The sequence below is a fragment of the Microbacterium sp. NPDC079356 genome, from assembly GCF_049545465.1.
Classification (GTDB): domain Bacteria; phylum Actinomycetota; class Actinomycetes; order Actinomycetales; family Microbacteriaceae; genus Microbacterium; species Microbacterium gawkjiense.
On the sequence record NZ_JBMWDN010000007.1, the window covers coordinates 1 to 55,568 of the forward strand.

General features: G+C 70.1%; 56 protein-coding genes, 1 tRNA gene and 1 pseudogene (1 of these 58 running past the window's edge). 23 read left to right on the forward strand and 35 right to left on the reverse strand.

Annotated features, from left to right (window positions below; all coding sequences use genetic code 11):
* Positions 1–147: 147 nt before the first annotated feature.
* Positions 148–942: a hypothetical protein gene (locus ACPEH0_RS13300; RefSeq protein WP_366214456.1), complete on the reverse strand. Its 795-nt coding sequence runs from the start codon at positions 940–942 to the stop codon at positions 148–150.
* Positions 943–1,294: 352 nt separating this feature from the next.
* On the opposite strand from ACPEH0_RS13300, the gene ACPEH0_RS13305 reads away from it, so the two are divergent.
* Positions 1,295–2,245: an L-lactate dehydrogenase gene (locus ACPEH0_RS13305; protein ID WP_359919089.1), complete on the forward strand. Its 951-nt coding sequence runs from the start codon at positions 1,295–1,297 to the stop codon at positions 2,243–2,245.
* Between the two features lie 140 nt (positions 2,246–2,385).
* Here the strand turns inward: ACPEH0_RS13305 and ACPEH0_RS13310 are convergent, their stop codons facing one another.
* Both ACPEH0_RS13310 and ACPEH0_RS13315 read right to left on the reverse strand, forming a co-directional pair.
* Positions 2,386–2,964, reverse strand: a complete 579-nt coding sequence (locus ACPEH0_RS13310; protein WP_311286598.1) for a hypothetical protein — start codon at positions 2,962–2,964, stop codon at positions 2,386–2,388.
* 88 nt (positions 2,965–3,052) lie between these two features.
* Positions 3,053–4,660, reverse strand: a complete 1,608-nt coding sequence (locus ACPEH0_RS13315; RefSeq protein WP_366214455.1) for an L-lactate permease — start codon at positions 4,658–4,660, stop codon at positions 3,053–3,055.
* A 295-nt stretch (positions 4,661–4,955) separates the two neighbouring features.
* On the opposite strand from ACPEH0_RS13315, the pseudogene ACPEH0_RS13320 reads away from it, so the two are divergent.
* Positions 4,956–5,123 (forward strand): annotated as a pseudogene (locus tag ACPEH0_RS13320) (ABC transporter ATP-binding protein); the annotation flags it as partial.
* A 198-nt stretch (positions 5,124–5,321) separates the two neighbouring features.
* Here the strand turns inward: ACPEH0_RS13320 and ACPEH0_RS13325 are convergent.
* The 11 genes from ACPEH0_RS13325 to ACPEH0_RS13375 all read right to left on the reverse strand — a co-directional run bounded on the left by ACPEH0_RS13325 (position 5,322) and on the right by ACPEH0_RS13375 (position 14,014).
* The gene (locus tag ACPEH0_RS13325) at positions 5,322–5,603 is read right to left on the reverse strand and encodes a hypothetical protein (protein ID WP_311286600.1); all 282 of its coding nucleotides are present in this window, start codon (positions 5,601–5,603) and stop codon (positions 5,322–5,324) included.
* 132 nt (positions 5,604–5,735) lie between these two features.
* Entirely contained in the window at positions 5,736–6,026 is a 291-nt protein-coding gene (locus ACPEH0_RS13330; protein ID WP_311286601.1) for a chorismate mutase, read from the reverse strand.
* Between the two features lie 137 nt (positions 6,027–6,163).
* A complete protein-coding gene (locus ACPEH0_RS13335) occupies positions 6,164–6,907 on the reverse strand; it encodes a ComEA family DNA-binding protein (RefSeq protein ID WP_366214454.1) in 744 nt (247 codons plus the stop codon).
* The gene (locus ACPEH0_RS13340) at positions 6,904–7,410 is read right to left on the reverse strand and encodes a hypothetical protein (RefSeq protein ID WP_366214453.1); all 507 of its coding nucleotides are present in this window, start codon (positions 7,408–7,410) and stop codon (positions 6,904–6,906) included. Before ACPEH0_RS13340 ends, ACPEH0_RS13335 begins: the two co-directional genes overlap by 4 nt.
* A complete protein-coding gene (locus ACPEH0_RS13345; RefSeq protein ID WP_366214452.1) occupies positions 7,407–8,144 on the reverse strand; it encodes a 4Fe-4S single cluster domain-containing protein in 738 nt (245 codons plus the stop codon). The genes ACPEH0_RS13340 and ACPEH0_RS13345 overlap by 4 nt, the downstream gene beginning before the upstream one ends.
* A complete protein-coding gene (locus tag ACPEH0_RS13350) occupies positions 8,141–8,347 on the reverse strand; it encodes a DUF2997 domain-containing protein (RefSeq protein WP_366214451.1) in 207 nt (68 codons plus the stop codon). The genes ACPEH0_RS13345 and ACPEH0_RS13350 overlap by 4 nt, the downstream gene beginning before the upstream one ends.
* A gap of 11 nt (positions 8,348–8,358) precedes the next feature.
* Positions 8,359–9,978 (reverse strand): AAA family ATPase, encoded by a 1,620-nt coding sequence (locus ACPEH0_RS13355; protein ID WP_311860827.1) that lies wholly within the window; start codon positions 9,976–9,978, stop codon positions 8,359–8,361.
* Positions 9,979–10,000: 22 nt separating this feature from the next.
* Positions 10,001–10,759: a hypothetical protein gene (locus ACPEH0_RS13360; protein ID WP_366214450.1), complete on the reverse strand. Its 759-nt coding sequence runs from the start codon at positions 10,757–10,759 to the stop codon at positions 10,001–10,003.
* Positions 10,756–11,574, reverse strand: coding sequence for a hypothetical protein (locus tag ACPEH0_RS13365; protein ID WP_366214449.1), 819 nt, complete (start codon positions 11,572–11,574; stop codon positions 10,756–10,758). The genes ACPEH0_RS13360 and ACPEH0_RS13365 overlap by 4 nt, the downstream gene beginning before the upstream one ends.
* Before the next feature lie 37 nt (positions 11,575–11,611).
* A complete protein-coding gene (locus tag ACPEH0_RS13370; RefSeq protein WP_366214448.1) occupies positions 11,612–12,724 on the reverse strand; it encodes a lactonase family protein in 1,113 nt (370 codons plus the stop codon).
* A gap of 3 nt (positions 12,725–12,727) precedes the next feature.
* Positions 12,728–14,014, reverse strand: coding sequence for an adenylosuccinate synthase (locus ACPEH0_RS13375; protein WP_253035092.1), 1,287 nt, complete (start codon positions 14,012–14,014; stop codon positions 12,728–12,730).
* 193 nt (positions 14,015–14,207) lie between these two features.
* Between ACPEH0_RS13375 and ACPEH0_RS13380 the strand changes: the two genes are divergently transcribed.
* The 4 genes from ACPEH0_RS13380 (at position 14,208) to ACPEH0_RS13395 (ending at position 17,561) form a co-directional block, all read left to right on the forward strand.
* Positions 14,208–15,191, forward strand: a complete 984-nt coding sequence (locus ACPEH0_RS13380; RefSeq protein ID WP_217528986.1) for a methionine ABC transporter ATP-binding protein — start codon at positions 14,208–14,210, stop codon at positions 15,189–15,191.
* Positions 15,188–15,907, forward strand: coding sequence for a methionine ABC transporter permease (locus ACPEH0_RS13385; protein ID WP_366214447.1), 720 nt, complete (start codon positions 15,188–15,190; stop codon positions 15,905–15,907). The genes ACPEH0_RS13380 and ACPEH0_RS13385 overlap by 4 nt, the downstream gene beginning before the upstream one ends.
* A gap of 65 nt (positions 15,908–15,972) precedes the next feature.
* Entirely contained in the window at positions 15,973–16,800 is an 828-nt protein-coding gene (locus tag ACPEH0_RS13390; RefSeq protein ID WP_366214446.1) for a MetQ/NlpA family ABC transporter substrate-binding protein, read from the forward strand.
* Positions 16,801–16,853: 53 nt separating this feature from the next.
* Entirely contained in the window at positions 16,854–17,561 is a 708-nt protein-coding gene (locus ACPEH0_RS13395; RefSeq protein WP_366214445.1) for a Pr6Pr family membrane protein, read from the forward strand.
* 32 nt (positions 17,562–17,593) lie between these two features.
* On the opposite strand, the gene ACPEH0_RS13400 is transcribed toward ACPEH0_RS13395, so the two are convergent.
* The 7 genes from ACPEH0_RS13400 to ACPEH0_RS13430 all read right to left on the reverse strand — a co-directional run bounded on the left by ACPEH0_RS13400 (position 17,594) and on the right by ACPEH0_RS13430 (position 25,193).
* Complete coding sequence (locus ACPEH0_RS13400; RefSeq protein ID WP_217528980.1) at positions 17,594–17,860, reverse strand: hypothetical protein; 267 nt, start codon at positions 17,858–17,860, stop codon at positions 17,594–17,596.
* A 16-nt stretch (positions 17,861–17,876) separates the two neighbouring features.
* On the reverse strand, positions 17,877–18,890 hold the full coding sequence (locus tag ACPEH0_RS13405; RefSeq protein ID WP_217528977.1) for a LacI family DNA-binding transcriptional regulator: 1,014 nt from the start codon (positions 18,888–18,890) through the stop codon (positions 17,877–17,879).
* On the reverse strand, positions 18,887–20,410 hold the full coding sequence (locus ACPEH0_RS13410) for a sugar ABC transporter ATP-binding protein (protein WP_423719484.1): 1,524 nt from the start codon (positions 20,408–20,410) through the stop codon (positions 18,887–18,889). Before ACPEH0_RS13410 ends, ACPEH0_RS13405 begins: the two co-directional genes overlap by 4 nt.
* Before the next feature lie 37 nt (positions 20,411–20,447).
* The gene (locus ACPEH0_RS13415; protein WP_366214443.1) at positions 20,448–21,476 is read right to left on the reverse strand and encodes an ABC transporter permease subunit; all 1,029 of its coding nucleotides are present in this window, start codon (positions 21,474–21,476) and stop codon (positions 20,448–20,450) included.
* A complete protein-coding gene (locus ACPEH0_RS13420) occupies positions 21,473–22,522 on the reverse strand; it encodes an ABC transporter permease (protein WP_217528973.1) in 1,050 nt (349 codons plus the stop codon). The genes ACPEH0_RS13415 and ACPEH0_RS13420 overlap by 4 nt, the downstream gene beginning before the upstream one ends.
* Positions 22,519–24,111 carry a sugar ABC transporter ATP-binding protein gene (locus tag ACPEH0_RS13425; protein WP_366214442.1) on the reverse strand — a complete coding sequence of 531 codons (1,593 nt, stop codon included), beginning with the start codon at positions 24,109–24,111 and terminating at the stop codon, positions 22,519–22,521. Before ACPEH0_RS13425 ends, ACPEH0_RS13420 begins: the two co-directional genes overlap by 4 nt.
* 92 nt (positions 24,112–24,203) lie before the next feature.
* Entirely contained in the window at positions 24,204–25,193 is a 990-nt protein-coding gene (locus tag ACPEH0_RS13430) for an ABC transporter substrate-binding protein (protein ID WP_359919111.1), read from the reverse strand.
* Between the two features lie 346 nt (positions 25,194–25,539).
* Here ACPEH0_RS13430 and argG point away from each other — a divergent pair, with 346 nt between their 5' ends.
* The 4 genes from argG to ACPEH0_RS13450 all read left to right on the forward strand — a co-directional run bounded on the left by argG (position 25,540) and on the right by ACPEH0_RS13450 (position 30,344).
* Positions 25,540–26,982: an argininosuccinate synthase gene (argG, locus tag ACPEH0_RS13435; protein WP_366214441.1), complete on the forward strand. Its 1,443-nt coding sequence runs from the start codon at positions 25,540–25,542 to the stop codon at positions 26,980–26,982.
* A gap of 151 nt (positions 26,983–27,133) precedes the next feature.
* Positions 27,134–27,745 carry a TetR/AcrR family transcriptional regulator gene (locus tag ACPEH0_RS13440; protein WP_366214440.1) on the forward strand — a complete coding sequence of 204 codons (612 nt, stop codon included), beginning with the start codon at positions 27,134–27,136 and terminating at the stop codon, positions 27,743–27,745.
* Complete coding sequence (locus ACPEH0_RS13445; protein ID WP_366214439.1) at positions 27,742–28,452, forward strand: hypothetical protein; 711 nt, start codon at positions 27,742–27,744, stop codon at positions 28,450–28,452. The genes ACPEH0_RS13440 and ACPEH0_RS13445 overlap by 4 nt, the downstream gene beginning before the upstream one ends.
* Entirely contained in the window at positions 28,449–30,344 is a 1,896-nt protein-coding gene (locus ACPEH0_RS13450; RefSeq protein ID WP_366214438.1) for a YhgE/Pip domain-containing protein, read from the forward strand. Before ACPEH0_RS13445 ends, ACPEH0_RS13450 begins: the two co-directional genes overlap by 4 nt.
* Before the next feature lie 3 nt (positions 30,345–30,347).
* Here the strand turns inward: ACPEH0_RS13450 and mnhG are convergent, their stop codons facing one another.
* From mnhG to ACPEH0_RS13485, 7 genes are all read right to left on the reverse strand, one after another.
* Positions 30,348–30,704 (reverse strand): monovalent cation/H(+) antiporter subunit G, encoded by a 357-nt coding sequence (mnhG, locus tag ACPEH0_RS13455; protein WP_217528957.1) that lies wholly within the window; start codon positions 30,702–30,704, stop codon positions 30,348–30,350.
* On the reverse strand, positions 30,701–30,973 hold the full coding sequence (locus ACPEH0_RS13460; RefSeq protein ID WP_217528955.1) for a monovalent cation/H+ antiporter complex subunit F: 273 nt from the start codon (positions 30,971–30,973) through the stop codon (positions 30,701–30,703). Before ACPEH0_RS13460 ends, mnhG begins: the two co-directional genes overlap by 4 nt.
* Entirely contained in the window at positions 30,970–31,569 is a 600-nt protein-coding gene (locus ACPEH0_RS13465; RefSeq protein WP_366214437.1) for a Na+/H+ antiporter subunit E, read from the reverse strand. The genes ACPEH0_RS13460 and ACPEH0_RS13465 overlap by 4 nt, the downstream gene beginning before the upstream one ends.
* Complete coding sequence (locus ACPEH0_RS13470) at positions 31,559–33,130, reverse strand: Na+/H+ antiporter subunit D (protein ID WP_064002839.1); 1,572 nt, start codon at positions 33,128–33,130, stop codon at positions 31,559–31,561. Before ACPEH0_RS13470 ends, ACPEH0_RS13465 begins: the two co-directional genes overlap by 11 nt.
* The gene (locus ACPEH0_RS13475) at positions 33,127–33,648 is read right to left on the reverse strand and encodes a Na(+)/H(+) antiporter subunit C (protein WP_217528951.1); all 522 of its coding nucleotides are present in this window, start codon (positions 33,646–33,648) and stop codon (positions 33,127–33,129) included. The genes ACPEH0_RS13470 and ACPEH0_RS13475 overlap by 4 nt, the downstream gene beginning before the upstream one ends.
* Positions 33,645–36,560 carry a Na+/H+ antiporter subunit A gene (locus ACPEH0_RS13480; protein WP_366214436.1) on the reverse strand — a complete coding sequence of 972 codons (2,916 nt, stop codon included), beginning with the start codon at positions 36,558–36,560 and terminating at the stop codon, positions 33,645–33,647. Before ACPEH0_RS13480 ends, ACPEH0_RS13475 begins: the two co-directional genes overlap by 4 nt.
* A gap of 83 nt (positions 36,561–36,643) precedes the next feature.
* Complete coding sequence (locus ACPEH0_RS13485; RefSeq protein ID WP_217528949.1) at positions 36,644–37,684, reverse strand: LacI family DNA-binding transcriptional regulator; 1,041 nt, start codon at positions 37,682–37,684, stop codon at positions 36,644–36,646.
* 65 nt (positions 37,685–37,749) lie between these two features.
* Here ACPEH0_RS13485 and ACPEH0_RS13490 point away from each other — a divergent pair, with 65 nt between their 5' ends.
* The gene (locus ACPEH0_RS13490) at positions 37,750–38,964 is read left to right on the forward strand and encodes an MFS transporter (RefSeq protein ID WP_366214435.1); all 1,215 of its coding nucleotides are present in this window, start codon (positions 37,750–37,752) and stop codon (positions 38,962–38,964) included.
* Between the two features lie 6 nt (positions 38,965–38,970).
* Here ACPEH0_RS13490 and nucS read toward each other — a convergent pair whose 3' ends face one another.
* Entirely contained in the window at positions 38,971–39,657 is a 687-nt protein-coding gene (gene nucS, locus ACPEH0_RS13495; RefSeq protein WP_064002834.1) for an endonuclease NucS, read from the reverse strand.
* Positions 39,658–40,267: 610 nt separating this feature from the next.
* Between nucS and ACPEH0_RS13500 the strand changes: the two genes are divergently transcribed.
* Together ACPEH0_RS13500 and ACPEH0_RS13505 are read left to right on the forward strand one after the other, a co-directional pair.
* Positions 40,268–40,837 carry a hypothetical protein gene (locus ACPEH0_RS13500; RefSeq protein ID WP_366214434.1) on the forward strand — a complete coding sequence of 190 codons (570 nt, stop codon included), beginning with the start codon at positions 40,268–40,270 and terminating at the stop codon, positions 40,835–40,837.
* Complete coding sequence (locus ACPEH0_RS13505; protein ID WP_366214433.1) at positions 40,834–41,511, forward strand: HAD hydrolase-like protein; 678 nt, start codon at positions 40,834–40,836, stop codon at positions 41,509–41,511. Before ACPEH0_RS13500 ends, ACPEH0_RS13505 begins: the two co-directional genes overlap by 4 nt.
* A gap of 4 nt (positions 41,512–41,515) precedes the next feature.
* Here the strand turns inward: ACPEH0_RS13505 and ACPEH0_RS13510 are convergent, their stop codons facing one another.
* On the reverse strand, positions 41,516–41,722 hold the full coding sequence (locus tag ACPEH0_RS13510; protein ID WP_064002832.1) for a cold-shock protein: 207 nt from the start codon (positions 41,720–41,722) through the stop codon (positions 41,516–41,518).
* Between the two features lie 175 nt (positions 41,723–41,897).
* Here ACPEH0_RS13510 and ACPEH0_RS13515 point away from each other — a divergent pair, with 175 nt between their 5' ends.
* The 3 genes from ACPEH0_RS13515 to ACPEH0_RS13525 all read left to right on the forward strand — a co-directional run bounded on the left by ACPEH0_RS13515 (position 41,898) and on the right by ACPEH0_RS13525 (position 44,282).
* Positions 41,898–43,544: an FAD-dependent oxidoreductase gene (locus tag ACPEH0_RS13515; protein WP_366214432.1), complete on the forward strand. Its 1,647-nt coding sequence runs from the start codon at positions 41,898–41,900 to the stop codon at positions 43,542–43,544.
* 2 nt (positions 43,545–43,546) lie between these two features.
* Complete coding sequence (locus ACPEH0_RS13520) at positions 43,547–43,813, forward strand: metal-sensitive transcriptional regulator (RefSeq protein WP_366214431.1); 267 nt, start codon at positions 43,547–43,549, stop codon at positions 43,811–43,813.
* A 73-nt stretch (positions 43,814–43,886) separates the two neighbouring features.
* Positions 43,887–44,282 (forward strand): VOC family protein, encoded by a 396-nt coding sequence (locus ACPEH0_RS13525; RefSeq protein WP_366214430.1) that lies wholly within the window; start codon positions 43,887–43,889, stop codon positions 44,280–44,282.
* Positions 44,283–44,289: 7 nt separating this feature from the next.
* Here the strand turns inward: ACPEH0_RS13525 and ACPEH0_RS13530 are convergent, their stop codons facing one another.
* Both ACPEH0_RS13530 and ACPEH0_RS13535 read right to left on the reverse strand, forming a co-directional pair.
* A complete protein-coding gene (locus ACPEH0_RS13530; protein WP_366214429.1) occupies positions 44,290–45,321 on the reverse strand; it encodes an FUSC family protein in 1,032 nt (343 codons plus the stop codon).
* Between the two features lie 91 nt (positions 45,322–45,412).
* Positions 45,413–45,496, reverse strand: a tRNA-Leu gene (locus tag ACPEH0_RS13535).
* Positions 45,497–45,639: 143 nt separating this feature from the next.
* On the opposite strand from ACPEH0_RS13535, the gene ACPEH0_RS13540 reads away from it, so the two are divergent.
* From ACPEH0_RS13540 to pknB, 7 genes are all read left to right on the forward strand, one after another.
* Positions 45,640–46,374: an FhaA domain-containing protein gene (locus ACPEH0_RS13540; protein WP_064002828.1), complete on the forward strand. Its 735-nt coding sequence runs from the start codon at positions 45,640–45,642 to the stop codon at positions 46,372–46,374.
* Positions 46,371–46,907: an FHA domain-containing protein FhaB/FipA gene (locus tag ACPEH0_RS13545; RefSeq protein WP_253035718.1), complete on the forward strand. Its 537-nt coding sequence runs from the start codon at positions 46,371–46,373 to the stop codon at positions 46,905–46,907. The genes ACPEH0_RS13540 and ACPEH0_RS13545 overlap by 4 nt, the downstream gene beginning before the upstream one ends.
* A gap of 12 nt (positions 46,908–46,919) precedes the next feature.
* A complete protein-coding gene (locus ACPEH0_RS13550) occupies positions 46,920–48,149 on the forward strand; it encodes a PP2C family protein-serine/threonine phosphatase (RefSeq protein ID WP_217528931.1) in 1,230 nt (409 codons plus the stop codon).
* A complete protein-coding gene (locus ACPEH0_RS13555) occupies positions 48,146–49,522 on the forward strand; it encodes an FtsW/RodA/SpoVE family cell cycle protein (RefSeq protein ID WP_217528929.1) in 1,377 nt (458 codons plus the stop codon). Before ACPEH0_RS13550 ends, ACPEH0_RS13555 begins: the two co-directional genes overlap by 4 nt.
* Positions 49,519–50,973, forward strand: a complete 1,455-nt coding sequence (locus ACPEH0_RS13560) for a peptidoglycan D,D-transpeptidase FtsI family protein (RefSeq protein WP_217528927.1) — start codon at positions 49,519–49,521, stop codon at positions 50,971–50,973. Before ACPEH0_RS13555 ends, ACPEH0_RS13560 begins: the two co-directional genes overlap by 4 nt.
* Positions 50,970–52,790, forward strand: coding sequence for a protein kinase domain-containing protein (locus ACPEH0_RS13565; RefSeq protein ID WP_423719486.1), 1,821 nt, complete (start codon positions 50,970–50,972; stop codon positions 52,788–52,790). Before ACPEH0_RS13560 ends, ACPEH0_RS13565 begins: the two co-directional genes overlap by 4 nt.
* A gap of 88 nt (positions 52,791–52,878) precedes the next feature.
* Positions 52,879–54,576: a Stk1 family PASTA domain-containing Ser/Thr kinase gene (gene pknB, locus ACPEH0_RS13570; protein WP_366214427.1), complete on the forward strand. Its 1,698-nt coding sequence runs from the start codon at positions 52,879–52,881 to the stop codon at positions 54,574–54,576.
* A gap of 9 nt (positions 54,577–54,585) precedes the next feature.
* Here pknB and ACPEH0_RS13575 read toward each other — a convergent pair whose 3' ends face one another.
* The 3 genes in view from ACPEH0_RS13575 to ACPEH0_RS13585 are tightly spaced (each overlapping or abutting the next) and all read right to left on the reverse strand, a layout consistent with a single transcriptional unit that may run on beyond the window.
* Positions 54,586–55,224 (reverse strand): anthranilate synthase component II, encoded by a 639-nt coding sequence (locus ACPEH0_RS13575; RefSeq protein ID WP_366214426.1) that lies wholly within the window; start codon positions 55,222–55,224, stop codon positions 54,586–54,588.
* Complete coding sequence (locus ACPEH0_RS13580; protein WP_251577382.1) at positions 55,221–55,388, reverse strand: hypothetical protein; 168 nt, start codon at positions 55,386–55,388, stop codon at positions 55,221–55,223. Before ACPEH0_RS13580 ends, ACPEH0_RS13575 begins: the two co-directional genes overlap by 4 nt.
* Positions 55,388–55,568: the end of a class E sortase gene (locus ACPEH0_RS13585; protein WP_366214425.1), read on the reverse strand. Its footprint extends 617 nt past the window's final position; 181 of the gene's 798 nt are visible here — the last part of the coding sequence; its start codon lies beyond the right edge, outside the window — the gene reads right to left on this strand; the stop codon is at positions 55,388–55,390. The genes ACPEH0_RS13580 and ACPEH0_RS13585 overlap by 1 nt, the downstream gene beginning before the upstream one ends.

Genomic DNA, 55,568 nt, shown 5'->3' on the forward strand with positions numbered 1-55,568 from the left:
CAGGAACCCCTGAGAACACCCGGCACCAGCATCCTTGCGCGTCCATCGCTGTGAGGGTCAGGACCCCTGAGAACACCAGCACGAACAGTCTCACTGTCCGCATGAACAACGGTTCCGGGCTCGGGACGGCGCCGCCACCGGGCCATCTCAAGCGCGCCGACGACGATCTCTGCGGTGATCCGGTCGCTCGGGAGCCACGACCGTCTCGAAGTCCTCGGCGGTGGTGATGCGCGGACCGCAGGGCGCGACGCGCTGTCGGCGCTCCCCCTCGGACTCGCCCTCGGCAGCCGGGATCTGGGTCAGCAGTCCGTCGGGGCCCTCCTCGAGGGTGACGCCGATCGGGCCCCAGCTCGTCTCGGCGAACATCACCGGGTCGAAGACCCGGTGAGCCCAGCGCATGGTCGCCGCCGGGTACTCATTCGCGCGGGTGATCGCCATCGCCCCGCGGCTGATCTCATGGTTGTTGGCGACACTGGTCAGTCGCTGTTCGTCGACGCCCTCGAGCACACCGAGCAGCGCGTAGTCGTCGATGCGATCGGCGCCGGCCATCTCCTTGAGCTCCCACCGGAAGAATGAGCCGAGCACCGGCACGTCCGTCTTGCCCTTAGAGAGGTAGGCGACGTCGTCCCGAGCGAAGGCCTCGGGATCGATCAGGCCGCCGGCGTGCCACTCGCCGAGGGCTTCGACGCCGGCGCGGTGGCCGTCGGTGTTGGCCGTGAACTCCACCTTCCCGTCCCGGACGATGCGGTGGTCGTTGTTCTCGGGCTGACCGCCGAGCGCCGCGATCAGATCGTGCGGGTTCGCGCAGAAGGAGTCGGTGCGGAACGACAGCGGGATCTCGTCCGCCTTGCCGTTGCCGTTCGGGTCCTCCGTCGCGAACGCCTCGAGCGCATCGCGGTACTCGTCGATGGTCGTGGGCATCGGGATGCCGAGCTCGTCCACCCAGGCCTTGTTGACGAACAGGAAGTTCGGGTATTCGAGGAGTGGATCGAAGAGATGACTGCACCCTGGACGGCGCGGGTGGAGGCCGCGTTGCGCGGGAGACCTGAGGTGGAAGGAAACAGGATCTTCTTCCGGTGGCCGGTCACGGACGATTCGGAAACCATCCTCGCTACGGGAGGCATCTTCGTGATGCTGTCGGGGTCCCGCGCTGAGTAGATCTACGCCGCCTGACAATACTGCGGCGAGAACGCGGCGATGCGACTTCCGCGCGAGCTCGCCTCATCCGTTCGGTTTAGAGCTTCCCGCACGTCCGCTTGTTGTACGGTCGCTCGAGCTGCGACACACTGATGGCATGGGCGCGATCGAGAACTCAAAGGTCACCATCGTCGGCGCAGGCAGTGTCGGGTCCAGCGCGGCCTACGCCTGCTTGATTCGCGGATCCGCCCGCCACATAGCCCTCTATGACATCGCTGCAGAACGTGTAGACGCAGAAGTGCTGGACCTGGCGCACGGATCCCAGTTCACGGGCGCCAGTGACATCTCAGGCGGAAGTGACCTGTCGGTGGTGGCCGGTTCCCATATTGTAGTCATCACCGCCGGCGCGAAGCAGAAGCCCGGGCAGACGCGAATCGAGCTCGCTGCGGTCAACGCCCGCATCGTCGCTGACCTAATGCCTCAGCTCCTGAGCGTGGCTCCGGATGCCATCTACGTCATCGTTTCGAACCCGTGTGACGTCCTCACTGTTCTGGCTCAGGAGCAATCCGGGCTGCCCGCGGAGCGGATTTTCGCATCGGGCACAGTGTTGGACACGTCCCGCTTGCGGTGGAAGCTGGCGCGACGGGCAGGCGTGTCCACCTCAAGCGTGCACGCGTACATCGTCGGCGAGCACGGCGATACCGAGTTCCCTCTCTGGTCCACCGCCACTATCGGTACTGTTCCGATCCTGAATTGGGTCGGCCCGGACGGGCATCGGTTCACGCCGGACGCGCTGGATGCGGTCGCCGTCGATGTGCGCGACGCGGCGTACACCGTCATCAAAGGCAAAGGGGCTACCAACTACGCGATCGGCCTTTCGGTCGCGCGCATCGTCGAGGCGATCCTTCAAGATGAACACGCCGTCATGCCGGTCAGCACCGTCCTCCCGGGCTTGCACGGAGTGGGCGGTGTTGCTTTGTCTGTCCCATCCATCGTGAGCGTCAAAGGTGCTCGTCCCGTCGATCAGACGGTCTTCTCTCCGAGCGAGCTGGCACTGTTCCGCCGTTCAGCGGACGCGCTGCGCGCGGTGACGGACTCCCTCCGCTGAGGGGGAGGGTGCTCTCAACCGCGCGATCACGCCTCAAAGGGTGTGGCTGAGAAGGGTTATCCGCACCTTGGCCTGACTTCCCGCGGTCGATGCGACATGCTTGCAACGCCTCGCCCCACCGCCGCTTGGTTGCGCTGCTTCTACCGCGGGCCGCCGCCGTAGGCCAGCGTGACTGTCCATCTGTCTCGCGACAGGTCGACGAGTCGGTAGTGGACCCTGCGGTCGGGAGCCCAGCCCGTACTGCTGACAGGGTCGAGGATCACGTGCTCGAGCTGTACTCGAAGTCCGCGGCCGTCAGCTTCTCTTACGGCTAAAGCTCTTGTCCAGTGCTCTCTCATTGCGCGTTCGCTGGTGTCGGGCAGCAAGTGCGAGTGTCGTCGGATCTCAGCGATGTCCGCGTCATCCAGTTGGTTGGGACGAACGTCGAGGCCTATCGGGACGGCGAGGTCCGCGAGCGCCACCACGGTGACGTCTCCCCGGCTGGCCGCCTTGATGGAGACAGGGATCTCGTCCCCGCCGACCGCCGCATACAGGTGTGACCGGTAGCCGAAGGGTCCCGGCGGTTGGCGTCGCAGTTTGATGTCACGGTGCGTGACCCCGAAACGCCGGGCGATCAGCTCACGGGTCAAGAAGTGGCGGCGCTCGTGCTCGGTGCGCTTCTCATCGTGTCCGAGAATCACGTCGATACCGTCGGGGCCGGCGAGAGGTGTCGAGTTCATGGTCCTCCAGTCCGCCGCTTACCGGCGGATGTTCGGTCTATTGGAGTTGCGTTGCGGTGTTGTGTTCCCCGAGGTGGGTGATCGACGGTCACCGCATGAGTGAGAGCAAGAACACCCAGACACACACCCATGCCAGCATGCCGAGGCTGTACTTGATAGAGGCGCGGAGGATCTCGCCCTCACGTCCACTCAGACCCACCGCACCTGCGGCGATAGCGATGGACTGGGGAGACACCACCTTCGCGACGGTGCCGCCGGCGGTGTTGGCTGCGACGAGGAGAGTCGGATCGACCCCGATTCGCTGCGCGGTGACAGTCTGGAGGTGAGCGAAGAGGGTGTTGTTGTTGACGACGGAACCGGTCACGAAAACACCGAACCACCCGATGATGGGGGCCAACAGCGGGAACAGCAGTCCCACCGCGGCCAGGGCGTTCCCGATCGTGGCCGACCCGCCGGAGAAGTTGGCGATGTTCGCGATGACGAGGATGAGCGCGATCAACACGATCGGCTTCCCGAGGTCACGCACGGTCCCCGCCAGTTGACGGCCCAAGTCGCGCGTGCTCACCCGCGGCATTGTCAGGAAGGACACGATCACGGCGATGAGGATCGCTGTGCCGGTGGCGTTGACGGGTGTGAAAGCCCAGGTCGCCGCAACGGGGGCATCGGCCCCAGATGGGACCACCACACCGGTGATCCCCGGGATCGGGACCGCGAAGGTGAGCCTGGCGAGCGGTCCATCAGCAGCGAACAGCGCCTTGAACCAGGGAATGCTCCACACGAAGATGAGACCGGTGAGGATGTAGAACGGGCTCCAAGCGACGACGACGTCACCGAAGTCCTGCCGCACCCGCTCGGGGATCTCGCTTCCGCCTTCGCGGTACACCCGGCGAGGCTGCCAGACGCGCGAGACCCCGAAAACGACCACCATTCCGATCAGCCCAGGGACGATGTCAGCAAGCTCCGGACCGAGGAAAAACAGGATGACTGCCTGAGAGGCGGCGTAGGCAACAGCCACCGAAAGAGTAATGGGGAGTGTCTCTCTCACTCCGCGCAGGCCGTCGAGGATCATGACGAGGATGAACGGCACACTGAACGTCAGCAGTTGCAGAACCAGCACCATGTCCACGGACAGGTCACCGAGGGGAACCTCACCGATCTGCGCTCCGACGATGACCGGGATACCAATGGCCCCGTATGCGCCAGCAGCAACGTTGGCCACGAGCGACAGCATGGCCGCCTTGACGGGACCGAATCCGAGCTGCACGAGGAGTGCCGCACAGATCGCGATGGGCACACCGAATCCCGCCGCACCCTCGAGGAACGCTCCAAAGCAGAAGGTGATGAGCAGGACCTGGATCCGCTGGTCAGGGGAGATTCCGGAGATGCTCGCGCGAATGACATCGAACCGACCGCTGGCCACGGTGATTCGGTATAGCCACACCGCCATCAAGATGATGTAGGCAATCGGCCAGATCGCGGTGAGGATGCCGAGTAGCCCTGCGCCGGCAATCGATCCGAGCGGCATCCCGAACGGCCATAGGGCCACCACTATTTCGAGGATGACGGCGATCGTCGCAGCGAGCAGGCCGCTGAGCTTGAAGACGAGCAGCCCGATCAGGAAGACGACGATGGGGAGAACTGCGATGAGGGCGGACAGCCAGAGCTGTCCGGTCGGGTCAAGGGTCTGAGTCCACATCAGTGGCTCCTCTGCGTTTGAGGTCCGGGCCATGCTATCGACGCTCAAGCGCCTGGGGCGAGCCCAGAATGCCGCTGCGGACAGTTCTCCTGCACGGAGGCGGGAAGAGTCAGGACGTTCGCGCTCGCCCAGTACTTCGACCCGCCCATCCGAGTCTCGCTATCGACTGGTGATGTGTGGGGCCGGGCGACGAAGGATCCCCGCGGAAGTCTCGGTGGACAGCAGTTGGTGCAGACACGCTAGGGTCCTGGACACCGCGCAGTTGCCGGGGGGTACTTGCGAGAGAGGGCACGTGCTGATGCTCGACGAGCCGGTCAACGGCCTGGATCCTGAAGGCGTGCAATGGGTGCGCCAGCTCGTCCGATCGCTAGCCGACGGCGGCATGACCGTTCTGATCTCGAGCCACCTCATGGCTGAGATGGCCCTCTCAGCCGATCACCTCATCATCATGGGACGTGACCGGTATCCTCGACTCGTCGCATCCCGACGGCAACCAGGGGCGCCGACCAGGACATCGGACAGCCGCGACACGGAGGACGACAAGGTCGCACGCGGGCACTCGTAGCCGCCGACCACATCACTCATCTGCGACGAAGTGGATGTCCCCGGCCGCATCATCAACTCTCGATACCACGGGTCGAGAGCGCGTCCATCTGACCCGTCAGTCTGCGGGGCTGTCGTAAAGCGGCCTCTCGAGCGCCGCTTCGATCAGCGCGATCGAGTAAATGTCAGTCCAGCTCGAACCGGCGAGCAGCTTGCGGATCGTCGCCTCGTCTACACCCGACTTGCGTTCCAGCGCTCGCACGCTCAGCTCCAGAGCGTTCAGAGACGCTCTCAAGTTGACTGCAAGCTTCCTGGCCGCTTCGGCGGCGATGTGTGGACTCTGCTTGTCTGGCCACCCCGGCGCTAGCTCGTTCGGGCGGTCCCTCGACGTACGGGTCATGCAGCCCTCGCTGGAGAACGAAGTCCGGACGATCGGCGCGATCTCCTGGCGCAACTCGGTCGACCTGACGCAGATAGAGCGACCCGGAGCATGTTTGAGTGTTCAAAAGCGCACGATGTTGGACGTCTTACATCAGCGCTCCTCGGCGGCCTCGGTGTGGTGGCGGATCACCTCGGCGACGACGAAGTTGAACCACTTCTCGGCGAACTCGGGGTCGAGGTCGGCCTCGAGGGCGAGACGGCGCAGACGCGCGGTCTGCTGCTCCTCGCGGGAGGGGTCGGATGCCGGCATCCCGTGCTCGGCCTTGAGGACGCCGACCTGCTTCGTGCAGCGGAATCGCTCGGCGAGCATGAAGACGAGGGCGGCGTCGATGTTGTCGATGCTGGATCGCAGGGTCCGCAGCTGGGCGTTCGGGTCGGTCATCATTCCTCCGGCGTCGAGCGTATCGCGGGCGGCGCAGCGGCTCAGCCGTGCAGGAAGTCCTTGCGCGCCGGGACGTGCTCGGGCTCGAGCCACACCTTCACGACCGCACCGACCTCGGACGTCGGCGTCTCCGGCGATCAGAGGTCTACGCGTCGACCGAAGCGACGCTCTCCCCGCGGCCTCGGCGAGCACGTCGCCGCCGCTCGCAAGCGGACGATCTCGTGCGGCTGCAGCCCCGCCGTCTCGCCGAACTGCTCGAGCGTCACGAACCCGTTCTCCTTCGTCCGCGCCCGCACGGCCCGTCGCGCCTTGCTCCGGTTCATCCCGGGCAGCTCGGCGAGCTCGTCCGCGGACGCGGTCTGCACATCCACCGGCTCGACCGCCTCCCGCGGCTGCAGCAGATCCGCCGACGTCGCCCCGACGGACTCCGCCGCACGGGTCGTCTCGCGCTCGGGCGCGGGCTTCGACGCCCGCTTCGAGCCCCGGCGACTTCTCCGCGACGGACGAGCGGATGCCGCCGCGGCAGGCTCCGCCGCGCGCCGCCACACGGCGGGTCGGTTCTTGTCCTTCCCGGCGACGCGACGCTCCCACAGAGTCCGCAGCCACGCCGGGTTGAGCGCGAGTGCGACCACGATGCCGGCGAGGTGCACGATCGCGGCGACGATGTCGGTGAACCCGCCCCAGACCTCGACGCCGATCGTGATCCCCAGGACGCCGCTCGCGAGGGCGGCGACGTACGCGGCGCCGCGCTGCGAGACGGCACCGACGATCAGGAAGCCGATCCACGCGAAACCGGGGCCGAAGAACACCGGCACGAGCCACGCGCTGACCCCCAGCATCCAGCCCCACCCGGGCACCGCCTCGCGGGTCGGACTGCTCACGCGTTCTCCCGCACGTTCAGCACCATCGTGACGGTGTCGTCCTCGTCGCGGGTCTCGGAGACGAGCTCGAACCCGGCCTGGTCGGCGCGGGCGCGGATGCGCTCGGCGACCGCCTGCTGCACGTGCCGCGCGTAGGCGGCATCCAGTCGCGTCATGAGCTCGGCCGCATCCGCCTCGGTCACCTCGTGCCCGTCGATGCGCGACAGGTGCGCGCCCCAGACGTCGCCCTCGGTGCGGGACATCACGAGCTCGAGCCCGTCGATCGTGGCGGTCAGCTCGCCGTCGACCAGCGACGTGTCGGTCGCGCCGAGGTCGGCGAGGGCCGCCGCGAGCAGGTTCGCATCCTTCATCCGCGTCTGCACCGCGATCGGCACGGCCGCGGGCGGCGCACCCGGCTCGGTCGTCGCGTCCCGGTTCTGCGCGACCGCCCCGAGCACACCGGTGCCGCCGAGGGCGGCCGCGGCGGCGAGGGCGGCGGGGACGAGGATCAACGAGATGCTCATCGGGAGGGTTCCTTCCTGAGGGATGCCGCGCGGTCGCCGCGCACACCCAGATCGTCCAGCAGGGCGGCGAGCGCCGCATCCGTCGCCCACCCGTTCACGGCGACGGTGCCGTCGGCGGCGATGCGCACTTCGAGGGCGTCGCCGCCGCCGTCGCGCGCGATCCGCTCGACCTCGGCCGCGTACCGCGGGGTGAGGGCGCGGATCGCCTGATTGCGCGACCCGATCCACGGCCGCCGCGTGTCGGGGAGGTCGGCGAGGTAGGGCCCGTCGCACAGCAGGTCGGTCGCCGCGAGCAGGCGCGCGATGTCCGGGCGGTCCCGGCTCCACTCCTTCAGCCGGTCGAACGTGTACCCCGAGAACGCCATGACGCCGAGGCCGGCGCCGCGGAACGCCTCGGCGACGACGGCGAGCGCGTCGGCCTGGTCGAAGGGCTCGCCGCCGAGGAGCGTGATCCCGTCCACGCCGGCCGCGACGGCGGCATCCACCCATTCCGCGGCCCGTTCGGCCGGCTCGTCCAGGCGGGCGCCGCGTGTCGCCCAGAGGTGCGGGTTGAAGCAGCCGGGGCACCGCACGGCGCAGCCCTGCACCCAGACCGCCGCCCGCACACCCGGACCCTCCGCCGCCGTCGCGGGCACGAACCGCGACCAGCGCAGCTCCGGCTGCCCGGGCGGGGGCGGTGTCGTGCCGAGCAGGCTCGCCCGCCCGCCGACGCCGCGCGATTCGACGAGGGTCATCGGCCCCGGTCCTCCTGCCGCAGCTCGTCCTCGGCCGTGGCGGCGACCCGCGTGTAGTCCTCGGTGAACTGCGACGTGGCCGTCTCGGCGTCGAGCAGCGCCTCGAGCTGCTCGATGTAGTCGAGGCACTCGGGCCCGGTCATGCCGAACGTCTCGGCCGCGACCGATCCGTCGGCCCGCAGCTGCACGACGAGCTTCTTCATCCCGGTCCTCCTCAGTAGTCCACGGTCCGGCCGCCGCGACGCGACGACAGGATGCCGTCGGCATCCTCCCCGCCCGCGGGGGTGTCGTGCGCGTCGAGGTCCTCGGCCCCGGTCGCGCGGACGGCGCGCTGCGCGGCCCAGGCGCGGATGCGCTGGACCTCTTCGGCCTGGGTCACCGCGAGGGGGATCATCGTCTCGACGACCCGGTTCACGACGTCCGCCGTGATCGCCTGGCGGCCGCCGAACCCCTCGTACAGGGCGGCGACGACGGCCTGCTCGATCTCGGCGCCCGAGTGGTTCTCGCTCGCCGCGACGAGCGACGAGACCGCACCGCGGTCCTCGGCGACCGCGCGCAGGCCGTTCGCGGGCGTCGCGTGGGCGGCGAGCTGCAGCGACCAGATCGCCTCGCGCTCGACGGCCGTGGGCAGGTCGACGAAGAAGATCTCGTCGAAACGCCCCTTGCGCATGAACTCCGGCGGCAGGGCGTCGATGTTGTTGGCCGTCGCGACGACGAAGACCGGATGCCGCTTCTCCTGCATCCAGGTCAGGAAGGTCCCGAACACGCGGGCCGTCGTCCCGGAGTCGCCCTGCCCCGTCGTGTTCGAGAAGCCCTTCTCGATCTCGTCGACCCACAGGATGCAGGGGGCCACCGCCTCGGCGGTCGCGATCGCGGTGCGAAGGTTCTGCTCGCTCGAGCCGACGAGCCCCGAGAAGATGCGTCCGATGTCGAGGCGCAGCAGCGGCAGCCCCCACGAGGCCGCCGTGGCCTTCGCCGTCAGCGACTTGCCACAGCCCGGCACACCCGTGATGAGCACGCCCTTCGGGGCGGGCAGGCCGTACTCGTGGGCGCTCGGCAACCATGATCCGTTGCGGCGCTCGAGCCAGCGCTTGAGGTTGTTCAGGCCGCCGACGTCGTCGAGGTCGATGTTCGCGGTGACGAACTCCAGCACACCGGACTTGCGCACCACCTGACGCTTCTCGTCAAGGACGACCCCGATGTCGTCTGCGCTGAGGCGTCCGTCGTTGACCATCGCGCGCGCGAAGGCGTTCTCGGCTTCGGCCATCGTGAGTCCGAGCGCCGCCTGGACGAGAGCCTCGCGGGCCGCGTCATCGGCGGCGACGCGGATCTCGCGGGCGTTGTTGTCGATCATCGTGTCGAGCAGGTCGCGGATCTCGTCGGCCGTCGGCAGGGGGAAGTCGAACAGGTGCGTCAGCTCGTCGAGCTCGGGCGGGATCACCCGCACGGGCGCCGTGATGACGAGCGTGCGCGAGACGTCGCCGTGGCGGAACTCGAGGGCGGTCTCGCGCACCGTGCGCACGATCGCCGGATCGCCCTGCCGGTGCTCGCCGCCGAAGTAGGCGTGCAGGTCGCAGAAGATGAACACGCTCGGGTCGGTCACGCCGGCGGCGTGCTGCAGCGCGCGGGCGGGGTTCGTCGTGTTCGAGACGCTCTTGCCGTCGGGGCCGATGAGCCCGAGCGCCGAAGTCCACGTCCACACCGCCCGGCGGTTGCGCTGCGCGTGGGCGGCGTCGGTGATCGCGGCGATCGCGCGGACCTCTTCGCCGGTCTCGAGGTACAGCAGCGGCAATCGCGCCTTGAAGGCGGCGTCCAGCGTGGCGTCGAAGGTCACGTCCGTCCCTTTCGTTCGGTGGTCATGGTGTGTCGGATGCCGGTTCGTCCAGCGTGATGGTCCATCGCCCGGCGCCCTCGTCGGTGTCGACCCGCAGGATCACGCGCCCCTGCGCGGGCCAGGATGCGCGGGTGTCGACGTCGTCGACGCCCTTCACGAGGTCGATGATCTCGCCCGGGAAGGCGGCATCCACGGTGAAGAAGCCGTCCCCCTCGAAGGCGAAGCGGGCACTCAGCGCGTCGCCGTCGTGCGACAGCAACGCCGGACCGTCGCCTGTCGCGGACCCGCCCCCGATGGGTGTCGGCGTCTCTCGACTCACGCTCGCGGTCCAGTCGGTGAGACGCGGCGCGAACCAGAGCCGGCCGCCCGTCGCGGCCGACACGACGGCGATCTTCCGGCTCTCGCTCACCAGCCCGATGTACTCGGGGCGTTCGTCGTCGAGACCCACGGCGGCGTCGACCTGCTGGTAGACGTTCAGGTAGTCGTCCGTGCCGCTCGTGAGCGGGCCCACGACCCAGACGTCGTCGCCCGGCGGCAGCTCCACGAAGCCGCTCGCGGCCGTACCGCTCAGCTCGTCGCCCTCGAGCCGCGCCTCCTGCGCGTCGGGGTCGTCCCACGGCTCGTACTCGTAGCGGTTCGGGTCGGTGAGGACGAGGTCCCCCGTCCGCGGGTTGACCCCGACGAAGGGCACGAGGATGAAGGCGAGCACGACCGCGACGGCCGACCCGGCCAGCCAGGTGATGGTCGAGAAGCGCCGGATCCGGGCATCCGCGGTACTCACGGCGTCGCGCCGGGTGACGGTGACGGTGACAGCGTCGGTGTCGGTGTCAGTGTCGGCGTCGGCGGGAACTCGAGCTTCCAGCCCACGTCGTCCCAGGATTCGACCGAGAAGACGACGAGCGGCGCGTCGGGCCACGCGATCGACTGGTCGAGCGGCGCCTCGCCGTCGAACGTCCTCTCACTGCCGTGGGGCGTCACGATCTGGATCGCGATGCTCCCCTCGCCGCGCGCGCTCAGCCGGGCCGTCGACGCCTCGCCGGCGTGGGTGAAGACGGCCGACTCGAACCCGGAGGCGACGTCGTTCGTCCACCCGAGCCCGCCCGTGGTCACCCGCGCGCGCCACGTCTCATCGCTGAACCCGTCGACCCACAGCTCGACGTCGGGCTGCTCGACGAGCACGACGACGCGGCCGTCGGCGAGGGAGAAGAATCGCGGCGGCTCGCCGTACTCACCCTCGGTCACGATCCGGCCGCCGGGGCCGGTGACCCGCACACCGCCGAGGTAGGTCGAGTCCTCGGGCGTCAGGACGACGGGAGCGTCGACGTCGAGACCGCTGAGACGGATGACCGCACCGTCGGAACCCTCGTACACCCCGCCGCCGCGGTCGTCCGCGACGATCGGGTCCGGGCTCGTCCACGGCTCGCTCGCGTAGTCCTCGTCGACACCGACCGCACCCACGTCGAAGCCGCCCTCGTCCGCGTAGATGAGGGCGACGATGCCCGCCACGACCAGGCCCGCGATCCAGACGAAAGCGGTGAAACCGCCCAGCCGCGCGATCGCCGTCCGGCTCGCGCCCGTCTGCCCGCCCGCGCTCATGTTCCCCTCCGCCCCGACACGTTACCGAGCACGGAGGTCAGGACGAGAAGGGTAGGAGCGCCGTCGGCGACGGTGCTATTGTCCGGTGCCGGACGCGGCCGGGGACGCCCGTGCGATCCTCGATCGCGAGCGAGACGACCTCCTCGGCCCGCTCACCCGCGACGAGCAGCGTGTCGCGCGCGACGACGTGGTGACGCGGCCAGACCGTGCCCGCCTCGGCGAGCGCGATCGGCTGCAGGGTCTCGCCGCCGCCGCGCACCTTGACGGTCGCGATCGTGTCGCTGCCGCGCAGCCCCGCGTAGAGGAAGACACCGTCGGCGGACATCGCGAGCTCCGCGCCCCTGTCGCCCGGGAAGGCGCCGAGCTGCGCCCCGCCCACCAGGCGCCATTCGCCGGCGGCATCCGCCGCGAGCGCGAACACCTCGCCCGAGTACTCCGTCACGACGTACACGTGCCCACTCGGGTGCGCCCGCAGGTGACGCGGGCCGGTGCCGGTCGGCAGGGCGAGGCGCTGCACCTCGCGGCCGCCGCGCCAGAAGCGCACGAGATCGAGGCCGAGGTCGGTCGTCGCGATCACTCCGCCGGGCAGCGCGGCCGCCTGGTGCGCGTGCGACGGCCGACCCGGCGCGGGTCTGGCCGTATCCGTCTCGTCGTCGGCGTGCGGGATGAGGTGGGCGTACTCCGCGCCGGCGGCGGCACGCAGCGCGCGGGCCGCAGCGGTGAGATCGGATGCCGGTCCGCCCTCGGCGGCGGCCGTCCACGCGCGGGCGGACCCGGGCCGCCCGTCGGGAGCGAGCGCGACGCGCACCACCGCACCGTCGCCGTAGCAGGAGACGATCAGCGCGTCCTCGAGCGCGAGCACGTGGCAGGGGCTCTCGCCCACGGCCACCTCGGGTCCGAGCGGAGCGAACGTGCGCTCCCCCGTCTGACGGTAGGCGCGAACGGTGCCGCGGCCCTCGAGCGTCGCGTAGACGACGTCGAGGGACGGGTGCCGCGCGATCCACGACGGCGACTCGGCCGCGACGACGTCGCCGCCGAAGCCGAGGGGCCCGCTCGCCAACGGCGATGCGGCGCTCCCGGCATCCAGCAGTCCGATGCCCGTCGCCGACCCGCCCATGCCGGCGGAGTACCCGCCGAGCAGGAACCGCACGGGTCAGTCGAGCAGGTCGTGGCGCACGATGACCGCGTCGCGCGCGGGCCCGACGCCGATGACCGAGATGCGCGTGCCACTCATCTTCTCGAGGGCGAGCACGTAGTCCTGCGCAGTCTGCGGCAGGTCCTCGAAGGTGCGCGCGGTCGAGATGTCCTCGCTCCAGCCGGGGAAGTTCTCGAGGATCGGCGTCGCGTGGTGGAAGTCGGTCTGGTTGACCGGCACCTCGTCGAAACGCTGTCCGTCGACGTCGTAGGCGACGCAGACGGGGATCTCCTTCAGGCCCGTGAGGATGTCGAGCTTGGTGAGCACGAGGTCGGTGATGCCGTTGATCCGCGTCGCGTAGCGCGTGATCGGGGCGTCGTACCAGCCGACGCGGCGGGGCCGGCCGGTCGTCGTGCCGAACTCGAACCCGCGGGAGCGCAGGAAGTCGCCGTCCTCGTCGAACAGCTCGGTCGGGAACGGACCCGAGCCGACACGCGTCGTGTACGCCTTCACGATGCCGACGATGCGGTCGAGGCGGTTCGGCCCGACGCCCGATCCGGTCGATGCGCCGCCCGCCGTCGCGGAGGACGACGTGACGAACGGATACGTGCCGTGGTCGATGTCGAGCATCGTCGCCTGGCCGCCCTCGAAGACGACGACGTCGCCGGCATCGAGCGCGTCGCTCAGCAGCAGACCGGTGTCGCACACCATGGGCCGCAGGCGCTCGGCGTACGAGAGCAGGTCGTCGACGACCTCGTCGACGGTGATGGCGCGGCGGTTGAAGACCTTCACCAGCAGGTGGTTCTTCTGGTCGAGGGCACCCTCGACCTTCTGGCGCAGGATGTTCTCGTCGAACAGGTCCTGCACCCGGATGCCGGTGCGGTTGATCTTGTCGGCGTAGGTGGGGCCGATGCCGCGACCGGTCGTGCCGATCATGCGCTTGCCGAGGAAGCGCTCGGTGACCTTGTCGAGCGTGCGGTGGTACTGCGTGATGATGTGCGCGTTGGCGCTCACCTTCAGCCGCGAGACGTCGACGCCGCGGGCCTGCAGGGCGCCGAGCTCGGCGAAGAGCACCTCGAGGTCGATGACGACACCGTTGCCGATGACGGCGTTGACGCCCGGCGACAGGATGCCGCTGGGCAGCAGGTGCAGGGCGTACTTCTCGTCGCCGATCACCACGGTGTGGCCGGCGTTGTTGCCGCCGTTGAACTTGACGACCCAGTCGGTGCGCTCACCCAGGAGGTCGGTGGCTTTGCCCTTGCCCTCGTCTCCCCATTGAACGCCGACGATCACGATGCCTGGCATGGGCTCTCCCCCGTTATCGGACGGTTACACCCCATCCTATCGGGCCGGGTCCGCGGCCCGAACCGCGGCATCCGCCCCGCAACGCGACGTCACACGATTTGTCGTCGTCGGCACGGGTTGGGTTGCATCGAGGGGACTGCGCGCGGAAACCGCGCCATCGTTCCCCCACCCCCACCATCCGAGAGGACGGCCGTTGATCGCGCTCGATCGGGTCTCGAAGCACTACGGCGGTGTCCCCGCCGTAGATGACGTCTCGCTGACCATCCCCACCGGCGAGGTGTTCGGCATCGTCGGTCAGAGCGGCGCCGGCAAGAGCACCCTCGCCCGCATCGTCAACCTCCTCGAACGGCCCGACCACGGCACCGTGACCGTGGACGACGTCGAGCTCACGGCACTGGGCGAGACGGAGCTGCGTGCGGCCCGCCGCCGGATCGGCATGGTCTTCCAGCGGTTCAACCTGCTCAGCAGCCGCACCGTGCGCGGCAACGTCGAGCTCGCCCTCGAGCTCGACGGCGGCTCCCGCGCCGCCCGTCGCGACCGCGCGCAGGAGATGCTCGACCTCGTCGGCCTCGGCCACCGCGGCGACGCGTCGATCCACGAGCTGTCGGGCGGTCAGCAGCAGCGCGTCGGCATCGCCCGCGCCCTCGCCTCGCGGCCGAGCGTGCTGCTCTCGGACGAGGCGACCAGCGCCCTCGACCCCGAGACGACGGACTCGATCCTCGAGCTGTACCGCCGCATCAACGAGGAGCTCGGACTCACGGTCCTCCTCATCACACACGAGATGGACGTCGTGAAGTCCACCTGCCACTCGGCCGCACTCCTCGAGCAGGGCCGCGTCGTCGAGCAAGGGCGTCTCGTCGACGTCATCCGCACGCCCGGCTCCCGCCTCACCTCGCAGCTGTTCCCGCTCGGCCCTGTGCCCGTCGGCGTACCCGCCGACGCGACCGTCATCGACATCACCTTCGCGGGCGGCACCGCCGACCGGCCCGTCATCGCACGGCTCGCACGCGACCACGACGCCGACGTATCGATCCTCGGCGCCGTCGTCGAGCGCATCGCCGGAACCCAGGCCGGCCGCACCCGCCTCGAGGTGCCCGGCCACGTCGCCGCGGCCGTCATCGCGGACCTCCGCGCGCAGGGCCTGCTCATCGAGGTCCTCCAGGGGGTGGCCGCATGAACCAGCAGCTGATCGACGTCCTGCTGAAGGCCACCGGCGAGACGCTCTACATGGTCGGCGTGGCCCTGCTCGTCACGATCGTCGTCGGGCTGCCGCTCGGCATCGTGCTCGTCGGCACCGAGGCCGGCCGGTTCCTCGAGCGTCCGTTCGGGTCGCGCGCCGCGGGTGTCGCCATCAACCGGGCGCTCGACTTCATCGTCAACTTCGGCCGGTCGGTGCCGTTCATCATCCTGATGGTCGCCCTCATCCCCGTCACGCGCGCCCTCGTGGGCACCTTCATCGGATCGACCGCGGCCATCGTCCCGCTGTCGGCCGTCGCGATCCCGTTCTTCGCCCGGATGGTCGAGATCGCGGTCAAGGAGGTCGATCCCGGTCTGCTCGAGGTCGCCTCGTCCCTGGGCGCGAGCCGGTGGCAGCTGGTGACCAAGGTGCTGCTGCCCGAGGCCGCCCCCGCCGCGCTCCTCGGCCTGTCGACCACGGTCACCTCGATCATCAACTTCTCGGCGATGGTCGGCACGGTCGCCGGCGGCGGACTCGGCGACGTCGCGATCCGCTACGGCTACCAGCAGTACAGCTGGATCCACATCGTCGCGGTCATCGTCATCATCTTCGCGATCGTGATGGTGCTGCAGAGCCTCGCCGCCTGGGGCGCCCGGCGCCTCGGCCGACGCAGCACCCGCCGCAGCGCGCGCGTCGCCGCGGCATCCACCGTCTAATCCGCCCCTCCCTCCTCCGGCCGTCCCGACGCCGGTCCCCCGCACCACCGACGAAAGGCATCACGATGTCCCGCACCCTCCGTTCCGCCCTCCTGGCCACCGCCGCCGCCACCGCGCTCCTGCTCAGCGGCTGCGCCTCGACGCCCTCCGCCGGTGGTGAGGGCGACGGCGACGGCCTCGGCACGCTCAAGGTCGGCGCGCTGCAGACGCCGGCCGGTGACATCCTCAACCACATCGCCGAGACGAGTGCGAAGGAGGCGGGACTCACCATCGAGTTCGTGCCCTTCACCGACTACAACACGCCCAACACCGCGCTGGCCGACGGGTCGATCGACGCGAACCTGTTCCAGAACGCGACCTTCCTCGAGACCTTCAACGAGCAGGCCGGCGGCGAGCTCGTGAGCGTCGGCGAGGCCTACCTGCCGAGCGCGGCGTTCTACTCCGACAAGGTGTCGAGCCTCGACGAGCTCGCCGACGGCGCGAGCATCGCGATCCCGAACGACCCCACCAACGAGGGACGCGCGCTGCAGTTGCTGGCATCCGAGGGCCTCATCGAGGTCACCGACGACGTCGTCGATCTGAGCGGCATCACCGCCAACCCCAAGGACTTCGAGTTCCGCGAGATCGAGAACGCGACGCTGCCGCAGGCGCTGCCCGATGTGGATGCCGCCTTCGTCACCATCTCGTTCGCCCTGCCCGCCGGCCTCACAAGCGACAAGGCGATCCTGCTCGAGGGCGAGGACAGCCCGTACTACAACGTCCTCGCGACCCGGCCGGAGCTGGAGGACGACGCGCGCGTGCAGAAGCTCTACGAGCTGCTGACCTCGCAGGAGACCGCGGACTTCGAGAACGAGACCTGGGGCGGCCTCGTCGTCCCCGTCGTCAAGGGCTGACCTCTCCCGTTGCGCGCGGCCCGCATCGCCGGGCCGCGCGCTAGGGTTCGGTCATGCGTACCCGAACGTGGCCGACGGTGTGGTCGGCCATCCGGCTCCTCGCGGCCGCCGTGATCATGACCGCCCTCGTCGGTCAGTTCGTCACCACGGTCCGCTTGGCGATCGCAAACGACCGCGACGTGACGACCACGATCGCGAACTTCTTCAGCTTCTTCACGATCCTGTCGAACCTCGTCGGGGCCATCGCCCTGCTGGCGGCGGTCATCTGGTTCTTCATGCGACCGCCGCACGAAGACCGCGAACCCCGGGGGATCGCCGTCGCCCTGGCCGCAGCCACGACCTACCTCACGATCACCGGCGTGGTCTACAACCTGCTGCTGCGTGGGCTGCCCACGGCCGACGACCACGTCGCCTGGGCCAACGAGATCCTCCACGTCGTCGCGCCGCTGTTCCTCGTGATCGACCTGCTCGTCGCGCCCACCCACCGCGCTTTGCGGTGGCGGTCGGTCCTCGTCATCCTCGCCGTCCCGATCCTCTGGATCGTCTACACCCTGATCCGCGGACCGTTCGTGACCGACCCGGTGCGCGGCGTCGCGTTCTGGTACCCGTACCCATTCCTGAACCCGAACGGGGTCGCCGGGTGGGGCGGTGTCTGGGCGTACGTCGCCGGGATCGCCGTCACCTTCGTCGTCGTCGGCACGATCGTCGTCGCCGTCGGGCGCCTGCGCACCCGCGGGGCGCGTTCCGCCCTCACGGTCTGAACCCCGGATCATTCCGAGGGCGGTCGCGCGCGTCAGCTGCGCCAGCCGGCGAGCGTGCGGCGCAGCGGAGTCACCTGCCGCAGCTTGAACAGGACGTACTCGAGCGCTGCGGATTCCGTGTCGAAGGTCTGCAGCGTGCGTCCCATGACACCGCCGCGCTCGTCCGACACCCACGCCTGCCACTGCGCATCCGTGCGCGTGAGCAGCACCGCGTTCATGTGGACGTCGCCCACGCCGTACAGGACGGGCGCATCGAGGGACTCTTCGCGGACGATCGCCATCAGTTCCTCGACGCTCATCCGTGGACCTCCGGGATCATTCCGCGGCGCGCGAGGACTCGCGCACGATCAGGTGGGTCGGGAGCGGGGTGTCCTCGGTGAGTCCGTCGGGCTCCTCGACGGCGAGGAGCACCTTCTGCATCATGAGCTCGCCGAGGGCACGGAAGTCCTGCCGCACGGTCGTGAGCGGCGGCGACAGGTAGGCGGCCTCGGGCACGTCGTCGAACCCCACGACGGCGACGTCCTCGGGGACGCGCAGCCCGCGGGCGCGCAGCGCCGAGAGCAGACCGATCGCCATGTGGTCGTTGCCCGCGAAGACCGCGTCACCCGGGGAGAGGTCGAGCGACCGTCCGATCTCGGCCCCGCTCGCCGCGGTCCAGTCGCCGTGGCGCGGCTCCACCACCGCCAGCTGGCGGGCCGCGAGCTCGTCGCGCCAGCCGCGGATGCGCTCGACGGCATCCGGATTCCGCACCGGACCCGCGATGTGGAGGATGCGGCGGTGCCCCAGCTCGGCGAGGTGACGCACGGCCGACCGCGCGCCGCGGTACTGATCGATCGACACGAGCTGCGGATGCCGGCGCTGCGTCGCGGCGGCGGCGACCATCGGCACACCGAGGTCGAGCCCGCGCACGACCTCGAGGACGCCGAGGTCGGTCACGACGAGGACGATCGCGTCGACGCGCTGCCGGAGGAGCCCTTCGACGACCGAGCGGATGCTGGCGGCATCCGTGTCGGGCGCGGTCACCGAGTCGACGGAGTACCGCTCCACACGCGCCGCGACGTTGAAGTGCATCGCGATCGAGGTGGGCCCGAAGTCCGCCGTCCCCGGCGTGATCAGACCGATCGTGCGGGTGCGCTTCGTAACGAGGGCACGGGCGGCCGGCGACGGGCTGTAGCGCAGCTGCGCCATCGCCTGCTCGACGCGGGCTCGGGTGGCGGGTCGGACGTTGGGCAGATCGTTGAGCACCCGCGACACGGTCTGGTGCGAGACCCCCGCGAGGCGCGCGACGTCGAAGATGTTCGCGGACTTCGCGCCGCGCTCGTCGCTCACGACTCGTCCTCGGGACGCGCGACGAGCGCCAGCAGCGAATCGACCGTGAGCGAATCGGCGGGGATCGTGTCGACGAGCCGTCCGCCCCGCATGATCGCGATGCGGTTCGAGACCCGCAGCACCTCTTCGAGCTCGGCCGAGATGAACAACACCGACAGGCCGTTGTCGGCGAGGTCGGCGACGAGCCGCTGGATCTCGACCTTCGCGCCGACGTCGATGCCGCGGGTCGGCTCGTCGAGCACGAGCACCCGGGGTGACAGCGCGAGCAGCCGCGCGAGCAGTACCTTCTGCTGGTTGCCGCCGGACAGGGTCCCCGCCGGCCGGTCCGGATCGGCGGGACGGATGTCGAGCGCCTCGATCCAGCTCACTGCGAGCTCGCGCCGGCGGGCGCGGGTGAGCCGGTGCAGGATGCCGCGATCGGCCTGCAGCGCGAGGGTGATGTTGTCCTGCACGCTGAGCTCGCCGATGATCCCCTCGGTGCGCCGGTTCTCGGACGAGTAGACGATCCCCTGCCCGATCGCCCGTCGCGGCGTCGCGAGCACGGCGGGCGCACCGCGGACCTCGATCTCACCGGCATCCGGTCGATCCACCCCGGTCAGCGCGCGCGCCAGTTCGGACCGTCCCGAACCGAGCAGCCCCGCGAGGCCCACGACCTCGCCCTCGCCGATCGCCAGGGTGGCCGAGGTCAGCCCCGTCCCCGAGACGAGGCCGCGTCCGGCGAGGGCGACGGGAGAGGATGCCGCGGCATCCTCCCGCTGGTGGACGTCGAGCTCGTCGGCCCCGCGTCCGAGCATCTTCTCGACGAGGTCGATGCGCAGCAGCTCGGTCGGCACGTACTCGCCGATGCGGCGGCCGCCGCGCAGCACCGTGATGCGGTCGCAGATCTCGTAGACCTGGTCGAGGAAGTGCGAGACGAACAGCACCGCGACACCGCGGGAGGTCAGTTCGCGGATGACGCGGAAGAGCTCGGCGACCTCGTCGAGGTCGAGGCTCGAGGTCGGCTCGTCGAGCACCACGACACGGGCGTCGACCGAGATGGCCCGCGCGATCGCGACGAGCTGCTGGATCGCCAGGGAATGCCGCGACAGTCGCGTGCGGGGGTCGATGTCGAGCCCCAGCCCCTCGAGGATCTCGCCCGCGCGGCGGTGCGTCTCGCGCCAGTCGATCGCCCCGAACCGCCTGCTCTCGCGTCCCAGCAGCACGTTCTCGCCGACCGAGAGGTTCGGCAGCAGATCGATCTCCTGGTAGACGGCGCTGATGCCCGCGGCGAGCGCATCGGCGGGCGAGGCGAAGTGCACCGGCTCACCGCCGACGCGGATCGTCCCGGCATCCGGTCGCAGGGCACCCGTGATCGCCTTGATGAGCGTCGACTTGCCGGCGCCGTTCTCGCCCATCAGCGAGTGGACCTCGCCGGGCAGCAGACGGAAGTCGACGGCGTCGAGCACCGTCTCGGAGCCGAAGCGAACGGTCGCGCCGGTCACCTCGACGACCGGCGCGACCGCTGCTTCGCGCGCATCCATACGGACCATCATGCCCGCGGTGAGCTCCCCCCGAGCGTCACCGCGACGTTCGCGCGGCCCGCGCCACGAGCAGGCGCTGCACGACGACGAAGACGAGCAGCAGTGCTCCGATCGTGATGCGGGTCCACGACTGGTCGACTCCGAGGAAGGAGATGACCGTCTTGATGGTGCCGTAGACGAACACGCCGATCATCGATCCGAGCACGAACCCGCTGCCGCCCGTGAGCAGCGTGCCGCCGATCACCACCGCGGCGATGGTGTCGAGCTCGGTACCGATGCCGTTCAACGGGTAGGAGGCCCCGGTGTACGCCGTGAAGACGACGCCCGCGAGTCCCGCGCACACCCCGCTGATGACGTACGCGAGCAGCTTCGTCCGCACGACCGGCAGACCCATGAGGCGCGCGGACTGCTCGTTGCCGCCGATCGCGTAGATCGTGCGTCCGAAGCGGGTGAACTGCAGGATCAGGATGCCGGCGAGCACGACCAGCAGCGCCAGGATGCCGGTCGGGGTCAGGTAGAAGCTGCCCGGCCCGCCCTGCATGCGGGTCGACTGCAGCCACAGGATGGCGGGCTCCTCGACGCGGATCGACGACAGGCTCACCATGAACGCGAGGCCGCGCGCCGCGAACATGGCCGCGAGCGAGGCGATGAACGGCTGCACCCCGAAGTACTGCACGAGCACGCCGACGAACAGACCCATGAGGGCGCCGAGGACCAGCATGACCGGGATGACGAGGGCCACCGGCATCCCCTGGCTCAGCATGCTGGCACCCAGCATCCCGGCGAAGGCCATCACGGCGCCGACGGAGAGGTCGATGCCGCCGGTGAGGATGACGAAGGTCATGCCGACGGCGAGGATCAGCAGGTACGCGTTGTCGAGCAGCAGCGCCGACAGCACGCGCGGGGTGACGAAGTTGCCGAAGTAGGCCTGCGCCCCGATGAGCATTGCGACGAGGATGACGACGGCGGCGAAGACGGGCACCCACGAGGCGTGCCGGCTGCGGAAGCGCTGGACCGTGTCGGCGAAGCCGCCGGTGCGTCCGAGGTCTGCGGTGATCGCGCTCACGAGGCCACCTCCGCGGTGCGACGGGTGCCGCCCCGGACGGCATCGGCTCCCTTGGCGAAGAGGGACCGTGTGCGCGGGGACTGCACGAGGACGACGATCACGACCACGATGGCGAGGAACAGCGGGCTGACCGCCGGCGGCACCCCGAGGAAGGTGATCGTCGACTTGAGGGTCTGGATCGTGAAGACGCCGACGACGGTGCCGGCGATCGTGAACTTGCCGCCCATGAGGCTCGTGCCGCCGAGGACCACCGCGAGGATCGCGTCGAGCTCGATGTAGAGGCCCGCGGCGTTGGCGTCGGCCGCCATGATGTTGGACGAGTAGAGGATGCCGGCGAACCCGGCGAGCAGCCCGCTCGCCGCGTACGCGCCCCAGACGATGCCGCGCGAGCGGACACCGGCGAGGCGGCTGGCCTCGGGGTTGATGCCGACGGCCTCGGTGAGGACGCCGAGCGCGGTGCGCCGCTGCAGGACGGCGACGATGACGATCGCGACGACCGAGACGTAGAACGCGAACGGCAGACCGACGAGGTACCCCTGCGCCATGAAGCGGTACGGCGCGCTCGTGATCGTCGTGATGAAGCCGCCCGTGATGAGGAGGGCGACACCGCGGCCGGCGAGCATGAGCACGAGGGTCGCGATGATCGGCTGCACCCCGACGACGGCGACGAGGAAGCCGTTCCAGACACCCAGCACGAGGGCGACACCGACGGCGAGCGCGATCGCGATGAGCACCGTCGAGAGGTCCTCGGGTGCCGGCGACGACGAGATGAAGGTGAGGGCCACCGCGCCCGAGACCGCCATGATCGCGCCGACCGAGAGGTCGATGCCGCGCGTCGCGATGACGAGCGTCATGCCGAGCGCGACGAGCATGAGCGGTGCGCTGTTGCGCAGGATGTCGATGAGCGGCCCGTAGAGCTGACCGTTCTGCACCGTGATGGAGATGAATGAGGGCCGCGCGATCGTGTTGATGATCACGAGCACGAGCAGTGCCGCGATCGGCCAGACGAGGCGGTGCGCCAGGAAGCGCTTGAGTGTCGGGTTCATGCCGCTGTCTCCGGGTTGAGGCGGGACGTCGTCGTCCCGCCGGACTCTTGCGCGATCAGGGCGACCAGGTCGTCGACGGTCACGTCGGTGGCGTCCAGTTCGCCGATCTTAGAACGGTCGCGCAGCACCACGATGCGCTGCGCGATGCGGACGACCTCCTCGAGTTCCGAGGAGATGAAGACGACCGAGAGGCCCTCCGCCGAGAGCTCGGCGACCTTGCGCTGGATGTCGGCCTTCGCGCCGACGTCGATGCCGCGGGTCGGCTCGTCGAGGATGATGAGCTGCGGCGCGGTGGCGAGCCAGCGCGCGAGCAGCACCTTCTGCTGGTTTCCGCCCGAGAGGTTGCGCACGAGCGCGTTCGGGTCGGCGGGGCGGACCCCGAGCGCCGAGATGTACTCCGACACGATCGCGTCGCGCTCGGCGCGGCCGATCGGGCGCATCGCGCCGCGCTTGGCCTGGATGCCGAGGACGATGTTCTCGGCGACGGTCAGGTCGGCGATGATGCCCTCGGCGCGACGGTCCTCGCTCGAGAACGCGATGCGCTTGTCGATCGCGTTCCGCGGGTTGGTGATGCGTGCGGCATCCCCCCGCACTTCGTGGGTGCCCGCGTCGGCGCGGTCGGCGCCGTAGACGAGGCGGACGAGTTCGCTGCGTCCCGAGCCGAGCAGACCCGCGATGCCGACGACCTCGCCCTCGTAGACCTCCATGTCGACGGGTTCGATGACGTTCTTGCGGCCGAGGCCCGCGACACGCAGGACGGGCGTCGCGGTGCGGTCGATCTCGCGCTCGGCCGAGCGCGAGAGGGCCTCGAGCTCGTCGAGCTGCCGGCCGATCATCTTGGCGATGAGTTCGCCGCGGGGAAGCTCGGCGGGCAGGTACTCGCCCACGAGCTGGCCGTTGCGCAGCACCGTGAGCCGGTCGGAGATCTCGTAGACCTGGTCGAGGAAGTGCGTGACGAAGAGGATGGCGACGCCGCGGTCGCGGAGACCGCGGACGACGGCGAACAACTGCTCGACCTCGCTGCGGTCGAGGCTCGAGGTGGGCTCGTCGAGGACGAGCACCCGGGCATCGGCGACCGTCGCCCGGCTGATCGCGACGAGCTGCTGCACCGCGATGGAGTGCGACGCGAGCGCCGAGCGCGGGTCGATGTCGAGGCCGAGGGCGGCGAGGTACCGCGTCGCCTCGCGGTGGGTGGCCCGCCAGTCGATGAAGCCCGCCCGGCGCACCTCGCGGCCGAGCATGACGTTCTCGCCGACCGAAAGGTTGGTGCAGAGGTTGACCTCCTGGTACACCGTGGAGATCCCGGATGCCTCGGCGTCGGCCGTCGAGCGGAAGACCCGCTGCTCGCCGGCCACCTCGATCGTCCCGCCGTCGATGGCGTACACGCCGGTGAGCGCCTTGATGAGCGTCGACTTGCCGGCGCCGTTCTCACCCATGAGGGTGTGGACCTCGCCGGCGCGCAGCGTCAGGTCGACCCGGTCCAGGGCGAGCACGCCCGGGAACCGGATCGTGACGTCCCGCATCCGCACGACCTCGCCATGCGCGGGGATGGTGGCCGGGGACTCCGGCGTGGCTGCGACATCGACCATGACGCGCACCTTTCCGTGGTGACCGCCGGGGACCGGAATCCGGTCCCCGGCGGTGGTTCGGTGATCCGTACGGACCGTGGGGGTTCCGTCGATCAGTAGGGGCGGGAGTCGAGGACCTCGGCGGCCTGCTCCTGAGTGAACGACTGGTCCTCGACGATCGTGCGCTTCTCGACCTCGTCGCCGGCGACGACGGCCTTGACGAGCTCGGCGGCCTTGTCACCGAGGAGCGGGTTGCACTCGACGATGAAGTTGAACTCGCCGTTCGCGAGGGCGGTCATGCCGTCCTTCACCGCGTCGATGGTGACGATCTGGATGTCCTTGCCGGGGGTCAGACCGGCGGCCTTGATGGCGTCGAGGGCACCCAGGCCCATGTCGTCGTTGTGCGCGAAGAGGACGTTGATCTCTTTGCCGTACTTCTGGAGGTAGCCCTCCATGACCTTCTTGCCGCCGTCACGGGTGAAGTCGCCGGTCTGCGAGTCGAGCACGTTGATGTCGGTGCCTTCGATCGCCTCGTTGAAGCCCGTCGCCCGGTCGAGCGCGGCCGACGAACCGGTCGTGCCCTCCAGGACGACGAGGTTCGCGCCCTTGCCGTCGAAGTTCTCCTTGACCCACTCGCCGGCGGTGCGACCCTCCTGCTCGAAGTCGAGGCCGACCCACGAGGCGTAGAGGTCCTCGCTGGCCGAGACGGTGCGGTCTTCGAGGATGACGGGGATCCCGGCATCCTTGGCTTCCTTCAGGACGTCGTCCCAGCCGTCGACCGTGATGGGGGCGATGACGATGGCGTCGACACCCTGGTTGATGAAGTTGCGGACGGCGGAGATCTGCGCCTCCTGCTTGTTGTCGGCCGCGTTGAAGATCAGCTCGAAGCCGTTCTCTGCCGAGAAGGCCTTCTTCATCGACTCGGTGTTGGCGGCACGCCACCCCGACTCCGACCCGGTCTGCGCGAAGCCGACCTTGATGACGTCGTCACCGCCGCCGCCCCCGTTGCCCCCGGCTCCGGGAGCCGCGCCGCCGGCGCAGCCTGTTGCGACCAGCGCGAATGCCCCCAGCATGGCTGCAGCCGCGAAAACGCTCTTCTTCATCCCAAAACCTCCTTGTTCGGGTCCGGCTCACCGCCGGTGTTCCGGGCCGCCCTGGCCTTCGGATGCTCGAATGTTAGCCTTCACATTTCTCGCAGCGCTAGATTGTGAGCGATAACATTCCGGTAACGCGGCGGGCGGGCAGGGGTATACCTGCGCAGGCGCCAGGCGGCCCGGTCCCGGCGATGTGAGCATTCACATCCCGGCGCACCGACCCGCCGAGCGGAGATTCTCGCCGACACACCGGTCCCCGGCATCCGCTCCCCGGGTGTCGCCCCGGGTCTCCGCCGCAACCGCCCGCGCGTAACCGCGCCGGGGGCCGGACCGCCCGCTCGATAGGATGGAGGCCATGTCGAAGGTCCTCCAGTCCCTGCCCGTCGGCGAGCGCGTCGGCATCGCCTTCTCGGGGGGTCTCGACACCTCGGTCGCGGTCGCCTGGATGCGTGACAAGGGCGCCGTCCCGTTCACCTACACCGGCGACCTGGGCCAGTACGACGAGGACGACATCGCCTCGATCCCCGGCCGTGCCCTGCAGTACGGCGCCGAGGGTTCCCGCCTCATCGACTGCAAGCCGATGATGGTCGAAGAGGGCCTCGTCGCCCTCTCGTGCGGCGCGTTCCACATCCGCTCCGGCGGGCGCACCTACTTCAACACGACGCCGATCGGCCGCGCCGTGACGGGCACGATGCTCGTCCGCGCCATGAAGGAGGACGGCGTCGACATCTGGGGCGACGGCTCCACCTACAAGGGCAACGACATCGAGCGGTTCTACCGCTACGGCCTGCTGGCGAACCCGGCCCTGCGCATCTACAAGCCGTGGCTGGATGCCGACTTCGTCACCGAACTCGGCGGCCGCACCGAGATGAGCGAGTGGCTCGTCGCGCATGGCTTCCCCTACCGCGACTCGGTCGAGAAGGCCTACTCCACCGACGCGAACATCTGGGGCGCGACGCACGAGGCGAAGACGCTCGAGCACCTCGACGTGTCGCTCGAGATCGTCGAGCCCATCATGGGCGTCCGCTTCTGGGACCCCGAGGTCGAGATCGCGGCCGAGGACGTGTCGATCACGTTCGAGGCGGGTCGCCCCGTCGCGATCAACGGTGTCGAGTACGCGGATGCCGTGGCCCTGGTCATGGAGGCGAACGCGATCGGCGGGCGCCACGGCCTCGGGATGAGCGACCAGATCGAGAACCGCATCATCGAGGCGAAGTCCCGCGGCGTCTACGAAGCCCCGGGCATGGCGCTGCTGTTCATCGCGTACGAGCGCCTGGTCAACGGCATCCTCAACGAGGACACCCTCGCCACGTACCACGAGCAGGGCCGGCGTCTCGGTCGGCTCATGTACGAGGGCCGCTGGCTCGAGCCGCAGTCGTTCATGCTGCGCGAGTCGATTCAGCGCTGGGTGGGGTCCGCGATCAGCGGCACCGTGACCCTGCGTCTGCGCCGCGGCGAGGACTACACGATCCTGAACACCGAGAGCCGCAACCTGTCGTACTCGCCCGAGAAGCTCTCGATGGAGCGCGTCGGCGACGCCGCGTTCGGCCCGACCGACCGCATCGGGCAGCTGACGATGCGCAACCTCGACATCGCCGACTCGCGTGCCCGCCTCGAGCACTTCGTCTCGCTCGGCCTCATCGGCGGTGCGACTGGCGAGCTCGTGGGCGACCTCGAGCGCGGCGGCGCGGCGGCGATCACGGGTCACGCGCAGCCCTTCGACGAGCAGCGCGAGGGTCTCGCCGAGGCCTTCGACGAAGCCGGCGAGTCCGCCTCGTTCGACTTCGGCGCCGACTGAGCCTAGCCCCGCGGCGGGCGGTATGCGACCCGGGTGTGGATCTCGCCCGGGTCGCGGACGAGCCATGTCCAGGTAGTAGCTGAAGAGCGTGCCGCTGTGGGTTCGCTGAATTATCTTGCACACATGTGTGCAGGATAATTACACTGGCTCCGTGACCGACTCCCCTACTCCCCGCCGCATCCGCCGTGACGCCGTCGCCAACCGCGCCGGCCTCCTCACGGCTGCGGCGCAAACCCTGGCGGCCGACCCGAACGCCTCCGTCGACACGATCGCGCGTGCCGCGGGCCTCAGCCGCCGCGCCCTCTACAGCCACTTCGACGACCGCGACGCGCTCATCCGCGAGATGATCCACGCCGGCGCCGAGCGCTTCAACGCCATCGCCGACACGGTCGACGACGACGGCCCCGCGCCGCTCGCCCTCGCCCGGCTGGCCCTCGCCCTCTGGGAAGGCGCCGCGCACGTGCAGTTCGCCGCCGCCGTCGCCCTCGACGACTCCCACGTCGGCGAGACCGCCGCCATCCTCACGCCGGTCCGCCGCCGCGTGCTCGAGATCGTCGACCGCGGCCGCTGCGAGGGCACCCTCCGCGGCGACCTGCACGTCACGACGGTCGCGCGCCTCGTCGAAGAGGCGGCACGCACCGTCATCACGCGGCTGGATTCGAATCGGCCGGATGCCGCCGGTGTGGCCGTCCGCGCGATCCTCGGTGTCGCGGGGCTCGGGTGGCGCGAGGCGGGCGCCGTGCTCGCGGAGGCTCGCGCATGAGGATCGCCCTCGACGCCGTCGCGAAGGGCAAGGACGGCGGCATCCTTCCCCCCACCTCGCTCATCCTCGAGACGGGACGTGTCACCCTCGCCACCGCCGAGACGGAGCAGCGCCCCTCGGTGCTCGGTCTCATCGCGACGGGACGGATGCGTCCGGATGCCGGCACGGTGACCCTCGGCGGACACCGCGGCGCCCGTCGGCTCCGCCGCGTCGCCGCGCTCGTCGACGCCCCCGAGGTCAACGACCCGGCCCCCGACGTCGCCGTCGTCGGTGTCGTCGAGGAGGAGCTCATGTTCGCGGGGCGTCGCGCCGACCCCCTGTCGGCCCGGCACTGGCTCGACGACCACGGCTGGCGCCACCTCACCCGCACACCGTTCGGCCAGGTCCCGGCGGACGACCGCATCCGCATGCTGCTCGAACTCGCGGCGCTCCGCCGCGGCATCGAGGCTCTCGTCCTCGTCTCGCCCGACCGCCACGGCGGCGATCCCGTGCACTGGCAGCGGATCGCCGAGGAGTTCGCCGCCCGCGGCTTCGCCGTGCTCGTCATCGCCGGGACGGCCGCGGCGAGCGCGCTCACCCCGAGCGTGCCCGCGACGCCCGCGCACGTCGGTCGGCCGCGGATCCGCGCCGGCGCCGCGCTGCGCCGCGCGCGCCGCCGACCGGCATCCGTCACCGCTCGCCCTTCGACCGGAGGCATCCGTCCGTGAAGATCCCCGCCCTGTTCGCCGCCGAGCTGCGGCGGCTCACCTCCACCCGCATGCGGGTGATCGCCCTCATCGCCCTGATCCTCGTGCCCGTCCTCTACGGCGGGCTGTACCTGTGGGCGAACCAGGACCCGTACGGCAACCTGTCGCAGGTGCCGGTCGCCCTGGTCGTCAGCGACGAGGGCGCGACGCTCAACGGCAGCGCCCGAAACCTCGGCGAAGAGGTCGCGGACTCGCTGCTCGAGGACGGCAGCTTCGACTGGCACGAAGTGGATGCCGCCGGTGCCCGCCGCGGCCTCGATGACGGCGCGTTCGACTTCGCCGTCACCCTGCCCGCCGACTTCACCGCAGCCGTCGCCTCGATCTCGTCGGCGGACCCGCGTCAGGCCGAGATCGACCTGACGACGAACGACGCCAACAACTACCTCGCCTCGACGATCGGCACGCAGGCGGTCGAACGCATCCGCACCACCGTGAGCGAGAAGGTCGTCCGCGAAGCCGGCCTGACGATGCTCGACGCGCTGAACACCGTGCGCGTGAAGCTCCTCGACGCCGCCGACGGCGCCGGCACCCTGACCGACGGCCTCACGACGGCCGGCGACGGTGCCGACACCCTCGCCGACGGCGCGGGCGCCCTGGCCGCGGGCACGACGAAGCTCGAGGGCGGGGCGACGAAACTCGCGTCGGGTGTCGACACGCTCGCCGACGGCCTGCGCTCGCTCTCCTCCGGGGCCGCGCAGGTCTCGGGCGGCACCGCGAAACTCCGCAGCGTCGCCGACCGCGTCGGATCGGCCGCCGACCGGGTGAGTTCCGCCGTCCCCACCCTCCGCAGCGACCTCACGAGCGCGCTGACCGACCAGGGACTCGACGACGCGCAGATCGCGAAGGTGCTGGACGTCCTCGACCCCATCGGCACCCGCGTCGACGACCTCGACACCCGGGTGCAGCAGGCCGTCTCGCAGATCGACGCGCTCGACGACGGCGCGTCCCAGGTGGCCGCCGGCAGCTCCACGCTCGCAAAGGGGGCGGCGACGGCGGCGACGGGGGCGCACACCCTCGCCGACGGCATCGCGACGGCGGATGCCGGGGCCCACGAACTCGACACCGGCGCGCACTCGCTGGCCACCGGCATCCACCGGCTCGAGGACGGTGCGGGCACGCTCCGCGACGCCCTGCAGGCGGGCGCCGAGCAGCTGCCCGACGACAGCGCGAAGACCCGCGCCGCGCAGGCGGCGACCCTCGCCGACCCGGTGGGTGTCGCCGAGGACTCGCTCACCCAGGCCCAGAACTACGGCGCCGGACTCGCGCCGTTCTTCGCCGCCCTCGCCGGGTGGATCGGCATCTACGCGCTGTTCCTCATCGTGAAGCCCGTGTCCCGTCGCGCGGTCACCGCGCTCCGCTCCCCCGTCCGCGTCGCGATCGCAGGTTGGCTGACGCCGGCCGCCCTCGGCGCGGTGCAGATGGTGACGCTGTTCGGCGTGCTGTCGATCGCGCTCGGCTTCTCGTTCACGCATCCGCTGCCGACCCTCGGCATCCTGCTGCTCGCGTCGGCCACCTTCGCCGCCATCATCCTCGCGCTCAACGTGTGGCTGGGGTCGGTCGGGCAGTTCCTGGGCCTCGTGTTGATGGTGCTGCAGCTCGTGACCGCCGGCGGCACGTTCCCGTGGCAGACGCTGCCGGCGCCGCTGGCGGCCCTGCACCACGTGCTGCCGATGGGGTACGTCGTCGACGCGATGCGGCAGGTCATGTACGGCGGTGTCGCCGGCCGCGCCTGGGCGGATGCCGCGGTGCTCGCGACGTGGCTCGTCGGCGCCCTGCTGCTCGCCGTCGCCGGGGTCACGCGCATGACGTTCCGGCGGACGATGCCCGACCTGCAGCCGAGCCTGATCGGCTGAGACTCAGCCGCCCGCGCCGGGCGGGGTCTCCTTCGCGTCGGCGAGCTCGTCGACGTGCAGGGTCCGCCGGTCGATCGTGCCGTTGCGGTACGCCTGGCGCCCGACCATGTGGGCCGACAGCGGCGCCGTCGCGAACTGGATGACGAGCACGGGCACGAGGAAGGCGACGACCGCCCACGACTGCAGCTCGATCCCCACCGCGATGGCGATCAGCAGGAGCCCGAGCACCTGCGGCTTGGTCGCCGCGTGCAGGCGGGTCGGCACGTCGCGGAGGCGCAGCAGTCCGATCGCGGCCGTCAGGCACAGGAGCGCCCCCGCGAGGATGAGGACGAGCGACACGACGTGCAGGATCTCGGTCATCGCTCGGCTCCGTCCCGGCGGGCGACGAACCGCGCGATCGAGACCGACCCGAACACGCCGACGGCCGCGACGATCAGCAGCACGGGAAGCGTCCGCGTGTGATGGTTGATCGCCATCTCGGCGCCGAGCGCGCAGATGAGGAGCGTCAGCAGGACGTCGGAGGCGACGGCGCGGTCGAGGATCGAGGGCCCGACGATGATCCGCCAGACCGTGAGCAGGGCGGCGACACCGAAGACGGCGCAGATGACGACGATCAGGGCGGTGGTCACGAGCGCTCCTCCTCCACGCGGGTGCGGATCTCGGCGCCGCCGGCGCCCGACGCGCGGATCGCCTCGAGCTGGACGGGCGAGCCGACGGCCCGCACGATCCGCGCCTCCCAGCGCTGCACCATCCGCCGCTGCGCGTCGACCTCGGCATCCGTCGCGGCGCCGAGGACGTGCAGGTAGAGGATGCGGCGGTCGCGGTCGGTCTCGAGGACGAGCGAACCGGGGATGAGGGATGCCGTGACCCCGACGTGCGCCATGATCAGGTCGTCGTCGGTCACGAGCGGCACCGCGACGACCGAGGCGCCGGGCTGCCGGCCGGGCCGGACGACCTGCCACGCCACGACGAGCGAGCCCTTCACGACGGCGCCGAGGAACTGCACGAGGAAGACGAGCAGCCACCACGGGTTGAGGCGTCCGGAGAGCTCGACCGGAGGCAGACGGAAGACGCTCGTCACGAACACGGCGACGACGGTCCCGGTCAGGAAGGCGAGTACGGTGAACTGACCCCACAGCAGCATCCAGAGTGCGATGAGCCAGAGGAAGAACGGCAGCTGCCGCCAGATGCCGGTCAGCGCGCTGCGCTTGACGTCAGTTCCCATCGTTCACCTCGTCCTGCAACTGGGTGAGGCTCACGGGGTAGGGAAGCGCCGCGCCGATGCTCGCGCAGAGGTTGTAGAGCGGCCCGGCGAAGAGGGTCAGCGCCACGGTGACGGCCACCATGCCCGCCGTAGAGGCGGTCATGATGCGCGGGATGACGCGGCGCTCGGTCTGCACACCGGCGGCGGGGGCGTCGCCCAGGTACGAGATGCGGTCGACGACACCGGACTCCTCGGTGTGGTCCTCCTCCTCGCGCCAGAACGCGAGGTTCCACGCGCGCATCAGCGCCAGGAGCGTCAGGAGCGAGGTCACGATCCCCGCGACGATGAGGGCGTACATGATCGGCGTGCCGACCTCGGCGGCCGCGTTGAACAGCGCGTACTTGCCGATGAAGCCCGAGAACGGCGGCAGACCGCCGAGGTTGATGGCGGGGATGAAGTAGAGGACGGCGAGCACCGGCGCCGCCTTCATGAGCCCCTTCACCTTGAGGATCGACGTGGACCCCGCCCGGCGCTCCACGAGCCCGACCGCGAGGAACAGGGTGGTCTGCACGACGATGTGGTGGACCATGTAGTAGATCGTGGCGCCGAGGGATTCCGGTGTCGCGATCGCAAGGCCGAAGACCATGTAACCGATGTGGCTGACGAGTGTGAACGACAGGATGCGTTTGAGCTCGGCCTGCGCGACGGCGCCGAGGATGCCGACCACCATCGTCGCGAGCGCCACGATCAGCAGCAGCTGGTTGACGTCGTTCTCTCGGAAGATCTGCGTCTCGGTGCGGATCATCGCGTAGACGCCGACCTTCGTCAGCAGGCCCGCGAACACCGCCGTGACCGGCGCCGGCGCGGTCGGGTACGAGTCGGGCAACCAGAACGACAGCGGGAAGACCGCCGCCTTGATGCTGAAGGCGAGCAGCAGCATCAGGTGAAGGACGAGCTGCACCTCGTCGGGGAGCTCCCCCATCCGGTCCGCCAGCTGGGCCATGTTCACGGTGCCGAGCGCGCCGTAGATGGCGGCGATCGCGGCGAGGAAGAGGATCGACGAGACGAGCGACACGACGATGTAGACGACGCCGGTGCGGATGCGGGACTCGGTGGACCCGAGCGTGATGAGCACGTACGACGCGACCAGCAGGATCTCGAAGCCGACGTAGAGGTTGAAGAGGTCGCCCGCGATGAACGCGTTGAAGATGCCCGCCGCGAGGATCAGGTACGACGGGTGGAAGATCGAGACCGGGGTCTCCTCGTCGCCATCGGCCGCACCCTGGCCGACCGAGAAGAGCAGGACCGCGAGCAGCACGATGCTCGAGACGAGCACGAGCAGCGCCGCGAGGCGGTCGACGTACAGCACGATGCCGAACGGGATCGGCCATCCGCCGACCGACACCGCCAGCGGCATCCCGCTCACATCCACGTAGTACAGCAGCACGGCCGCGACGGCGGCGGCGACCGTGAGGGTCACGATCGAGACGCCCACCTGCACGCGGCGGCGGCGGCCGAAAATCAGCGCGATCCCCGCGCCGAGCAGTGGCAGGGTGACCAGGAGCGGGACGAGCGCGGTCATCGCGGGCCTCCCGGGGTGTCCGTCGGGGCGTCGTCGCGCAGTTCGGCGATGTCCTGCGCGTGGAGGATCACGATGGGCGAGGTCTCCGTCCCGATGAAGTCGGTCGTGGCGTCGTCGTCCTCGTCCGTGATCTCGTCGTCCATCGTCTCCTCGTCGCGGGCGCCGCGCTCGCGCACCTCGCGGTCGGCCTCGTCGTCGATGACGGTGTCGGCCTGACCGAGCTGCCAGGAGCGGTAGATGAGGGCGAGCAGGAAGGACGAGATCGCGAACGTGATGACGATGGCGGTCAACGAGAGCGCCTGCGGCAGCGGGTCGCTGAAGGACTCCCCCTCGCCGGCGCTGCCGTAGAAGGGTGCGACACCCGGGGCGCCCATGACGACGAGCAGGAAGAGGTTGGCGGCGTTGCCGAGCAGCAGGAAGCCGATGAGGACGCGCGTGAGGCTGCGCTCGAGCATCGCGTACACCCCGGCGGCGAACAGCACCCCCATGATGATGACGAGGACGAGCGAAACGGTCATGCGGTCACCCGCTCCCGCTGCGCCTGCGTCTGCCGGTCGACCTCGGCGCCGAGCGACCGCAGCACGTCGAGGACGAGCCCGATGACGACGAGGTAGACGCCGACGTCGAAGATCGTCGAGGTCACGAACTCGACCTCCCCGAGGAGCGGCAGTTCGGCCTTCCAGTAGGTGCTGGTCAGCGGTGCGGCGCCGAAGAACAGGGGCACGATCGCGCACGAGAGCGCGAGGACCATGCCCGCGCCGAGCAGGCGACCGGCATCGGTGGGCGCGGCGGCACCGAGCTCCCACCGTCCGCCCGCCACGTAGCGCATCACGAGGGCCATGCCCGCGACGAGGCCGCCCGCGAAGCCGCCGCCGGGCAGGTTGTGACCGGCGAAGAGCAGGTAGACCGACACGACGATGATCGAGTGGAAGAGGATGCGGACGATCACCTCGAGCAGCAGCGATCGGTTCTCGGGCTTGACCTTCAGCCCGCCGACGAGCCAGGCCTGCCGGGTCGAGCCGGGCGCCGTCGAGCGCGGGCGCGGGCCATCGGCCGTCTCGACGAGCGGACGGCGGCTGCGACTCGTGCTGGTCGGCATCGACGGCAGGACGCGGCTGTCGGAGCGGTTCGTGACGAAGACGAGCGAGGCGACACCCGTCGCGGCGAGGATGAGCACCGAGAGCTCCCCCATCGTGTCCCAGCCGCGGAGGTCGACGAGGGTGACGTTGACCACGTTCTTGCCCTGTCCGATCTCGTAGGCCAGGTCGGGGAACGGACCCGAGACGGGGTCGGCGACGCGGGCCCCCGTGGCGATGAGGGCGATCGCCGCCATCGTGACGCCGACACCGATGCCGATGACGGCCCGGACCACCGGCAGCACCGAGGCGTTATGGTCGCCGAGACGGGCGGGGATGCGGCGCAGCACCAGGGCGAAGGCGATGAGGGTCACGGTCTCGACCAGGATCTGCGTGAGCGCGAGGTCGGGGGCACCGCTCGTCGCGAACAGCAGCACCATGCCGAGCCCCGTCACCGAGACGAGCACGACCCCGGTGTAGCGCTTACGGGCGCGGATCGCGACGAAACCGGCGAGGATCATGACCGGTGCCGCCAGCAGCTGGGCCGGGCTCTGCCACGCGTCGACCGCGAAGCGCCATTCCGTACCGGCGAGCAGCGCCGTAGCCTCCGCCGCGACGAACACGACGAAGATCGTGCCCACGTAGAACGGCAGCGAGCCGCGCTGGGTGAGCGAGGTGGTCCAGACCGAGATGCGGGCGATGCCGCGCAGGGACAGGTTGTAGACGTCGTTCGCCGTGAACGGCATGACACGCGCCTTCAGCGGGCGCCGCTGGGTGAACCAGAACAGCAGCGCTCCGAGCGCGATCGAGCCGAGCGACAGGAACAGCGCCGGCTCCCACCCGTGCCAGAGTGCGAGGTGGGACTCCTTGCCGCCCTCTTCGAGCGGGATGCCGTCGGCGTACCCGGCGATCGCCGCGTCGACCAGCGGCGCCGCGACGCCGGCGACCATCGTGAGACCGCTCAGCACGACGGGGGCCACGAGGAAGCCGATCGGCGGGTCGGGCCACTCGGTGCGCTCGAGCGGGGCGCCGGCGGCATCCTTCTTCGTCCAGAACGCACCCCACACGAAACGGATGCCGTACGCCGCCGTCAGAGCCGAACCGAGGAGGATGCCGATGAGCGGGATGAGGGCCGCCGGCTCGGTGCCGCCCTCGAGGAACGAGGCGAGCGCGGCCTCTTTCGCGACGAAGCCGACGGTCGGGGCGACCCCCGCCATCGAGGCGATCGCGATGATCGAGAAGGTTGCGAGGGTGGGCGCCTGCCGACCGACGCCCGAGAGCTCCGCGATGTCACGGGTGCTGAGCTGGCGGTCGATGACGCCGACGACGAGGAACAGCGCCGACTTGAAGAGGGCCTGCCCGACGAGCAGGGCGAGACCGGCGAGTGCGCTGTTGCGTTCGCCGTACCCGAGGACGACGGTCAGCATGCCGAGCTGGCTGACGGTGCCGAAGGCGAGGATGCGCTTGAGGTCGGACTCCCGCAGCGCCTGGAAGCCGCCGAGCAGCATCGTGAAGACACCGAGTCCGATGACGATGGGACGCCAGGGGTCGGTGTCGGCGAAGGCCGGGGCGAAGCGGGCGATGAGGTAGATGCCCGCCTTCACCATGGCGGCGGCGTGCAGGTAGGCGCTCACCGGGGTCGGCGCGGCCATGGCGCCGGGCAGCCAGAAGTGGAACGGGAAGATGGCCGACTTGCTGAGCGCACCCACGAGCAGCATCACGATCGCGGCATCCAAGGCGACGGCCTGGCCGCCCTCGAAGATCGGGCCGGTCTCGAGGATCGTCGCGATGCTCGTCGTGCCGTAGAGGACGACGAGCATGACGACGCCGATGAGCATGACGAGCCCGCCGAGGGTCGTCACCAGCAGGGCCTGCAGCGCGGCACGACGGCTCGCGCCGCGCCGGTGGTAGAAGCCGATGAGCAGGTACGAGAGGACGCTCGTGACCTCCCAGAGCATGATGAGCACGACGATGTCGTCGGTCAGCACGAGCCCGTACATCGCCCCGGCGAAGGCGAGCAGCACCGCCGAGAACGTCGCGAGGCCCTCGGTCTTGCCGGCGAAGTACCAGCGGCAGTAGATCATCACGAGGGCGCCGACGCCGGTGACGATGAGGGACATCACCCACGACAGGACGTCCATCCGCATCGACACCTGCACCGCGAGATCCGGGATCCAGATGTATGTCTCGAACGGGATATCCCCGGCGAGCACGGCGGGGCTCTGCCAGGCCGTGTGCACGAACGCGGCGATCGGGACGATGGCCGCGACGAGGAAGGTGCGTGACCCGAGGCGCGCGACGAGTGCCGGAAGGAGGAGGGGCACGAGCGCGAACGCCGCGAGGAGAATCAGCAACCTGGCCTCCTCTGTGCACTCGCGGGGGTCGAGGACTCCAGTCTACCGGCTGACGACCAGCCGGCGCCCGGCGGGTTCCCAGGTCAGGCGGGTACCGGACCGGTCGTGTTCCCGCGTCGGAATGTGCAGGTGAGGGTGAGGGATGCCGGGTCCCGCCCCTCGAGCATCGCGACGACGGCCTCGCCCGCGGCGCGCCCCTTCGCGATCGCGTCCTGCACGAGCGTCGTCAGGGCGTACGGCGCGAGCCCGTCGACCGTGATGCCGTCGAAACCCGTCACGCTGAGGTCCTCGGGGACACGCAAACCTGCCTCCTCGGCCGCGCGGATGACGCCGGCGGCGAGCAGGTCGCTCTGCGCAATGATCGCCGTGGGCCGCTCCCCCTGCAGCAGGACGCGACCGGCGGCGAGTCCCTCGTCGATCGAGCTCGCCCCGACGGCGTAGGCGGGCGCGTCGGGGTAGACCTGCCGCGCGCCGCGCAGGCGGTCGCGGGTGACCTCGACGGCGATTCGGCTGGGGTCGTCGATGAAGCCGCGGGGGCGCGTGGCATCCTTCGTCAGCGTGACGAGGGCCACCCGCTCGTGTCCGAGCGAGCGCATGTGCTCGGCGGCGGTGCGCTGGGCTTCGACATTGTCGAGCAGGATCTGCGGCACGTCGGGTCCGGCGTCGCCCTCGATGACGACGACGGGGATGCCGCGGCGCCCGAGGACGTCGACCGAGGACTGCAGGATCTCGTTGCACCCGAGCAGGATCGCGGCGTCGACCGGCGCCGTCGTGAGCGTGGGCGCCGACTCGACGGGTCCCTCGTCGTGGAGGAGCAGGACGCCGGCGCCGATGGGCGCGAGCGCATCGGTGAGACCGTCCATCATCGCCGCGGTGACGGGGTCGCGGAACGCGGACGCGAGGCGCTCGCGGAAGAGCACGGCGACGACGCCGGCACGTCCGGTGCGCAGCGATGCCGCCCGCGGATCCGGTCCGCTGTACCCGAGGGCCTCGGCCGCTTGCAGCACTTTGGCGCGGGTGGCGTCCGACACGGACACCTTGCCGCTGAAGACGACGGATGCCGTCGATGCCGACACCCCGGCTTCACGCGCGACGTCGGAGATCGTCGCTCGGCGGCTGCTCATCTTTCGATCGTAGCCGCACGGATCCGATTCTCGAATCGATTCGGAGATCCCGCTAGAGTGACGCCATGACGTTGCAGCTCACCGCCTCCCGCCTGTGGACCTGGCGCCTCGCCGTGTTCGCGATCTTCACCGCGAGCGGTCTGAGCATCGCGACGTGGGCGTCGCGGGTGCCCTCGATCAAGGCCGCCCTCGGCATTGAGAACTCGACCATCGGCCTGCTCCTTCTCGGCATGGGCGTCGCGTCGATCCTCGGCCTGTCGGTGTCCTCCGTCATCGCCGCCCGCATGGGGACGCGTCGCGGGATGCTGACGGTCATGCTGGTCCTTGCCGTGGGGCTGTTCCTCATCGGCCTCGGCACCGACGTCGCGCCCTCGCTCCTGCTCGTCCTCATCGGGCTCGCCCTCTTCGGGTTCGGAAACGGCGCGCTCGACGTGCTCATGAACGTCGACGGTGCGGCGATCGAGGTCGAGGTGGGCAAGACGATCCTGCCGCTGTTCCACGCCTTCTTCAGCCTCGGCACCGTCATCGGCGCCGGCATCGGCGCGCTGGTGGCCGGTGCACGCATCGGCGTCTTCCCGCACACCGCCGTGATCGCCGTCGCGATCGTCGTCCTCGCGGTCGTCGCCTTCGCGTACGTGCCGCAGCGCGACTTCGGCGCCCCGGACGCGGCACCCAGCGGGTGGCGTTCGCGGCTGGCGGCCGCGCTGTCGGCGTGGCGCGAACCGCGCACCTACGTGCTGGGCGTGGTCATGCTCGGTATGGCATTCGCCGAGGGCGGCGCGAACGACTGGATGGCCCTCGGCGTGAGCGAGGACCACGAGGGCGGCGTCGCACTCGGCGCCGCGGCGCTCACGGTCTTCTCCGTGGCGATGACCGTCGTGCGGGTCTTCGGCGGCCCGCTCGTCGACCGCTTCGGCCGCGTCGCGACGCTGCGGGTGCTGGCGATCACGGCCGTGGTCGGCATCCTGCTGTTCATCCTGGCGCCGAACCTGCCACTCGTCTTCGTCGGCGCGGCCCTCTGGGGCGTGGGCGCCTCGCTCGGCTTCCCGCTCGGGATGTCGGCCGCCGCCGACGACCCCGAGCACGCAGCTGCGCGGGTGAGCGCCGCCGCGACCATCGGCTACGTCGCATTCCTGTGCGGCCCGCCGATCCTGGGTGTCATCAGCACGCACATCGGCCTGCTCAACACGCTGTTCATCATCGCCGCGCTGGTCGCGGCGTCGGGGTTCGCCTCGGGCGCCGCCAAGCCCCTGCCGGGCACCCGCGGCACCAGCCACTGAGGGGCGTCAGAACAGACGCGGAGCTCCCGACTCGATGCCCTTCATCTCGTCGTAGTCGAGGGTGACGCAACGGATGCCGCGGTCCGCCGCCAGGACCTTCGCCTGCGGCTTGATCTCCTGAGCGGCGAAGACGCCGGTGACCGGCGCGAGGTGCGGGTCGCGCCCCAGCAGTTCGAGGTAGCGCGTGAGCTGCTCGACGCCGTCGATGTCGCCCCGACGCTTGACCTCCACCGCCACGGTGCCGCCCTCAGGGTTGCGCAGCAGCAGGTCGACCGGTCCGATGGCGGTGGGGAACTCCCGGCGCACGAGCGTCAGGTTCTCGCCGATGACGCCGACCTGCTCCGCGAGCAGCCGCTGCAGGTCGGCCTCGACACCGTCCTTGACGAGGCCCGGGTCGGTGCCGAGCTCGTGCGACGAATCGTGCAGCACCTCGTAGATCCGGATGGTCAGCTCATCGCCTGACTTGGCGTGCGTCACGCGCCACTTCTCAACGACGTCGACGTCGTCCTCGCCGGGCTCGATGACCGTCAGCGTGCACGGCGGGCTCATCCAGTTGAGCGGTTGGTGCTGGATGTCGCGGTGGAACGCGACCGTGCCGTCGGCCTTCACCATGATGAGGCGGGTGGCGGGCGGCAGGTGGGTGTTGAGGCGACCGGTGTAGTCGACGGAGCAGCGGGCGATGACGAGACGCACGGCGACGAGCCTACCCGCGGGCCCGTTCGGGATCGTCCGGGAATGGGCTCCGACGCCCCGTCCGCGGCTGACGGCTCGTACCGTGGACGGCGAGCAGGTGCGCCGGTGGCGGTCCGTCTCCGGGGGGAGAACGAGATCACCACGTCACCGGGCACCGTCGCTGCACGCGGATTCGGGCTCGCGTGCCGCTCACCGCGGTGGTGCCGTGTCGGTGACCCGGGGTCCGACTCGGCACCTCCGCGGCTCTACGATGACGGTGTGGGGGGCACGAGCGACACGAGTGCGGCGCGCATCGACGAGCTGGTCTCGGAGCTCCGCACCCTGCGCGACGCGAGGGGCGTCTCGTACCGCGAACTGGCCGCCCGGATCACCGAGCGGCGCATAGCCGGCGCGAACCCCGCGGCGGCGCGCGTCGCCCACACCACGATCTCGGATGCGTTCCGGCTCGGTCGGCGTCGGCTCAACGCCGGCCTCGTCGCCGAGATAGCGGAGGCGCTCGGCGAGGACGCCACTGCGGTGTCCTCGCTGGCAGGCGCGGGTGGCGCAGGCCGTCGCCACCGATCCGGTCCACTCTCCGGCGCCGGTCACGGAGACACCGCCCCCTCCCGCGGTGGGGCGCACGCCGGGACGCGTGATCGCCGTCATCGTCGCGGGCGTCCTCCTGAACTCGACCGGCAAGTTCGTGAACCCCCTGCTCGGCGACGTGTTCTTCTTCGACATGGCGGGGACGGCTCTCGTGGCCATCCTCGCGGGCCCCTGGGCGGCCGCCTCCGTCGGCGTCCTCTTCATCACCGTCGAACTCCTCAAAGGTCAACTCGTCGACGCGGTGTTCTCGGTGACGATGGTGTCCGCCGGACTCGTCTGGGGATTCGGGGCGTCCCGATTCCGCCTCGCCGCCTCGCTCCCCCGCTTCCTGGGGTTGAGTGCCGTCGTGGCAGCGGTCACCTCGGCGATCGCGGTTCCCATCACGGTGTTCTACTTGGGTGGCTCCACCGACCGCGGGCTCGACGGCCTGCGCGACGTCGTGAGGGGGATGATCGGGGTGAACCCCGAGGTCGCGATCGGCATCGTGAACATCACCATCTCCCTCATCGACAAGATGGTCGTCGGCGCCATCGCGTACGCCCTTGCGGTCCTCGTCCGTCGGACGCTCCGACCCGCCCGTAGGCTGGACGCATGACGACACGCTCCCCCTGGTCCTGCATCCTCTGGGACGTGGACGGCACCATCGTCGATGCATCGGACGGCATCCTCAGCCGACTCGACCGCTGCCTGAGCCACTTCGGGTACCCCGCCCCGACCCGCGCGGAACTGGTCCACTGGATCGGACCGCCCATGTACGACTCGTTCCAGAAGAACGTGGGGATGACCCCGGAGCAGGCGACCGAGGCGGTCACCTACTACCGCGCACTCGGCAAGCAGGACGGGTACACGGCGCGCACGCGGCTCTACCCGGGTGTCGGGGAGCTCATCGCGGACATCTCGGCCGCCGGCATCCCGCAGGCGACGGCGAGCTCGAAGCCGGAGGTCCAGGTCGTCGCGCTGATGGAGCACTACGGTCTGGCCGAGCACATGCAGGCGATGGCGGGCGCGACCCCGGACGAGAAGACCCTCGCCTCGAAGGCGGACATCGTGGCGGAGTCACTGCGGCGGCTGCGCTCGATGGGGGTCGACACGAGCCGACCGATCCTCATCGGGGACCGCCATCACGACATCGATGGGGGCGCGGCGAACGGCGTGCCCGTGATCTTCGTGCGGTGGGGCTTCAGTTGGCCCCACGAGTCAGAAGGAGCGCAGGCGGCGGTCGACACGATGGTCGAGCTCCGCCGCCTGCTCCTCACTGAAGAGGTGTGAAACCTCAGAGGGGACGGATGTTCTCCGCCTGAAGACCCTTGGGGCCCTGTGCGATGTCGAACTCAACTCGCTGGTTCTCTTCCAGCGAGCGGTAGCCCGACGATTCGATGGCCGAGTAGTGGGCGAAGACGTCGGCGCCGCCTTCATCGGGAGCGATGAACCCGAAGCCCTTCTCCGAGTTGAACCACTTGACGGTACCGCTGACGCTCATGAACTGCCTTACTGATTGTTGCCGGCGACACGTCCGCCGGTCGTTCCCCAACCTAGCCCTCGCAGCCTGTGCAGTCACCCCCCACGTGCGAAGGTGACACAAACGTTGCCGGACGTACACCCGGCGTCTGCCCATCCGGCGACTGCAGCGATACCCCCCGGGGTATCATCAGGACATGCGGACCATCATCATCGGAGGTGTCGCGGCAGGGATGTCGGCGGCCACGCGCCTGCGCCGTCTCGACGAACAGCGCGAGATCGTCGTCTTCGAGCGCGGCGCGCACGTCTCCTTCGCGAACTGCGGACTCCCTTATTACGTCGGCGGCGTGATCGCCGACCGGTCGTCGTTGCTGCTGCAGACCCCCGCATCGCTCGCCGCGCGCTTCGCGCTGCGCGTGCACGTGCGGCACGAGGTGACGGCGATCGACGCCGCGTCCAAGGTCGTCAGGGTGCGCGACCTCGATGCCGGCACCGAACGGGACGAGCCGTTCGACGACCTCGTGCTCGCCATGGGAGCGGCGGCGACCAGCGGCATCCCGGGCGAGGGCGTTCCGGTCGCGACCCTGCGCAGCGTCGACGACGTCGATGCGATCACCGAGGTCCTCGCGGGGCTGCGGACGCCGCGGACGGTCGTGGCCGGTGGCGGGTTCATCGGCGTGGAAGCCGTCGAGAACCTCGCGCACCGCGGCGCGCAGGTCATCCTCGTGCAGCGCGGGACGCAGGTGCTGAGCGCCCTCGACCCCGAGATGGCCTCGCCCGTCCACCGTGCGCTGTCGACCGCCGGAGTGGACGTCCGCACCCGGACCACGATCGAGCGTCTCGAGGCCGGCGCCGTCGTCCTGTCCGACGGCAGCCGCGTGCCCGCCGATCTCGTCGTCGACGCGCGCGGCGTGCGTCCCGACGTCCGGATCGCCGAGGCCGCGGGCATCGCACTCGGCCCGACCGGCGGCATCGCCGTCGACGACCGGCACCGCACGAACATCCCGGGCGTGTGGGCCGTGGGCGATGCGGTCGAGAAGACCGACCACCTCGACGGCGCCGCGACCCTCGTCACCATGGCGGGCCTCGCCAACCGGCACGGCCGAGCGGCGGCCGACGACATCGCCGGCTTCGTCACCGCACCCGCGACCCCCGCGCTCGGGACGACGATCGTCGGCATCCTCGGCCTCACGGTCGGGCTCGTCGGCTGGAGCGAGCGCCGGCTCGTCGCGACGGGCCGGGCGCACCGCGTCGTGCACACCCACCCCTTCTCGCATGCGACGTACTACCCGGGTGCCGAGCAGATGGCGATGAAGCTGCTCGTCGACCCCGAGACCGACCTGATCCTGGGGGCGCAGATCTGCGGCGGAGCCGGCGTCGACAAGCGGCTCGACGTCCTCGCCGTCGCCATGACGACCGGGCTCACGGCATCCGCTCTGTCCCAGCTCGAACTCGCGTACGCACCGCAGTACGGATCGGCGAAGGACGCGATCAACATGGCGGGGTACGTCGCCGAGAACCTCGCGACGGGAGCCGACCGCACGATCCAGTGGCACGAAGTGGATGCCGCCCGCGCGGCCGGCGCCGTCGTGGTCGACGTCCGCACAGCCGAGGAGAATGAGGCCGGCGCGATCCCCGGCGCCGTCCTCCTGCCGCTCGACGAGATCCGCGAGCGTCATGCGGAGCTGCCGGACGCGCCCCTCATCGTCCACTGCAGGGTCGGACAGCGCGGGCACACCGCGAGCCGCCTGCTGCAGCAGCTGGGGCACGATGTCCGCAACCTCGACGGCGGCTGGCTCACGTGGACCGACGGCCTCGAGGCCGCCGCGCGCGAGGAGGTCTGACGGTGTCGACGGCGCTCCGGGACGACGAGGCCGTCCGCCGCATCGCGAACCGCCTCAAGCGCGCGCAGGGCCAGCTCGCCGCCGTGATCGCCGCCGTGGAGGACGGCGGCGACTGCCGTGCGGTGGTCACACAGCTCTCTGCCGTGTCGAGCGCGATCGATCGGGCCGGGTTCGCGGTCATCGCCGCCGCCATGCAGCAGTGCCTCGGCGAGGACGACGCCGAGCTGCAGATGGCGGACCTCGAGAAGCTCTTCCTCTCGCTGAGCTGATCGGCGCGTCATCAAGGGACGGGCACCGGCATCCGCTCTGGTCACGCGGGTGACGGCGGTCTACGGTGAGCGGATGACCGGACTCACCCCGTATCTGACGTTTCCCGGCACGGCGCGCGATGCGCTGTCCTTCTATCAGGGGGTGTTCGGCGGCGACCTCGTGCTGAACACGTTCGCCGAGTTCGAGCGCGTCGACGGTCCCGGCGATTTCATCGCCCACGGGATGCTGACCGGCCCGGTCGCGCTCTTCGCCTCGGACGGTGGTCCCGGGGACGAGGCGCTGCAGCTGCGTGGAGTGATGTTCGCCCTGCTGGGGGCTGCGGAGCCGGCTGTCCTCGAGACGTGGTTCGCCCGGCTGGCCGACGGAGGCCGGATCGTCGACGATCTGCAGCTGCGCGCCTGGGGCGACGACGACGGAACGGTCAGCGACCGCTTCGGGGTCACCTGGCTCATCGGCTACCAGGGCTGATCCGGGCTCAGGCCCGCCGGCGGCGCCCGCGGATGAGCGCAGAGCCCACGGCGACGGTGGTCCCCGCGACGATCCCCACGACGGTCTCCCACAGCCGGTCCGTCAGCAGAACGCCGACCGTGGTGGGCGCGGCGAGCTGGACCATGAGCAGGGCGAGCGGCGTGATGAAGACCATCGCGATCGCGTAGTTGCGCCCGACGAAGAGCTCGGCGCCCGCCTGCAAGGCGACGGCGATGAGGATGACCGTGAGGGGCGGCAACCCCAGGGCGAGGATGCCCGCCGCGACGAGCACGCCGAGCAGGGTGCCGATGAGCCGCTGCAGCCCGCGGATGACGCGGGCCTTCACGTGCGGGCCGCTCACCGCAGCGACCGCGCCCACCATCGCCCAGTACCAGTGGGCGTGGAAGAGGAGCAGTCCGGCTGCGCCGGCGAGCACCGTCGCGACCGCGACCGTGAGGGCCATCTCCGCGGCGACGGCGCCCACCGGCATCCGGTTCTTCGTCCGCGTGAGACGGGGGATCCGGCGACCGGTCACCGTCTCTGAGACGAGGGTCACCGCGAGGGAGAAGAAGACGGCGGCCAGACCCACGACGAGGACATGGCCGAAACGCGCGCCTTCTGCAGGGATGGATGCCGTGGCCCCGGCCGCGAACACGATGAACAGCGCGCCGGGCGGGTGCCACTGCGTCGCATACGCGAGCAGGGTCGCCATGGAGGCGACCGCAGCCACGACCACGATCGCGAACGGAGCCGGCACGTCGGCGACCGAGAGCGCGGTGCCGATGAGCATCGCGGCGACCACGACCGTCCCGGCGGCCACCTGCATCCGGACGCGGTCGCCGATGCGATCGGTGCGGCCGTAGAGCGAGGCGAAGGCTCCGAAGCTCGCATAGATGCTGAGGTCCAGGCGACCTATCGACCACAGGACGACGAGGGGGACGCCGACGCTGATCGCGGCCCGGATCGCGACGGTGTGGTCGCGATCGTAAGGGGCGACGCGGATGACGCCGGTCCAGATCCTCCCGCGCGACGTGCTCATCGTACGAGCCTAAAAGCCCGGCTGCATCGCCCGGAAACGACGAAGCCGGTCGGGGTTCTCACCACCGACCGGCTTCGTTTCGCACTGTCTGTGCGCGAGGGGGGAGTTGAACCCCCACGCCCTTTCGGGCACTGGCACCTGAAGCCAGCGCGTCTGCCTATTCCGCCACTCGCGCGAACCCGTGTCGCCACGGGATCAACTTTCCGAGGATATCATGGCGCGAGCCCGCCGGAGAAACGGCCGCAGCTGTGTTCCCCAGACCCTGCCAGGGTCGACAACTAGCATGTGAGCACCGGTCCAGACTGCCTGAGGAGCCCCGTGGGACTACTTGACAGCTTCGAGAAGGGAATCGAGCGCGCCGTGAACGGCGCGTTCGCGAAGACCTTCCGCAGCGGTGTGCAGCCTGTCGAGATCGCCTCCGCACTGCGTGCCGAACTCGATGCGAAGGCCGCCGTCGTCTCGCGCGACCGCATCCTCGTGCCGAACACGCTCGTCGTCCGGCTCGCCCCCGCCGACCACGAACGCATGGGCGCCCTCGGCCGCACCCTGCACGACGAACTCGTACAGCTGGTCGAGGGCCACGCCAAGGCGCAGAAGTACAGCTTCGCGGGCCCCGTCTCGCTCGCGATCAACCCCGACGAGTCCCTGACGACCGGCACCGTCCGCGTCGACTCGCGCTCCGCCTCGGCCGAGGAGGTCTCGTGGCACGGCGTCGTCGAGATCGACGGCACGCAGCACCGCCTCACCGGCAGCCGCACCGTGATCGGCCGAGGGACGGATGCCGACATCACGATCCCCGACGCCGGCACCAGCCGTCGCCACGTCGAGATCCTGTGGGACGGTCGCCGTGCGATGGTCCGCGACCTCGGCTCGACCAACGGCACCCAGCTGAACGGGCAGAAGGTCTCGGAGGCCGCCCTCGAGCCGGACTCCGTGGTCACGATCGGCCGCACGCGCATCACGTTCCGCGTCGTCGCGCAGGCGGCATCCCGCATCCCCCCGCGGCCGCAGGATCCCGCGACCCGCTTGTTCGACCTCGGAGGCCAGGCATGAGCGAACTGACACTCCTGCTGCTGCAGATCGGATTCCTGATCCTGCTGTGGTTCTTCGTCTTCGCAGTGGTCTACTCGCTGCGCGCCGACCTGTTCGGCGTCAAGGTGCGCAAGATGCCCGAGCCGGCACCGGCCGCCGCGGGCCCCGTCGCGACGGCCCCGGCCAACGCCGAGACCTCCATCGTCTCGCCGGTCATGACGCGCCCGGCGGCACCCTCGGGTCCCCAGAAGGCGACGGTCAACACCGTGTCCCGCATCGTCATCACGAGCGGACCGAAGGCCGGACTCGAACTGCCCCTCGGTGACGAGCCCCTGACGATCGGCCGCTCCAGCGAGTCGGGCCTCGTCATCCGCGACGACTACACCTCGAGCCACCACGCCCGCCTCGTCCTCTGGGGTGAGCAGTGGATGGTGCAGGACCTGGACTCGACGAACGGCACCTGGCACGACGGCGAGCGCGTGGCATCCCCCGTCCCCGTCATCGTCGGCGCTCCGATCAAGGTCGGCGCCACGACGTTCGAGCTGCGGAAGTAACGGCCCGCACCGATGGTCTTCGAGGGCTCGAGCGCCGCCATCTCGCATACCGGGAAGGTCCGCTCCAACAACCAGGACTCGGGCTTCTCGGGCTCGAACCTGTTCGTCGTCGCCGACGGCATGGGCGGGCACGCCGGCGGTGACATCGCCTCGAGCATCGCCGTCCACCACCTCGAGGGCCTCGACCACGCATTCCCGACGCCGGCCGAAGCCGAGCGCGAGCTCCGTGACGCGATCGTCGACGCCGCCCACGTCCTCGTCGACACGGTCACCGAGCGCCCCGAGCTGGCCGGCATGGGCACGACGGTCAGCGCCGTGCTCATGGTCGACGACTACGCCGTCATCGCCCACATCGGCGACTCCCGCGTCTACCTCTTCCGCGACGGCGTGCTGACGCAGATCACGACCGACCACACCTTCGTCCAGCGCCTCGTCGACTCGGGCCGGATCACCCCCGAAGAGGCGCGCTACCACCCGCGCCGGTCCGTCCTCATGCGCGTGCTCGGCGACATGGGCACCGATCCCGAGGTCGACGCGTTCATCATGCAGACCCAGCCGGGCGACCGGTGGCTCATCTGCTCCGACGGACTGTGCGGCGTCGTCGACGACGCGCAGACCGCGAAGGTCCTGCGCCAGGACCTCGCCCCGGGTCGGACCGCCGACATGCTCCTGAAGCTGGCGCTGGATGCCGGCGCCCCCGACAACGTCACGATCGTCCTCGTCGACGTGGGCGGGCGGCATCCGATGTTCAGCGGCACCGCGACCATCGTCGGGTCCGCGGCCACCCCGAAGGGCATCGAGGTCCCCGTCGCGCGCCCCGCCCGGACGGGCTGGTTCCAGACCGGACGCCAGGCGGCGAACGAGCCCAGCCACTTCGAGCCCGCGGCCGAGTACCTCGAGGAGCTCATCGAAGAGGACCGCCGCCGCGCGCGCCGCCGCCGCGTCTGGTGGTTCGTCGGCTTCATCGCGATCGTCGCGGTGCTCGCCGCGGGCGTCTTCGCCGGCTACGCCTGGACGCAGACGCGCTACTTCGTCGGCCCCGACGACGACAGCGTCGTGATCTACCGCGGCATCCAGCAGGACATCGGTCCGATCTCGCTGTCCACGCCGTACGAGGACACCGACATCCTCCTCGCGGACCTGCCCGCGTATCAGCGGCTGTCCGTGGAGCAGACCATCTCCGCCCGATCCCTCGCCGACGCCGAGGCGATCGTCGACAACCTCCGCCAGGGGACCCCATGACAGCCGCGGTAGAAACCGACACGACGGTCATCAAGGCACTCCGGAAACTCCGGATGCCGGCGACCCAGCGCAACCGCGAGCTCGGCCTGCTCGTGTTCGCCATCATCGTCTCGACGGTCGCCGTGCTGCTCGTCCAGCTGGGCACCCGCGACGAGATCGACCCGACGTTCCTCTCGTACTGCGGATGGCTGGCGGGGCTGTCGCTCGCGCTGCACATCGTGACGCGCATCTGCGCCCGCGACGCCGACCCGTTCGTCCTGCCGATCGCGACGCTCCTCACGGGCATCGGCGTCGCCATGATCTACCGCCTCGACATCGCCGAGGACCGCGTCGGCTGGTCCTCGCTCGGGTTCCGCCAGCTCGTCTGGGCGGCGATCGCGATCGCCGGCGCCATCCTCATCGTCATCTTCCTCCGGAACTACCGTGTGCTCTTCCGATACACGTACGTCTTCGGCCTCAGCGGCATCCTGCTGCTGCTGCTCCCCTTCGTCCCGGGACTCGGCATCGAGGCGGGCGCCGACGTCTGGGTGTCGGTCGCCGGTGTCTTCTCGTTCCAGCCCGGTGAGCTCGCGAAGATCTGCCTCGCGATCTTCTTCGCCGGCTACCTCGTCCGCACCCGCGAGGCCCTCACCTCGGTCGGCACGCGCTTCCTCGGGATCACCTGGCCGCACGCCCGCCAGCTCGGGCCGCTGCTGATCGTGTGGGGTGTCTCGCTCGGGATCATCGTCCTTCAGCGCGACCTGGGTACCGGCATCCTCATCTTCGGCATGTTCATCGCGATGCTCTACGTGGCGACGGGCAAAGCGAGCTGGGCGATCCTCGGCGTCCTCCTGGCCGTCGCGGGCGCCCTGGCCGCCTCGCAGGTCCTGCCCTACGTCGCCTCCCGGTTCTCGAACTGGCTCGACGCCTTCAACCCGGACTACATCAACGGCAGCAGCTACCAGCTCGTCTCGGGCATCTTCGGCCTCGCCCACGGCGGACTCATCGGCACCGGCTGGGGCTTGGGCCGACCCGACCTGACGCCGCTCGCCCACAACGACTACATCCTCCCGAGCCTCGGTGAGGAACTCGGCCTGGTCGGCGTCTTCGCGATCCTGGCCCTTTACATGGTCTTCGTCAGCCGCGGCATCCGGATCGGCATCGCCGGTCAGGACGACTTCGGAAAGCTGCTCGCGACGGGGCTGTCGTTCACCCTCGCGCTGCAGGTGTTCATCATGGTCGGCGGCGTCACCCGTCTCATCCCGCTGACGGGTCTGACGATGCCGTTCCTCGCGGCCGGCGGTTCCTCCCTCATCGCGAACTTCCTCATCATCGCGATCCTGTTGAGGATCTCGGATGCCGTCCGCTCCAGGCCCCGGGTGGTGATCGGATGACCAAGCAACTCCGTCGACTGAGCGTCGTGGTGCTCCTCATGTTCCTCAGCCTGTTCGCGGCGACGAGCGTGATCCAGGTGGCCCTCGCCGGTCAGCTGAACGAGAACCCCGACAACCGGCGCACGCTGTACGACTCGTACGCGGTGCAGCGCGGCACGATCTTCGCCGGCAGCACGGCGATCGCGTCGTCAGAGCCGAGCGACGACGTCTACAGCTGGATCCGCACGTACCCGGATGCCGAGATGTGGGCGCCCGTGACCGGGTTCATCAACCCCGTCCTGCGCTCCTCGACCGGGCTCGAGTACGCCATGAACGCGGCCCTCGCCGGCACCGGCAGCCAGCAGTTCCTGACCCGTCTCGACCAGATCGTGAGCGGCCAGCCGCCGCGCGGGTCGAACGTGCTGCTCTCGCTCGACCCCGCGGTGCAGAAGGTCGCGTACGACGCGCTGGACGGACTCGAGGGCGCGGTCGTCGCGATGGAGCCCGACACGGGCCGCATCCTCGCGATGGCCACCAGCCCCAGCTTCGACACCAACAAGCTCGCCTCGCACAACAGCTCGGCGGTCAACGCCGCCGATCAGGAGCTGCAGGCGGATCCGCTGCGACCGCTCACCAACCGGGTGACCCGCGAGACGGAGCCCCCCGGATCGACCTTCAAGCTCGTCGTCGCGTCGGCCGCCCTCGCCTCGGGGAAGTACACCCCCGACTCCGAGTTCGACAACCCGGCGACCTTCACGCTCCCGGGAACCAACAACGTCCTGCACAACTTCGACCGCGGCACGTGCGGACCGGGGGAGAAGACGACGCTCGAGACCGCGCTGCGGCTCAGCTGCAACATCCCCATGGCCGAGCTCGCGCTCGAGCTGGGCACCGACGCCATCCGTGAACAGGCGCAGAAGTTCGGCTTCAACTCGGCCTTCGAGATCCCCCTCGACGTCGCCGCGTCGAGCTACCCCGAGGGCTTCGACGCGCCGCAGACCGCGCTCAGCGGCATCGGTCAGACCGACGTACGCGCCACCCCGCTGCAGATGGCGATGGTCGCCGCCGGCATCGCGAACGACGGCGTCGTCATGAACCCGCGGATGGTCGACCGCGTCGTCGCGGCCGATCTGACGGTGCAGGACGAGCCCGCGAACACGCAGTTCGGCGAAGCGCTGACCCCCGAGGTGGCCGAGACGATGACGACCCTGATGATCGGCAATGTCCAAAACGGTGCGGCGTCGGGTGCGAGAATAGACGGCGTCGACGTCGCCGGGAAGACCGGAACGGCGGAGCACAATCCGGGGGACCCGTACACGCTCTGGTTCACCGGTTTCGCGCCCGCAGAGGACCCGGAAGTGGTCGTCACGGTGATGGTGGAGAACGGTGGTGGGCTCGGCCAGAACGGCACGAGCAACGGGATCGCGGCCCCGATCGCGAAGAAAGTGATTGAGGCGGTGCTGAGCGAATGAGACCGACGCAGGGTGTGAGCTTCGGCGGACGGTACGAACTGGACTCGCGGATCGCGATCGGCGGCATGGGCGAGGTCTGGGAGGCCACCGACCACGTCATCGGCCGCACGGTCGCCATCAAGATCCTCAAAGACGAGTACATGGGCGACCCGGGCTTCCTCGAGCGCTTCCGCGCCGAGGCCCGTCACGCCGCGCTCGTGAACCACGAGGGCATCGCCAGCGTCTTCGACTACGGCGAGGAGAACGGCTCCGCCTTCCTCGTCATGGAGCTCGTCCCCGGCGAGGCGCTGTCGACGATCCTCGAGCGCGAGGGCGCCCTTTCGTCCGACAAGACCCTCGACATCGTCGCGCAGACCGCATCGGCGCTGCAGGCGGCCCACGCCGCGGGGCTCGTCCACCGCGACATCAAGCCCGGCAACCTGCTGATCACCCCCGACGGCCGCGTCAAGATCACCGACTTCGGCATCGCCCGCATCGCCGATCAGGTGCCGCTGACCGCGACCGGCCAGGTCATGGGAACCGTTCAGTACCTCTCGCCCGAGCAGGCGTCGGGGCACGCGGCATCCCCCTCCACCGACATCTACTCGCTCGGCATCGTCGCCTACGAACTGCTCGCGGGTCGTCGTCCGTTCACGGGTGAGTCGCAGGTCGCCATCGCGATGGCGCAGATCAACGACACCCCGCCGCCGCTGCCCGACACGGTCGCCGAGCCCGTGCAGCGCTTCGTAATGAGCATGATCGCGAAGAAGCCCGAGGACCGTCCCGCCTCGACCTCCGCCGTCGCGCGTGCCGCCGGCGCGCTGCGTCGTGGGGACGTCGCCGGCGCCGCGGCCATCGTCCCCGCGATCGGCGGCGCCGCCGACGCGGACGCGTTCACCCAGCTGCTGACCCCGACCACGGGATCGGATGCCACGACCCGCCTCCTGCCCGCCGGCGCCGCCGCCGCGGCCGGGGCCGGTGCGGCTGCCGCCGTCGGCACGGGCACGGCCGCACTGTCGACCGACCAGGCCTCGCCCGCGGGGACGCAGCGCAAGAAGAAGCGCAGCCCGTGGACCTGGCCCCTGGTCGCGCTCATCGTGCTGCTGACGATCGTCCTCGTCGGCTTCTTGATCACGCTGTTCATGCCTCAGGGCAACACCGCGGCTCCGAGCAACACGCCCTCGAACCCCCCGTCGAGCGCCAGCGTCCCGCCCTCCTCACCCGCACCGACCCCCACCGAGACCGAGCCGACGACCGCGAACCCCGCGACCCTGGGGCTCGAGGGGAAGACGTGCGGGGAAGCCACCGCGATCCTCAACGAAAACGGTTTCGACAACGTCGTCTGCGAGCGCGGTGCCGAGGCGGACACCGACGCGGAGGCCGGTCAGGTCTACAGCGTCGATCCGACCGGCAACGTGCGCTTCGACCGCGAGATCACGCTGCTGTACTACGCCGACGCCGCGGCGCTCGGAGTGCCCGCTGCCCCCCGCATCGAGGGTGGCAACGGAGACGGCACCGTCACGGCCGGATCGACGGTCCAGGTCATGTGGGACAGCTACACCTGTCCCGCGGGCGCTCCCACGGCGTCGAGCTACACGATGACACTCTCGGGCGGCATCTTCGACACGAACGGCGAGTCGACGGCGAGCTTCGGCATCGACCAGCGTCCGGCGAAGATCGTCGTCGACGACAACAGCCAGGCCCTCTCGGTGACCTACACCGTCACGTGCACGGGCGAGGGCACCGAGCGCGAGTCGGGGAGCTCTCCCGAGGCGTCCGCGTCGATCGTGCCCGCACCCGAGGAGACCCCGCCGGCCGACGGCGAGGGCGACGGCTGACCACGACCGCTTTCAGCGGGCTTTCGAGCGGGGTCGGATAGGCTGTCCGGGTTCCATTCCGGGGAGTGATGTGTCCGTACAGCAACGCGTGCTTTCGGGCCGCTACCGCGTCGATGACCTCATCGGCCGAGGCGGCATGGCTTCGGTGTACCGCGGGCAGGACCTCACGCTCGGGCGCGACGTCGCCATCAAGATCCTCGAGCCGGATCTCGCCGCCGACGGGGCGTTCCGCACGCGGTTCCGCCTCGAGGCGCAGTCCGCGTCGCGCATGTCGCACCCTGCGATCGTCCGTGTCTTCGATGCCGGTGAGGAGACGAGGACGGATGCCGCGGGTCAGCCGCATCCCGAACCGTACATCGTCATGGAGCTCGTCTCGGGGCGCCTGCTGAAGGACATCATCAGCGAGGGTCCCGTCCCGATCGAGGACGCCCTGCGCTACACCGACGGCATCCTCGAAGCCCTCGAGTACTCCCACCGGGCCGGCGTCGTCCACCGCGACATCAAGCCCGGCAACGTCATGGTCACGGATGCCGGTCAGGTGAAGGTCATGGACTTCGGCATCGCGCGTGCCGTGTCGGACTCGTCGTCGACGGTCGCCGAGACCACCGCGATCATCGGAACCGCTTCGTACTTCTCGCCCGAGATGGCCAAGGGCGACCCTGTGGACGCCCGCGCCGACATCTACTCGGCCGGCATCGTCCTCTACGAACTGCTGACGGGGCAGCCGCCGTTCCGCGGCGAGAACCCGATCGCGGTCGCCTATCAGCACGTGTCCGAGGCGCCCGTCCCGCCGTCCGAGGTGGTCGAGACCGTGCCGCGGTCGCTCGACGCCCTCGTGCTGCGCGCGCTCGCGAAGGACCCGTTCCAGCGGCCGCAGACCGCCGTCGCCTTCCGCGACGCCCTCGCCGCCGCGACCGGCCGCAAGGCGCCGAGCAAGCGACGCGTCGAGCACCTCAGCAACGAGCTGTACGGACCCGACCCGAAGCAGGCCGCCGAGACGGCGCGCTCGCTGCGCCAACTGACGAGCGACGACACGATGCGCCGCACGCAGGCCGGGCCCCCCGTCGCGTGGGTGTGGGCCGGCATCGCGATGCTCGCCGTGCTGCTCGTGTCGGTCTTCATCTGGGTGAACACGATCCGCCCGGAGGAGGGGACCGTCACCCCGAACGCGCTCACCGTCCCCGACGTCGTGACGATGACCTGGGACCGCGCGCAGGATGTCCTCGGCAAGGACCAGCTCGAGCCGCTGCAGGTCGGCGAGACGAGCGCCGACGTCCCCGAAGGCGCCGTGGTGCGCACCGACCCCGCGGCCGGCACCACCGTCGCACCGGGAGACCAGGTCACCGTGTACGTCTCAGAGGGTGTCGAGATGGCCGCCATCCCCACCCTCGCCAACCTGACGGTCGACGAGGTGACGACCGCCCTCGAGCAGGAGGGCCTCACGCTCGGTTCGATCACACGACGCAACGACCCGGCCCTGGCGGCCGATGTCGTGATCAGCGGATCGGTGGACGGCGCGCCCGTGACCGCCGGCGAAGAGGTCCCCCTCGGTACCGCCGTCGACCTCGTCGTCGCCACCGGTACCGTCACCGTGGAGGACTTCGCGCTGAACTACACGGTCGACAAGGCCGCCGAGATCCTCGGCTCGGACGAGTACCGCCTCGACCCCGTCATCCAGGAGGATCCCTCCTGCCCGGCCACCGACCCGCGCATGGTGAAGGTGCAGTCGGCGATCGGCGAGGTTCCCGTCGGGTCGGAGATCGTCCTCACGACCTGCAGCGGCTGACTCCCGCGGTCACGCCACGGTGCGATGGGGTGACAGCCGGGCGCCGCGCGCTGCGGCATCCACCACTCCGATGCCCTCCAGCCACGTGCCCAGCAGCAGGTAACCGCCCTCGGTGAGCACGCTCTCGGGGTGGAACTGCACCCCGACCAGCGGCAGCGAACGGTGCGCGAGCCCCATGACCGTGCCGGACTCCGTCCACGCCGTGACGCGCAGGTCGGCCGGAACGCGGTCGCGCTCGACGGCGAGCGAGTGGTAGCGCGTGGCCGTGAACGGCGACGGCAGTCCCGCGAACACCCCGGTGCCGTCGTGGTGCACGGGCGAGGTGCGCCCGTGCATGAGGTCGGCAGCGTGCGAGACGACCCCGCCGAACGCGACCGCGATCGCCTGATGCCCGAGGCACACGCCGAGCAGGGGGGTGGCGGTGGCGGCGCACCGCCGGACGACCTGAATCGACGCACCCGCATCCTCGGGCGTGCCGGGGCCGGGAGAGATCACGACGCCGTCGGCCGCGTCCACGCGCGAGAGCGCATCCGCGGCATCCGATTCGACCATCTCGACGTCGGCGCCCAACTCGACGAGGTACCCGATCAGGGTGTGGACGAAACTGTCGTGGTTGTCGACGACGAGGACACGGATGCCGATGGTCACCCGCCGCCGCCGACGGTGGACTCCTCGCTCGGCCACAGCGTGTGGAAGACCCATGGAAACGCGTAGTAGAAGAGCAGGTACAGGATGATCGCGGCCAGCACGATCAGGATCAGCACCCGCACCCACCACGGACCGGGCAGCACACGCCAGAGCGCCGCGTACATCAGGCGCCCACCCCGCCGGTCAGCGACGCCGGCGGGCCGTCGGCGGTCGGGGTGAACTCGTCGAACACGGCGTAGGCGATGATGCGCTCCAGGGAGTTCAGTTTCGGCGCGCAGCTGGTGAGCGTCAGGTATCGGCCGTTGGCCTCGACGTCCGGCTGATTGGGGACGGGGAGCAGCACC

Bases quoted from the DNA above. Each gene is read 5' to 3' on its own strand.
- ACPEH0_RS13305 (WP_359919089.1), top strand. From the start codon at position 1,295: ATGGGCGCGATCGAGAACTCAAAGGTCACCATCGTCGGCGCAGGCAGT.
- ACPEH0_RS13310 (WP_311286598.1), bottom strand. From the start codon at position 2,964: ATGAACTCGACACCTCTCGCCGGCCCCGACGGTATCGACGTGATTCTC.
- ACPEH0_RS13315 (WP_366214455.1), bottom strand. From the start codon at position 4,660: ATGTGGACTCAGACCCTTGACCCGACCGGACAGCTCTGGCTGTCCGCC.
- ACPEH0_RS13325 (WP_311286600.1), bottom strand. From the start codon at position 5,603: ATGACCCGTACGTCGAGGGACCGCCCGAACGAGCTAGCGCCGGGGTGG.
- ACPEH0_RS13330 (WP_311286601.1), bottom strand. From the start codon at position 6,026: ATGACCGACCCGAACGCCCAGCTGCGGACCCTGCGATCCAGCATCGAC.
- ACPEH0_RS13340 (WP_366214453.1), bottom strand. From the start codon at position 7,410: ATGAGCATCTCGTTGATCCTCGTCCCCGCCGCCCTCGCCGCCGCGGCC.
- ACPEH0_RS13345 (WP_366214452.1), bottom strand. From the start codon at position 8,144: ATGACCCTCGTCGAATCGCGCGGCGTCGGCGGGCGGGCGAGCCTGCTC.
- ACPEH0_RS13350 (WP_366214451.1), bottom strand. From the start codon at position 8,347: ATGAAGAAGCTCGTCGTGCAGCTGCGGGCCGACGGATCGGTCGCGGCC.
- ACPEH0_RS13365 (WP_366214449.1), bottom strand. From the start codon at position 11,574: ATGAGCGCGGGCGGGCAGACGGGCGCGAGCCGGACGGCGATCGCGCGG.
- ACPEH0_RS13375 (WP_253035092.1), bottom strand. From the start codon at position 14,014: ATGCCAGGCATCGTGATCGTCGGCGTTCAATGGGGAGACGAGGGCAAG.
- ACPEH0_RS13385 (WP_366214447.1), top strand. From the start codon at position 15,188: ATGAACCAGCAGCTGATCGACGTCCTGCTGAAGGCCACCGGCGAGACG.
- ACPEH0_RS13390 (WP_366214446.1), top strand. From the start codon at position 15,973: ATGTCCCGCACCCTCCGTTCCGCCCTCCTGGCCACCGCCGCCGCCACC.
- ACPEH0_RS13395 (WP_366214445.1), top strand. From the start codon at position 16,854: ATGCGTACCCGAACGTGGCCGACGGTGTGGTCGGCCATCCGGCTCCTC.
- ACPEH0_RS13400 (WP_217528980.1), bottom strand. From the start codon at position 17,860: ATGAGCGTCGAGGAACTGATGGCGATCGTCCGCGAAGAGTCCCTCGAT.
- ACPEH0_RS13410 (WP_423719484.1), bottom strand. From the start codon at position 20,410: ATGGATGCGCGCGAAGCAGCGGTCGCGCCGGTCGTCGAGGTGACCGGC.
- ACPEH0_RS13420 (WP_217528973.1), bottom strand. From the start codon at position 22,522: ATGAACCCGACACTCAAGCGCTTCCTGGCGCACCGCCTCGTCTGGCCG.
- ACPEH0_RS13425 (WP_366214442.1), bottom strand. From the start codon at position 24,111: ATGGTCGATGTCGCAGCCACGCCGGAGTCCCCGGCCACCATCCCCGCG.
- ACPEH0_RS13430 (WP_359919111.1), bottom strand. From the start codon at position 25,193: ATGAAGAAGAGCGTTTTCGCGGCTGCAGCCATGCTGGGGGCATTCGCG.
- argG (WP_366214441.1), top strand. From the start codon at position 25,540: ATGTCGAAGGTCCTCCAGTCCCTGCCCGTCGGCGAGCGCGTCGGCATC.
- ACPEH0_RS13445 (WP_366214439.1), top strand. From the start codon at position 27,742: ATGAGGATCGCCCTCGACGCCGTCGCGAAGGGCAAGGACGGCGGCATC.
- mnhG (WP_217528957.1), bottom strand. From the start codon at position 30,704: ATGACCGAGATCCTGCACGTCGTGTCGCTCGTCCTCATCCTCGCGGGG.
- ACPEH0_RS13465 (WP_366214437.1), bottom strand. From the start codon at position 31,569: ATGGGAACTGACGTCAAGCGCAGCGCGCTGACCGGCATCTGGCGGCAG.
- ACPEH0_RS13470 (WP_064002839.1), bottom strand. From the start codon at position 33,130: ATGACCGCGCTCGTCCCGCTCCTGGTCACCCTGCCACTGCTCGGCGCG.
- ACPEH0_RS13475 (WP_217528951.1), bottom strand. From the start codon at position 33,648: ATGACCGTTTCGCTCGTCCTCGTCATCATCATGGGGGTGCTGTTCGCC.
- ACPEH0_RS13485 (WP_217528949.1), bottom strand. From the start codon at position 37,684: ATGAGCAGCCGCCGAGCGACGATCTCCGACGTCGCGCGTGAAGCCGGG.
- ACPEH0_RS13490 (WP_366214435.1), top strand. From the start codon at position 37,750: ATGACGTTGCAGCTCACCGCCTCCCGCCTGTGGACCTGGCGCCTCGCC.
- ACPEH0_RS13505 (WP_366214433.1), top strand. From the start codon at position 40,834: ATGACGACACGCTCCCCCTGGTCCTGCATCCTCTGGGACGTGGACGGC.
- ACPEH0_RS13510 (WP_064002832.1), bottom strand. From the start codon at position 41,722: ATGAGCGTCAGCGGTACCGTCAAGTGGTTCAACTCGGAGAAGGGCTTC.
- ACPEH0_RS13515 (WP_366214432.1), top strand. From the start codon at position 41,898: ATGCGGACCATCATCATCGGAGGTGTCGCGGCAGGGATGTCGGCGGCC.
- ACPEH0_RS13525 (WP_366214430.1), top strand. From the start codon at position 43,887: ATGACCGGACTCACCCCGTATCTGACGTTTCCCGGCACGGCGCGCGAT.
- ACPEH0_RS13530 (WP_366214429.1), bottom strand. From the start codon at position 45,321: ATGAGCACGTCGCGCGGGAGGATCTGGACCGGCGTCATCCGCGTCGCC.
- ACPEH0_RS13545 (WP_253035718.1), top strand. From the start codon at position 46,371: ATGAGCGAACTGACACTCCTGCTGCTGCAGATCGGATTCCTGATCCTG.
- ACPEH0_RS13550 (WP_217528931.1), top strand. From the start codon at position 46,920: ATGGTCTTCGAGGGCTCGAGCGCCGCCATCTCGCATACCGGGAAGGTC.
- ACPEH0_RS13555 (WP_217528929.1), top strand. From the start codon at position 48,146: ATGACAGCCGCGGTAGAAACCGACACGACGGTCATCAAGGCACTCCGG.
- ACPEH0_RS13560 (WP_217528927.1), top strand. From the start codon at position 49,519: ATGACCAAGCAACTCCGTCGACTGAGCGTCGTGGTGCTCCTCATGTTC.
- ACPEH0_RS13565 (WP_423719486.1), top strand. From the start codon at position 50,970: ATGAGACCGACGCAGGGTGTGAGCTTCGGCGGACGGTACGAACTGGAC.
- ACPEH0_RS13580 (WP_251577382.1), bottom strand. From the start codon at position 55,388: ATGTACGCGGCGCTCTGGCGTGTGCTGCCCGGTCCGTGGTGGGTGCGG.